Consider the following 42,234-nt stretch of genomic DNA (forward strand, 5'->3'; position numbering starts at 1 on the left):
CTCCGAGCACCGCTCCATGACCATACCTCACGTAAGGGATGACAGGATATATATGTCAGCTGAGGATGGCATCGGTCTCGATGATCTTGTAACCATGATCGAGCGCACTCTCGAGGGCGAAAAGGTAGACTGCGAGTTCATCATCCCCTATTCGGATGGCGCAGCCCTTCATGACATAACCTCAAGAGCTGAGGTGTCTGAAACGGAATATACCGAAGAAGGAACGCATCTCACACTCAAATGCAGCAAAAAGATGGCGCTGAAATACATGAAATATGCCGTCTGAACATTAGTAATTTATTAGTAATATTTTATCGGAATTTTATAAAACAATAATTGAATAATAGTATAATAAAAACGGAACTATGTAGTTTTTATTTCCATGCATGTATAGCAGGGTTTCGAAATGAAAAAACTTGTGCGGATTATTCTGGCGCATTTTCAGTCTCAGGATATAAACGAATCTGTATATTTTAACAAGTTTTCTCAGAGCATACAGGAGGATAATAACAATCACCTGTATGTATCATTTTTCGTGTGTCCCCTGCTATATTTTTTAATGATAGCAATTTCCTGGAATGTCCAGGGCTCAATAGACAGCTTATCTATTGCTCTGTTCTTTATTCCTGAACAGATTCTGTATCATCTTATTGTTTTTCTTCATAAGAAGATCAGCCCCGATTCCACTCTGTCTGATCTGTACGCAATCTCCTACTACACCATCTTTGCACTTCAGATAATTCTGGTGGAGACAATTGCTTTTAATCACACTGAATCCATGTGGTTTCCTGCGCTGATAATGCTTCTTCCCATAATTTATGTAGACAGACTCTCAGGTTATCTGCTCACCGAGACAGCTCTCAGTATCCTGTACTGGCTTGCTGTTTTCATGATAAAGAGCAATAAGTTTGCAAAAAGAGATCTCATAGAAGGTATCATAGCCCTTCCAATCGCTATCTTTGTATCTCTGATGGTAAGCTCCATAAGAAATGCGCAGGCAATGCAAAATCAGTATCTTCGAGAGGAAAGCTCCTACGATAAGCTCACAGGACTTCTTAACAAGGGCGCTGCCAAGAAGGAGGTTGAGGAGTACTTTTCACGCAGACCTCTTGGTGAAAATACAGTTGTAATTTCAATCGATGCAGATAATTTCAAGCAGATAAATGACAAGCTGGGGCATTCAGCCGGAGACGTTGTCCTTGCCAATATAGGCTCAATCCTTAAGACTCACTTCCGCGTTGATGATATCGTAGCGAGAAACGGCGGTGATGAATTCCTGGTTGTAATGAAGGGCGTAGTTCCTCCCTTCCATCTCGATACCGTATGCCGCAGAATCCAGAAGAGCATTTCAGAGATCAAGGTCGAGGGTGGCTGGACCTTCACCTGCAGTCTGGGTGTTGTCATAGATACGCACCAAAAAAGCTTTGAATCTATTTTCGCAATGGCTGACGATGCCCTCTATGAATGTAAAATCCGTGGCAGGGACTGTTTCTCAGAATGGTACACCTATGATAAGCTTATCCCCAACGATAAGCCCCTTATCATGCTGAGCGCATCCAGAATGCATCCCAATATTGAGGAAACCGACGAGTATCTCAGAAAGGATTATGCCCTCATCTATGCCGAGAGCGGGAATGAAGTTCTAAACCTTGCCAGCCAGTACAGCAACCAGCTAAAGGTCATCATCCTTGATATGTCCATAGTCAAGATTCCGCCGGATCAGGTGTTGGCCTACATCAAGCAGCGACCCAACTTCTCACATATCAAGGTCATTGCAGCCTGTCCCAATCCCGATCACATAGCTATCGCAAGAGAAGGCGGTGCAGACGTAATAATTCCCGTACCAAATTATCCGGATAAAGTTGCAGCAGCAATTAAAAAATGCCTCGGAGAAGCCTGATACTATCAGCACTTCACGAGGCATTCTCTTTTTATTTCTTTGTCGCTTTCTTTGGCTCTTCCTTGGCAATCGGTACTCTGCTATAGGTTTCTGTCATGAGTTTTATACTGTTTGCAAGGTCCTCAGACAGAAAGTTGGGAGTTAATCTCCACTGCCAGTTGCCTTCTGAGGTTCCGGGAGTGTTTATTCTTGCTTCCCTTCCCTTGCAGAGATAATCCTGAAGAGGAACGATACACAGATCAGCTACAGATCTGTATGCTTCTCTTATTATATCCCACACAAATGCACCATAGTCGGTGTTCATGGAATTTACGTATCTTCTTGTAAAGGTTCTCTCCCCTTCACTTATCTCCTGTACCCATGCGAAGGTCGGCGTATTATCATGGGTTCCTGTGTAAACAACACAGTTTCTTATATGCCTGTGATTTACATAGATGCTGTCCCAGCTTGTAAAGCCGTACTGCAAGACCTTCATTCCGGGGAACCCTGAATCCTCCAACAGCTTCATATTTTCCTCTGTGGTGGTTCCAAGATCCTCCGCTATCATGTTAAGCTTTCCAAGCTTTTTCTCCAGAGCATTGAAAAGGTCCATTCCGGGTCCCTTCATCTGTTTGCCGTTTACTGCAGTCTCCTCTCCGAAGGGAACCTCATAATATTCTGCAAAACCATGGAAATGGTCGATTCTGATCACATCAAACCACTGGTAATTTCTCTGAATTCTCTTTACCCACCATGAATATCCATCCTTCTTCAAAGCATCCCAGTCGTATACAGGATTGCCCCAGAGCTGTCCCGTAGGTGAAAAGGCATCCGGAGGACATGCTGCCACAGCCTTGGGCTTTAAGTCCTTATCCATCTGAAAGGCTTCAGGATGAGCCCAGGTGTCACTGCTGTCCATCGCAACATAAAACGGCAGGTCTCCTATTATCTTAACCTTATGCTCCAGTGCGTATTCATGAAGCTTTTCCCACTGCTCTTCGAATTTAAACTGCTCGAAGTAGATAAATTCAATATCTTCCTTATGCTCTTTCCTAACCTTATCAAGAGCCTTTGTTTCCCTTTTTCTCAGGCTTTCAGGCCATTCAAGCCAGGATTTTCCTTCTTCCATGGCCTTTATCGTAATGTAGAGTGCATAGTCCTCAAGCCAGTATTCATTATCCTTAAGGAATGTCTTATATTCCTTTGTCTTTTCCTGTTCAGAAAATCTCACGTAGGCCTTCTTAAGAATAAGTGTGCGGTTCTCATACATCTTGCCGTAATCAACCTTCTCTATGTCGTTCCCAAAGTCGACACCATTTACCTCATCCCAGGTGAGCAGTCCCTCTTCTATTAGTTTCTCAGGAGAAATGAAGTAGGGGTTTCCTGCAAATGCAGAAACAGGCTGATAAGGTGAATTGCCAAAGCCTGTAGGACCAATTGGCAGCATCTGCCAGTATCCCTGATAGGACTTCTCCAAAAAGTCCACAAACTCATAAGCTTCTCTTGAAAAACATCCGATTCCGAATTTAGAAGCCAGCGAAAACACCGGCATAAGAATTCCACTTTCTCTGTGCATAAAACTCACTCCCCTCTGAACAAATACTTTTTCCTGTTTATATTATATCGCTATAAAGAAAAGAGCGCCACCAAAGTGACGCTCTTTAATAATCTCATATTGAAAGAATTATTATTCTTCCTTTTTCTTTCTGCTGATGATAAGCAGGATAGCTATAGCAGCAGCTGCACCCATAAGTACAAATACTCTTGCAGTATTGGTTGTATCCTCAGTGTTAGCACTTCTTGCAGCGCCAAGAACTGCAGGCTCTTCGTTTGTACCATTGAGCGGTCTCATAGCTCCAAGAACTGCAGGAGCCTCAGGGTTAGGTGTGTTATTGCTTACCTGATCGTTGTTGCCACCGTTATCATCGTTTTTCTTAGGTGACTCTGTCTTCTTGTTATTTTTCTTCTTATTCTTCTTAGGCGGATTCTCAGGGTCCTTAGGATCTTCCGGAGGATTGCCCTCTGTAGATGATGTAACCTTAAGTGTTCCGTATCTCTGCTGGATCTCGTAGTTTGAAAGCTTTGTTGTGCTGTTCAGCTGATAATCAAAGGTATTCTCCCTTTCTCCTACTTCAGTCTGAGATGCGAAATTGCTATATTTCTCTACTCCATCAGTTCCAACAAATCCGCCATTGTCCTTGCCAGGATCAGCGATGCCGTTCTCTGTAACGGTCTCTGCTGTAAGAGGTGATCCGTCATAAACCTTCTCGGCAGATGCAGAAACAAGTTCTACCTTTCTGGGCATAACGTAAAGTCGACCAATTTCCTTAGTATCTGCTGTATCACCATCAGCATTTTTCTCTGTATCAACTGTTGTCTTGGTTGTAGAATTGCCATTAAGGTCTACCTCAGTCTCAAATGAGAACCAATCTTTAATGTTTCCTTCTACACCATCAACATTTGCTGTTACACCGCTCATATCAAGAATAATAGGATAGTAACGCTCACCGTTTTCATCAATCTTCTGATGTTCTTCATCTACAACATCAGTACCTCTACCGCCTGTAACCTTAAGTCCGCTTACAGTAACATCGATAGGGTTCTCTGCGCCTATATCAACTGAGATGGTCTGAGGAGGAATAATTCCAGATCTTGCATCTTCATCTGATTCCCCTGACTCATTCTTTTCAGGCTTATTCTTCTCAACCACAGTAGTGATATGAACGTTCATGTTAGCAGTCTGCTCTGTACCGTTGTAATAAACTCTTGTGATAGGTCCCTGTCCATCTGTATCAGGAGTGATAGCAATCTTGATCTTAGTTCTCTTAACCCACTTTGCATAGAGATTTACATTATATGTAATGTTATCGTAAGTGTGTCCGACATCAATTCTCTCACCCTTGCAATCAGGTGTCATATACCATCCGTCGAAGAAATATCCTTCAGGAGCGTCAAACTTAATATCTTCTACACTGTACTTTGTGTTATTAACTCTCATTCCGCGTACTACAGGTGAAGCATTTTCCTTATCGCAGTCTGCAGGATAATTGGAGTTATATGTTACTCTTGCGGAAACATATCCGTCGATGTGATAGCCATCAACCTCAAGCTTGTATACATACCAAACCACGTTCTTCTCTGTGAGTACTTCTGTGTTCTCGATTGTAGGATATGTTTTTGCAAGATATTTATTTATGGATTCAATAGTTGAAGAAGGTGTGTTTTCATAATCAACGTTATCTCTTACAAGTGTTGAATATGTTCCATCAAGGTTCTTATATTCTTTCTCCTCTTCATTATAGAAAGAATAATAGTTATTCTTCTTTTCATCATCAACTAAGCTGGCAAGAGGAGTCTTGATTGTTCCAAGCCATTCAACGCCATCAGGGCTATAGTATACCTTTTCATCACTATGCTTATCCTTCGGCTGAGGCTGGAGCAGCTTCTGACCGGGCTTAAGGATATAGAATGCAAATTCCTTTGTATCAATCTTACGGAAATTTGCTGTATATTCTGCACCGTCTACGAACAGATCACCTGTAGCCTTAAAATTCTTTGTGGTACATACTACATTTCCATCCTTGTCGGTCCAGTTATATAAATAATATCCACTATAAGGATTAGCAGTTGCTACCTCGGGTTTCGTTAACTTAAAAGTGTAACTACGTACCCAACGGCCTAGCATAGAGACATTTCCACCAGCACTTGCGCTATATGTTATGGAAATCTCATTAGTTTCAGGCTCAGCAGCATCCCCTGCGGCAGGTGTATTGGCATCGCCATCACTAACTTCAGGCTCTGTATCCATAGGATCACCTGCATTTCCATCAGAAGGAACAGCTGCATCGGCATTCTTTTCTACCTTATCTGCACTGTCTTCTTCCTCAGGAGCAGCTGCCTTATCGGCGTCATTCTGCTCTGCAGCCTTATCAACATCAGTGTTATCCAGATTGTCAGCAACATCTTCTGCTGCTTTATCTTCCTTTACATCCTCTGCAGGCTGTTCTTCTGCAGGAGCTGCAGGTGCTTCAACAGCAGGCTCATCTGATGTATCGTCCTTCTGTTCAGTTGAATCTTCTGTCGGATCTGCAGGCTGTTCAACATCCCCTTCAGCCTTTTCCTCATCCTTTACTTCCTGATCAGCCACATCTGCTGAATCTGTTAAATTCTTCTCGATGTCTTCAGCTTTCTCATCAGCAGGCAAATCCCCAACCTGTGCTTCGATTGCTGGTGTTTCATCGACCTCCGCTCTTACTCCGAGACTGTTATAGTCGGAAGTAATGGTCGATGAAAGTAAAGCTATAGCCAGTACGGCTGTAAGCTTCCTTACAAAACCTTTCTTCATACTTATCCCTCCTAAATGTAATAATTTTGCATGGAAATGCAAAAATACATAGACCATTATAAAGCGTTTCTATTACTGCGTTTCAACGGAATATGCACAGATCTGTGCATATTCCGTACTTGACAAATACACCATTTTATGCATATCCCTTTTCAGGCAAAAAAATAACCCTTCATTTATCATTTTCATCAAAATGTCAAGGTTTTGATGAAAATTCATGAAGGGTTGTTTAAATATTTTAAGCTGTCTTTTTATCAAAGCTCTTTAAGAACTTCACATAAGTATTCCCAGGTTCTCTTTGTAGAAGCAACACTAAGCTTCTCTCCTGTAGAATGAATATCCTGCATGTCAGGTCCGAAGGATACACAGTCAAGGTCCTTGATCTTTTCAGAGAAAAGTCCACATTCAAGTCCTGCGTGTATAGCTTCGATTTTTATATCCTTATTATAGAGTCTCTTAAATACCTCTGCCATCTTATCTCTAAGGGGTGATTCCTCAGCATAAGCCCATCCGGGATATTCTCCGGTAGTCTCATGAATACCGCCAAATCCCTCGATGATGATCTCCAGCTTGCGAAGGAGTGTTTCCTTAGCAGATTTAATGGAGCTTCTTACGGAGTAATCAAGAAGGAATGCCTCTTCAACCGTGCCTGAGCTCTGGCTTGCAGCCTCTTTTCCTTCGATAGCTCCTATGTTACTGTTAACGATTTTCAAGATTCCAAGGTTCAGTGATGTCTCTACAAGTCCCTCTATAGAAGCGCTCATAGCCTGCGGGCCATAAGGCATAGCACAGATACATCTTGCCAGCTCTATAACCTCAGCACAGGGAATTACGCCTGATATAACCTGTCTCTTCTCGTGGTTCTCTGTAAAGGCGTCAACACTTGAATCAAGGTTAACTGAAGCCATGTTGGACACATCTGTTTCTTCCGGAGGAAGGCTTGTATCAACAACCTCCTCAACAACAATTGAAAGTCCGGGATCCTTTACGCCCAGTTCCTTCTTCAGCTCATCTTCAACCTTATATGCAATTGAAGAAAGCTTTCCAAAGAGTGAGAAGAATGATACATTAGGTCCCTTTATGTTGCCGTGCATCTGTGATGCAAGTCCCATGAGCAAAAGCTCTGCCTCGCAGTCAGTAGCAATGGCATTGTCAGCAACGCCACCGTTAAGACTTATGATACCAACCTCAAGGGCATCTGTGATCTCAAGAAGGAGTCTGCCCATGATAACATTGGCATTTCCTCTGCCCTTGACTATCATCTCACCGGAGTGGCCTCCTAAAAGACCCTTAACGTGAATCTTAACCTTGATACCACTCTTATTTTCTCTGGTAATAGGAAGGTATCCATGGAAGCGTGCACCACCGGCGCAGCTTACTATAAGTGTACCCTCTTCCTCATTATCAATATTAATGAGTCTCTTACCCTCGATATCATCACACTTAATGGCTACAGCGCCATCCATACCAACCTCTTCGTCAGTAGTAATGATAACTTCAAGCGGAGGATGCGGTATCTTATTGCTGTCAAGAAGTGCCAGAGCATAAGCTACAGCAATTCCGTCATCGCCACCAAGGCTGGTCTTATCTGCCCAGATATACTCTCCGTCTGTCTGCAGCTTAAGAGGATCCTTCTCCATGTTGATCTTGGCGTCCTTTTCACATACAGCCACCATGTCCATGTGTCCCTGCAGGATAACAGGCTCATGATCCTCATAGCCCTTAGTTCCGGGCTTTTTGATGATCACGTTCAGGGCTTTGTCCTGTCTCACATAGAGATCTCTGTCCTTTGCGAATTTCACAAGGAAATTGCTAATCTTCTTTACATTCTTAGAGCCATGAGGAATATTACAGATTTCCTCAAACCATTTAAATACTTCTTTTGGTTCTAACTTTTCAAGTGCCATTATTATAAATTTCCTTTCAAGAAAAAATTTAAAAGCTTTATATGCATCAATTAATATGATACCACAATTTTCTCACAATAAAAATTCCGGCCTGAGCCAAAGCCCAAACCGGAACATATGTAAAACTTTTTTATTATATTTTTCTATTTTAATCGCCTGAAACCGCGTTCTCGATTTCCTTGGTCACCGAATCTCCTGATCCGGGAGCAACCATCTTAACGAAATCGCAGCGTACTGTCACACGGCTTGCACCGCCAATGGTACAGGTAAATACTGTAAAGTCCCATTCACCCTCGTCCATTTTATCGACCTCATAGGTACCAATTTCTTCGATGTAAGTAACCTCGTAATAATACTGGCGTCCATCGATATCGGTCACAATAATGGTGTCTCCTGCAATAAGGTTCTTGAGATTACCAAAATGCCTCGTATAATTGTGGCCTGCCACAATCAGATCATTTTCATAAACAGATCCCTTATAGCGGCAGGGTGAAGTCTTCGCATTTGTAGAAGACCACTCTGTCTGGATCGGAAGTCTGATATCAATAGCAGGTATTGTTATTATTCCAACAAAAGACTGACCGTTAACATCAACGGATTTCATATCCCCTGTCGGATTCATCTCTATTGGAGTATTGGTAATCTGCGCTTCAACTCCCTCAAGGAGTCCTGCTGCGCTCACTCCTGCTGCCAGATCCTCCTGCTGGTTATGTACCACGATATTTGCGGCAATCCCTATGCAGATGAATCCCAGCAGAATCATTATCCTACCTTTTGTGATTATTTTCATGTTAAGCCCACCTTTATATATATGAAAGTAAGCCCCACTATTTCACTTTAATCTACCTGTCGCCCCACCGTCAGCTATGCTGACAATATGATAATTATTTTCTTTTTCTCTCACTTCTAAAGCCAAGGAATATAAGAATTATTCCAACAATAGCAAGTATCGGAATAGGCCACCAAAGCTGACCTGTCTGAGGAAGTCTTCTTGCACCCAATACTGCAGGAAGCTCTTCCGCAACCTTTCTGATCGCGCCAAGTACTCCGCCATCATCTGAAGCTGAATCATTAGACGGCTTGTCGGGCTTATCCGGTGTATCGGGTGAATCCGGATTATCCGGGTTGTCGGGATTCTTAGGATTCTTCGGCTTATCCGGCTTGTCGGGTTCATCAGGTTCATCCGGTGTCTCAGGATTTTTGGTATTTACTACGATGAATGTATTTTCATTCCTTGAAATATTTGGTGTGTACTTATCTGAGTTCATAACCTCTTCTACTGAGAAGGTATGTCCCTTTTCAGATTTCCACTTGTACTGCCAGTTATTTGTGCTTGAAAGTGTAACTGTCTCTAAAAGTGATCCATCACAGTAGATCTTTACATCAATTGATGAAGGTCTGTCAGCAGAGCCATTATCAACCCACTGCTTATATACCTCAAACTCTTCAGGATCTCCCTCGAGCTTTATTGCTTCTCTCTTGGGAATAGCAACTACATCATAATATGCATTTGACCAGGTTCCGTCCCAATCGTTACCCTGATTTTCTTCAAGGTTATTAGGACCAGGAACTACTGAAAGGAAATCCCAGTATTTGTACTGAATATCATCGATAACAACTGGCTCATTGATTCCAAGATAAAGTCCCTTATCAACGGTTCCAAGTCTTGCAAAGCCTTCGGCATCAGATGTTCCTGTATAGCTGGGCTGAACACCATTCTCATTTACAAGGATTGTTGCCTTGGTAACAATGCCGTTCCAGACATCCTGGTCTGCTATGGAATACATATCCTTAATCTCTGCATCCAACTGATCAAACGGAGCTACCAATGTAAATTCTCCGTTCTCGGATATTGAAGCCATCTTGTAAACTTTTACATTTACTCCAGCCATTTTGCCATACTCGGGCAGCTCTTCATTGCCGTCAAAGTAATAGTAAACTGACAATGTAGCATCCTTGCTCATGTCAATCTTACCAGAAGCATAGCTGTCTGATGTTGTGGCACTGGCTGTAGCAGGAATCAGCAAGACTGATAAAAGTCCAGCCATGGCTCCACCCATAATCCATTTCTTTGCCTTTTCAAAAATCTTCATAAAACTTACCTCGATGGTCTGCGCAGATCATCTACTGTCGCAGACTTTTTCTTCTTCCCTCGGTCTGATGTACTTGCAACAAACCAAATAAACAGAACTAATATGATCGGTCCTGCAATAAACGGAGCAACTACAAGATTATTAAACTTAGTTGCATCAGCAGGAACTATAAGTCTGGTTTCTTCATTATAATCAACACGCCTGCCCCTAACGAGCATTCTGTGAGTGTTAACGCCATAGGGTGTACACGTCACCAGCGTGACATAGTCTTGGTCAGGATAAATCGTCAGTCCCTGTGTCTCCTCAGGAAGAACAATCTGTATATTATCAACCTGATACGCGAAGGTCTGATTCATTATATGTAAGAGGAATGTATCCCCTTCTATCATTTGATCAAGCTCTGAAAAGAGCTTAGCGGACGGAAGTCCTCTGTGTCCTGATAAAATCGCATGTGAACCGGTTGTACCGGCAGGAAGCGATGATCCAGGTATATGACCTATTCCAACCTGCAAAACAGATTCTGTTACATCATGATAAACCGGCAGGTCAACGCCGAGCTTCTCAATCTCAATATGTCCCATTACTCCGGTTCCGGTGGGATCAAGCACTGAATGATATTCAGCAAGTTCTTCATCTGAGAGGTTAAAATTCATTCCTCTCTCTTTAAGTTTGTCATTATATTCCTGAGCAGTTTGCCAATATGTATTGTAATCTTCCTCAGTTAAAGTAGACATTAAGTCTTCGTAATCTGTTACTGTTCTACTCTGATTCTTGGTATTTATATAGTTACTTACAGACGGATACAGAAAAATACCAAGGCCCACAAAGAAAACGGCTGCAAATATGAGGTTTGGCAATTGCTTTGCAAATCCCTTACTCTTCATTCTACTATCCATCCATTAAATGTAAGTACGTTTATCTTCCCAAATCTGATTCCCTGAAAATCTGTGTTCCGAGGCGAACGGATGAGTCCGCCCCAGAACCCCAGCATGTTTCTATATATATTGTCTACAGAAACAAGATTCATTTTTCAGTAAAATATATTTTTTTAAATCTCTACCTGTAAAAAAACTAATTATTTGCCAAAAAGTCAATTACTCAGCGTCGTTCTTTCTGCGAACTACGAAGAATACAACTGCAGCTACGATAAGAAGTCCACCAATGATGTAGAAGATTGTTGTACCAATTCCACCTGTTGAAGGAAGAACTGCACCAGAATTATTCTCAATAGAAACTACTCCCTGACCATCTGCACTAGGAGTAAAAGCATTTCCGTCGTCCTCTACAGGAACTAAAGTATTTGTTCTTGCATTATCAGCAGGAAGATTATAGCCAGGTAATGTCTCTGTCTCGTAAACCTTATAAGTATTTTCTATATTAGTAATACCTCTTATAACAATAAAACCATCTTTATCTGTAACAAGTTCAGCAGACGTACTATTTGCATCCAAATAATAGCAATTGTTAGCAGTATCTTTAGAGACCTTGACAGGGTTGCCAGAAGCATCTCTTAATTCAAACTTAACACCTTCGAGAGCCTTACCTGTGTTATCGTGCTTATAAACAACCGCTCTGTAAGTGTGGTAGTATACAGTATCTTCCTGATGATACTGATCATAATCAAGGTCTACCTTATTGTTCTTTGCTGTATCAAGAATTGCATCTGCAGTAATTGTAGCTGAGAAAGTAATAGTTGCTGTTGCAGCTAGTCCGGAATTAGGTGCAAAGCTAAATCCGAAAGTTGCACCCTTAAGTTCACTTACAGGAGTTCCTTCATAACCTGTTACTACTGCATCGTTATTATATCTAAGACCTGAAGACATGGTATCTCTAACCTCTATTGCCTTAGATGTAGCTGCAGGAATAACTACCTCAATCTGATAGTAAACAGTATCTCCAACCTTAACTGTTAAATCATTGTCTGCATAAGTACCTGCTGTTGCACCCTGTTTCTTATCAACTGTAGGATATGTGTTCTTCTCTGTAATACTTACATTTGCACTTCCAATTGTCAGCGCTATCATTTTTGAACCAAGGCTTGATGTAACAAGATAATAGCCATTACCATCAACACCAAGAGATGTTGCTCCACCTTCTGCCGCATTAACCGTACCTGATTCAAAGTTGTCCTTTATTTTATCAAATGCCGCTGCAAGTTCCTCTCCACTAGGCTTATTTGCATCTTCATATGTGGCATACACATTATATCTTCCATCGCTTGCGAGTGTGTAATCAAAATACCCTGTGGATTTAAGTGCCTTAGCACGATCTTCTGTGTCAGTGTAGTAAACAACTGTACCGGATGCAACTTCATTAGTTTCACTATTAAGTGAAGCACCCGCGCTAGCATCAGCAGATAAAATCTTATACCAGGTATATGTCTGTGCTGTTGAAGCCTCTTTCTTATTTGCATCACTATTAGCAGCGCTGTTGATAGTGATGTCTGCAGCCTTAGCTGTCATTGCGGTTCCTGCTGTAAATGTAATGGACATCGCCATAGCACCAGCAAGGATTCCAGTTAAAAATTTCTTGAGTCCTTTCATGTAAACCTCTCTCCTTTTGTTTGAATCTTGTCTGTTTTAGACGTTTTTTGTTGCTTTGTAACTTTATGTCGTGCAAATGAGCACTTTTTAAAATGCCTTAGGCATCTTAAACCTTATTATTCTTCTTTTCTTCTCTTTACATAGAAGATTCCACATGCTCCGATAAGAAGCATTACCAGTCCGACTATTACATATGGCAGCTTTCCAGTTCCACCTGTGGAAGGAAGCGCATATCCCGATACATACTGGTTAGTGATAGTAACTGTTCCATAGTTGTTATTCGCATCAGCAGACATAGTATACTTCGGCATTCCATCACCATTCAGTGCATGGTACTCTGTAGTACCGTATTTGTATGTAACAGAATAATCTCTTAAGTACTTTTCATCCTCTTTCACACAGTATTCATACTTGTTGCCATTCTCATCAAGAAGAGGAATATCTTCTAATGTAAGCGTCCATGAGTTATCTGCTGTCAGCTGATATGCTGTTCCATATTGCTTCCATTCACCGCCTGAAATTCTCTGATAAATGTAAACATCCAGACTAGTGCGATCCTTTGAGTTGTCCTGTCCTGTCGGATCAAGCCAAACCTTGCTTATAGTCAGTTCTCCAGCAAGCACATTATTAAATACAACATCTGTAATTTTTCCTGAAATATATTCAGCATTAAAGATGTATTTTGCATTTTCAAATGTATCCAGATTCTCAGGAAGTGTCAGTCTGCAAACAGCAAGTGTCTTACCCTTCTGATCTCTATAATAGATGTCCGCACCCAGATAGAAGAAATCTTCGTGTACAGTATGCAGATTATGTTTAGAATACTTCTCCGGGTTGGCCATGTTATCGCCATTATAGGTCTTGTTAAACTGTGTATACTTTTTACGAACCTGAATCTCTACAGTATATACAGCAGAGTCATACTTAATACCCTTGGTATCACCTGCGACCTCAGTTATTCTGTATGTATAATCACCTTCAAATCTGAATGGAACAGAACCAAAATCAGCAATTCTGGTATTATTACCATCTCCTACAATTGTAATTGTCGTGTTTTCAGGCATCGGCTGTGACTCAAGCTTTACTGATTTATTAGCAGTATCCCAAGCTTTATATCCGGCAGCCTCTATCTTGAATGTGAACGCCTTACTGCTATCCCATGCACCACCAGTAAAGTTCTTGGTAATCGTAATCGGGCCAACAGGTATGCTGTAATAGTTGCAGACCTGAACTGTCTCAATATCACCGCCTACATGGGCTTCAGGTGCTACGTCATAATGGTTCTTCAAGTCAATTGAATATACTTTTCTTAAGTTTTGACCACCTGTACCATAACCATCTACGCCGTTATTAGAGTCAACCGTAACATCATATTTTGTAACTCTTGAAAGGTTATTGGTTGTAATGACATAACTGCTATTTGAACTATAGTCATAGCCAAGAGTCAAACCATCTGCAACCTCTTCTACCTGGTAGGTACCTGCAGGAAGTCCTGAAATTGTCCACTGAGCATTGTTGTTATAAGTTACTTTATATACATTCCCCGAAGGATACTCAGTAGCTGCTTCCTCACCTGAAGTTCTGTCTCTGTTTGCTGTATCAACAAATCCCTTAAAGACGATATAACTTCCTGTATCCACATTAGTGATACGGAATCTGATAGTCTGCAGTAAAGCTGCATTAGTCTTATTTCTTACAAACTCAGAACCGAAGTCGTTAACAACCATCTTGTGGATTCTGAGAAGGCCTGAACCAGTATTGTAAAAAGCAGTATTCTCATCACTCAGCGCATTCGCCATATGCTTAGTTACATTATTTCTTAATGTATTTGTGTTGCCTGATGTAATATAGTTATTCTTTAACTGTTTAATGAATGCACTCTCAGACTCGTGGTTGTATTTAAAGTAAACAACCTTCTGATTCTCGGTACCGGGATTCTCAACCCTGGCAATAATGTAGTCCTCATCCTTTGTTATTGAAGAATCAGCTACATCATTCTCACTGATAGCAAAGTATATGCACCCGTCATAAATGTAGTTGTTATTATAATCAAAGGTAAACTGTATTGTAGAGCCGTCGTTCTCAAGGCTATCTGTCAATGTCTCGACGCTTCCATTGCTCTTTACAACTTTTACAGTAAACTTGAACTTATTGTTGCCCGGATCTCCTCCATTCAGGTACTTATGAAGAATCAATCCGACACTTCCTCTTGAAGTAGTATTATTAAATGTTGGAATTCCGTTTACTGCATTAGTGCAATTCTCATCTGTGTAATATGAAGGTGCACTTACGCGGTAGTACATCGTGTTAGTATATTCATTCAGCTTCTGGCAGGTAACCGTTACTTTTGCGTAATAAATTGTTCTATCAGCTGAATAAGCCTTAGCAGAATCATCAGCTGAACCCTGTGTCTCAGCTATCTTATAAACAAAGTCTGTACTCTGTCCTTCACCAATTGTTGTGTACTGATAATTTGAACGATTTTTCTTATCAGCTTCATTACCAAATGTTATAGGATTAAAGGTAACTACGTGTGGATCTTCATCGTTCTTGACAGTTTCTACTTCTGTCCATCCATTTGTACCATTGGAATCCTTTTTATAAAGTGTAAATCCAAATCCTTTAACAGTTGATGCCTGACCATCTACATTCTTATAGGTCTGGAACTGAGCAGTTCCACTTATCTGCTGAACTTCATCATATGTATTGTGGAACTCGCTGGTTATTTTAATGCTGGGGAAGGATATCCATCCTGCTGATGTACTATCATTTTCCCATGAAGCATACTGCTGACCTGATATGAAAACACCTACTACGCCATCAGAACTACGTACTGTGCTGGCATTAGGGAAGTTCCATATAATAGTTCTTGCAATTGAATCCTCTTTTCTTCCTGCAAGTGTGTCTGATCCAACTGTTTCACCATTTGTTTCAACCATGAATTTGTGTAATTTGATTTCGCCTGAGGGCATTACATTAAATACAATGGTCTGATCAGGATTCTTCTTAATTGTTAACTTCTCTGCTGCACCGATATTAGCAAGGTCGCTCTCAGAAACAGTTACATAATATGTTCCTGCAGCATATGAAGTAGTGTCGACATAATATCTTTCATTGCGATTAGCATCCTTAACAATTGACGCATTAGCAGTACGGGTTGCAAGATCTGCTGAAGCATTTCTTACGTATGTCATCATTCCTTCAACAGTATTTTCAAGATCTGCCTGTGTATGGGTTGTATCGAGCTTAATATACTCAGCACCCTTTTCATGACCTACATTATTCTTGTACTGTTCAGGAACCATGAAATATGCTTTTTCACCCTTAAGATTGAAGTTACCGATAATGCTTGCAGCTATAAATGTCTGCTCAACACTGTTTGTCATATCATTACCGGTCTGGGCATTAGCATATACTACCTTTGCTGCAAAGTTTGTCTCAGACTCATTTACAAAAATCTGGTATGTTGTAAGTCCAAAGTTTACAGCATCACCAAGAACTGATTTGAATGTATCTGTTCCGGGTGTATGGTTCTGATATGCAATAACTGCATATATTGAGAAGTTGTCCTCGCTGAATTCTACCTTCTCATCATCACCAACCTCAGCAGTTGCCTCGGTAAGTGTCTTAACCTCGATATCCTCAGAAGTAATCTCCTTAGCTTCCTCCGTGCTTTCGATTGAGTTTGCTTCCTTTACCTCATCTTTAATAGGCATATGAACTACAGAAATATCTTCCTGAGAAGCTGAAAGGCTATCAGATAACTGGTTCTCCTTAAACTGAATACTTACGTTTACCAAGCCTTCCTTAGGCTGAATCTCCTTGCCTTCATACATGAAAGCAATATCATACAGAATTGTATTGCTTTCGCTATACTGGCAGGATTCATCCTTTCCTGCATCCTTAGCAATTGCATCAGCGTTATCATTAAGTGCATTCAGGTATGCATCGTAATTGTAGTTCTCTGTCTGTGAATTGAGCTCTGTTACCTTAAGTTCAATTCCCTCAGGGAATACTCCCTCAGCTGTAGCCTCAGCTGTAACAATTACCTTGTCATCGCTGTAGCTAAAGCTTGTCTCTGTTGTAGCCTTAACATATGTGAAGACAATATCAGAATCCTCACTTATTGTTATATCTTCACTGTCGGTAACTGTAGCTTTATATTCTTTTACAACAACCTTGTTTTCTCTATTTTCAGTTCCTTCAGTCTGTTCACTTCCTTCAGCCTGTTCAGTTTCTTCTGTCTTCTCAGAATCCTCTGAACTGTCCTCAAGGACAGGTGTGATCTTTGTGATCTTCTGATCGTTATATGTTGCTCCAAGATAGAAATATCCATCAAGAGTTGTTGATTCACCCTGCTTAAGATCAGTTTCCTCAGCAATAACGAAATCTTCTGCTTCCTTTATCTCTGCACCGTCTTTATCCACATACTTGGCTGTGAGCTTGACACCACCGTCAACCACAATCTCATGTGAATATGTAAGTACAACTGTCTTATTCTCTTTAACAGTTAAAGCTGTTCCATCAGCTGTGTTTACTTCGTAATATTTATATCCATTGGCATCCTGCTTGGCTACGATCTTAGAAATAACAGTTTCATCGATTGAAGCCTGCTTAAACTCATAGCCCTCCTGCTTGGGTGCCTCTGTCTCAAAATCAAGGCTCTCGGAAAGACTTATTTCCTTTTCATCAGCAATCTGCTCATTGTCCTCAGTCACATAAGAAACTGTAAGAACTACATCCTGTGTAAGATCTACATCATTGGTGTCCTTAAGCCCTTCACTGGAGTTAGGAGCATCTGTGTTCTCACCATCTTCAGTTGTCTGATTATCAGAAGCATCTGCGAGGTCTGTTGTGCCATCAGAATTCTCACCTTCTGATGTTCCATCTGTAGATTCAGTCTCTGAATTATCTGTTGAATCTGTATCCTCATCTGATGTGACATCTGAGTTACCATCTTCATTTACATCAGCATCTGATGAAGTCCCCTCATCTGTGTCAGCATTATCTGTGCTTTCACCATCAGTACTGTCTGCATCTCCAGAATCCTGTACAGAGTCTGTATCTCCTTCATCCCCACCTTCAGCTGCAAGATCATCGCTATCATTCCCGCTAAGGACCATTCCAACATCCTCAGCATCCTCGTCTGATAACGCGTTCGCAGACTTATTAAGTGAATACATTGTTGCTGTTGTAACTAAAAGAGCCACAACCAACATTACTGATATCCATCTTTTAAGGTGAGTGTGTTTTTTTACAAACCCCTCGATACGATTGTTGTCCAATTTCCTCATTTCAATTCTTTCCCTTGTTACCTTTTCTCCGCCCAACGAATTACTGCAATTCCGGTTCATCCATACTTTCTGTACCGGTGCTGGCTTTACTCTCTATCCCCCCAAAATCTTTTACAGGGTAAAGCCTAAAAAATACTGCTCCTATCAACTGTTCTGCGGATACGCATCCTACAGTTGTTGATCTGGAGTCGATTGAAACCGATCTGTGGTCTCCCAAAACAAAATATCTCTTGTCAGGAACCTGATACGGAAATTCAACCTTGTCGCCCTCTCCCATGCCGGCTGCATACTGACTCGGATCTGATATATAAGGCTCATCCAGCTCAACGCCGTTTACATAAACCTTTCCAGCTTCGTCGATATTTATCCAGTCACCGGGAGATCCCACTACTCGCTTTACCAGAACCTTGTTGTTGTAGTAAAACGCGATCAACTCTCCCGTCTCAAATTGTGCATAGTTATTAGCTATTACAATCTGTCCTGTCTCAAGCGTAGGTGTCATACTGTCACCTGTAACTCTTAGCACTGTGATAAAAAAGCTTGATACCAGCACTGAGATAGCGGCCACAACCACGATAACCACCAGTGTATTTCTGAGTGTTCTCTTGTAGTCGTGCTTTCTGTATTCTCGTTTTAGCTCTGTTCTCAGTTCTTCAAGCGACGGTCTATTCAATTGTTCATTTGGAGCTTCTTGTGATGGAATCTTTTTATCTTCCATAATTTTCAGACCCTCTAATTGTCTGTGCTTAACCGCATAAGAACATTACATTCGAAGCGTAGCTTACTAATTATAAAATTTTTATAAACTTCTATGTATACGAATTATGCACTAAGCTATTCATAATCCGTACTTGACAACAATAGTTTCTTATGTATGTAACATTTAACTTTCTGCGGCAGTTTCCATTTTATCCGTATCAGTACTATCTATTTCGGCCTTCTTGGTTGTCTTTCTTGTTGTGCGTTTCTTAGTTGCAGTAGACTTCTCCTCAGTGGTAGTTTCCTTAGTTTTCTTCGCTGTTGAAGTCTTTCTTGTCCTCTTTACAGGCTTTTTTTCTTCAACAGTCTCGGTTGTATTTTCAGACTTCTCTTCTTCAACGTTCTCTACTGTATTTTCAGGCTTCTCTTCTTCAACAGTCTCTTCCGGCTCAGCCTTCTTTTTGGCTGTTGTCTTTTTGGTGGTTGTCTTTTTGGTGGTTGTCTTTTTGGTGGTTGTCTTCTTGGCTGCTGCCTTCTTAAGTCCGCCGGAGAGTTCCTTGATTCTGAGCATTTCCTCAGCCTCACCCTCTTCTTCCGGCTTAAAGCCGCGCTCAGCCTCGGCTATTCGCATAGCCTCTATCCTCTTAACAGTTTCCTCGTACTGTATAGCCGCTTTCTGAGCAGCCTCAAAGAATCCGTTTATGGAAAGTATCGCCTCTGCAAGCGTACCTGCATCCTGGATCTGCATAAGCTTCTTTTCTTCTTCAGCGTGAAGAGCATCTCTTTCTCTCTCCAGTCTCGCATGGAAGCCCTTAAATTCACGCTCATGCCTTGCCCTAAGTCCCGTGATATCCTTCTGGAACAAAGCTTCTGCCTTGGCTTTCTGCTCATTGAACTTCTCACGCATTTCTGCCTTTTCTTCATTGAAGCCGTTTAGGAGGTTGGCTCTCTCTATAGCAGCCTGCTGCATATAAGCGGTCTTCTCCCTTGCATGCTGTGCGATCAGTTGTTCCTTCTGCTGCGTGAACTTGCTTCTCATCTCAGCCTTTTCTTCATCGAATTTTGCAAGAAGCTCTGCTCTCTCATCAGCCATCTGCTGAAGGAGCTGTTCACGTTCCCTGTCGAACTGATTCTGCATCTCCTTTTCGTGAGCTCTAATGGATTCTGCTTCTTCAGAAAACTCAACCAGCATCTGCAGTAATTCTTTCCTGTTTAATTTCCTAAGTTCTTTACGTGCCATGAATCTCCTTAATTCATCCCCACATATAAATGCTTCAAAATAGTCCCCTCGTACTATGTTTATAGAGCAGCTGAACCTGTTTTATGGCAAAAAAATAGCCCGTTTGAGTTCAAACAAGGCTTTGCATCAAAAGAAAGAATAATAATGATGCGCTTCCTTTACTAAGCGCACCAGCAACTGGCTGTCTATCCCCATTGAACAGACCCTTTAGCTTTGCGTCACTACCTTGCGGTAGCTTTGCCCTGAATTTCTTCACTTAACCATATTTTGTTATTTACAGCACACTCATAATATGATAGCCATAAATAAAAATCAATAGAAAAGATGCGCTTTTTTGAACTTTTTATTTATTCCTGGGAAACTGATTTTTACTGAGTTTCCCAGGATAGTTTATGTACCTTATAATTTTTATAAACTGATCTTATTTTCGCTTTCTTCGTTTCCTCCTGAAATACTCCTCACCCACAAGAGCTAGTGTTACAAGAACAAGTCCGCCTATTGTGAAAGGTATTCTTCCGCTTCCTCCAGTAGAAGGTAAAGCATATGCCGGTACATCATTTCTTGTATTGGTAATTGTTATTGTTCCGGAGGTTATTCCAGGCGAATTGTTGTCGGAATAGCTAGCCGTGTAATATAGGTTTGCAACCTCAGAAACATAATATAGCCACTCGTATGTAATGCCGGTTGTATCATCTTTATAGAATCTGTCAAGTCCGTTCAATGTAACCTTCCAGTCGTCAACCGCAGTTATTGTTGTTTCTTTTTTAAAACCGATATCCTCTGCTCCGACTGTAGCTCCGGTGGCTCCCTTTGTACTGTTTGATGTATCAAGCCCTGCATCGGATGAAGCAACTGAAGCTGAAACATTGGCCATTGGTTTGTCACAGGTCTGCCATCCGTTCAATATCTGTATAGTAGTATTTCCCGAAATCGTAATGGTCTTAGTCAACCTGGTTATTGAATTCGAATTAACTTCATCAGCATATGTATGCTCTTCACCATTGATTATGATCTTAGTAAGATCATTCCCATGTGTAGCAAAGGTGAATGTCAACTGTGAGCCATCCTTTACAGACGGGAATCCCACATATTCAAGTATCTGGTTATTCGGATTTCTCCTGTCAATGTTTACTGTGTAGTAATTTCCAAGCCCTGAGGAATCCGACTTTCCGTTGACAACATTTCCAAGTCTTCTCCCAATCCTTATTGAAATGGCTGATGGCTTTGTAACATCATCAGCATTTACCCAATCCTTCTTGACTGTAAATGAAGTTGAATTCTTTTTATTGGGAGCATATACAGGCTGGCCTGCGGTAAACTCACTTCCTCCAAGCTCTGTAAAGAAGTTATCAGGCAGCTTAAGCTTGTAATTCTCTGTATCTGCAGAAGGTATGTAGAAACAGATAGGTGTTTCATCCTTCGCATAGCCCTGAGGCGCCGTTTTCTCCACAAGCTTGTATCCAACGTTGTAGACAAGAGGTGCTATCGCCACTAGTCCATTGGAGTCCGTCGTATATGTTCCATCAGCGGATTTCTCATTTTTCTGCTCTACCCATTGTGTACCATCATAATAGCTGAGTGAGAAAATCGCTCCCTGAAGCATTATTCCGCTGTTATCAGCATCCACCTTATAAAGGTTAATACCTCTTACATTAGCCCTTGCTCCGGCATCCTGAATTGTAACCGTTGTGCTGTTGCTTGCTGAATCGTGCTCCAAGGATATTCCCTCAAGCTTCGCGTCATTAGAAAGCTCAACATTGGAATTTGTTTCTCCTGTAAAGGTATATCTGTACTTTATTTTCAGGTGCTTTCCATCAGGTATCTTGAATACTATTGTGCTGTATACAAACTTACCTTTCTCTTTTCCTCCATAGTAGGAAGCCTCAGATTCATAACTGCTAAGACTATATGAGTACTCTGACTGTGAAAGCGGTGTTTCTGTTTCAACGCCATTTTCATCAGTGGTCACTTCATAAGCGACAGCCGAATCAGGAACCAGGTAGATCGTGTAATCCTTTAGGCACTTTGATTCAAGCACATCAGTTAATGTAAGTGTGTCGCCACCCTGAAGAAGATCTGCTGCGCCCGGGTTGACATCAAGAACATACTCAATTGTATTAATACTTCCCGATGCAAGCTGACTCTTCTTGGTCATCGCATACTCTGTCTTTGTTACCTTCTGTGTCTGGGAAGCCTCTCCAAGCTTCTCACTTCCACTGTCATCCTTGCTAACCACAACGTTATTAGTAAAGGATGCGGTGCCTACGGATGCAAAGTCATAATCATTTGCTATTTTCGCATGTACTCTGAAATATAGTTTCTTTCCACCGGCTGCCTTGCCATCGAAGCTGATCACTATATTGCCAGAGTCACCGGATTGTGAAAAACTTACTCCGTTAAGGCTTGCCTGTCCGCCATCAAATCCGCTGGCTCCGCTGAAGCTGTTGTTTTCAGAGACTTCAACTCCATACAGGAATTTACCGCTATATGTTCCGTTCTCAATTAAGGAGACACCTGAAGGCAATGTGTCAATTACATACAGTGTTCCCAATTCATTATTTGCCGGTATATTCGCCTCGATTATCCAGGTAAGTATTCCCTGCTTGTAGCAGTCTTCAGTGTAGTATTCGGCCTCGGACTCTTTCTCAATATTTTTTCCGTCATACTTTCTAACAAAAGGCTCGAAGGACTGCTGCGCTGTTCTTGCATAGACATCCTTGTTATATACAGCCGCTCTGTTTTTGAATAAAACTGAACCTTTTCCGTCTCCGATATCACCGGTCGTGCTGAATGTAAATGATACTGTCTCAGTTATGTCATCGTAGAACTTTATTTCAAGAGTTCTGGTTCCGCTTATAGTTCCGGCTTTTTTACTATCTAAAGCTGATACCTCAAATCTTCCGCTATAAACGCTTCTGATCGCACTCTTTAGGTTCTCTATATCTGACGATGTGAATACCTCGTCAGAATCCGTGAGCATCTCATAGAATCTCCAGTACTCCTGGTTGTTTGTTCCTTCATTCCTGCGGATAGGAGCGTTAAGTGTAACCTTCCAGGATACCTTTGCGCTTCCATCTGCGTTTATGCTCACACCCTCAGCTGTTTTACTTGCAGGATCGATAGTTCCAATCCAAACATAAGCTTCAGCAGTATTACCGCTCTGTGAGCCCTGAATGCTAATACGTGCTTGATTTTTCAGGTTTCCATAGATAATTTCATTTTCAGAATACTTATAAGTGTAAGTAAATTCATATTTGCAATAATCATCCTGAGTAAAGGTATATCCGTTTTCACCAAGTGTTATTGTGCTTCCCTTGGCTAATGGTCCGTAGTTTTCAGCACTTCCCTTTTCTACGCTCTTTACGGCAAGCTCTCCGATATAAGGAGTAGTCACCTGTGTCCAGCCACTATCTTCAAATTTGTATATAAGGTCAGATAAGTTGTAGCCCTTTAGATTAACATGTCCTTCATTTATGGTTATGTTCCAGGTTACCTCACCTTTATTTTTATCAGCCTTTCCGCTCTTCTTAATCGTAGGTACGTCACCATAAAAGTCAGAATAAACCGCTGCCTCTCTCTTATTTGATCCGTTGAAGGTAGCTTCCGCGTAGTTCTTTAATCTGAGCGGTGTAGTGGACTTTGCTATTACGTCCGGAACATTAAGTGTATATGTGGCAACATAGGATTCTCCCGCCTCAAGCTTTTGAAGAACCACGTAATTTTCACTGTTTAGCGACATATACTGCCTTGCATCTTCAGTTCTTCCGTCGCTGTACTTTTTAATAAAGTTAAAATCTCCGGTAGCACCTGCATTTGCAGTATTAGTCAGATCCTGCAAAAAGTTATTGTTATTTGACCAGTTGTTATATACTTCCAGCCAGTCTTTAAACAGAATCTCTGTGCCTGAGCCGTTCTCGGTGCTAAGAGTTATCTGATATTTAATTTTTCCGGATGCCCGCGAATAGTCCTCCAGTATCTTCTTATTAAGTGTCAAATCCGGAGATTTAACATTTAAAATTTCTATTGTAAATGTGACGTCATTTCCAAACTCGTATATCCTGGTTGTCTTTTCCTTGCCCTCATCGCCCTTTGCAGTGGCATAGAAGAAGAAATAGCTGTCATCAATTACATTTGTCTTATTTTTATCTGCAAACTCATCATGGAAGGTTATTGTAATAAGTCCGCTTTCATCGATTGTAAAGGTACCAACCTCTTCGTTATTACCGTTGTAAACAGAACCGCTAGCTGCCTGGTCTACAGTTATACCATGATTTGAAAGGGCATAAGTAACTGAAGGTTTCTCCTTACTTACAGTTCCTATCTTAAGGATATACTCAAGTCTGAAGATAAGGCCTTCGCCCTGATTTACCTGTGCGCCACTCTGTATCTCAGTTCCGCCAGTGTAGGATTTTGTTCCATCTGAATTCCAGTGAATATCAGGGTTCTTTTTAACTGATACTCCAGTAATCTTCATGCCACCGTCATTAGTTGAATCAACTATGGTCTCATAAGTAAGAGTCCCAGTTGCATTGCCATAATCCTGCCCTGCTGCATGGGCAACGATTGTGAAGCCGTCAAAAAAATCCATCACGGGTGATACAAATGAAAGCAAAGCGGAAGTAAGACTCCCGCTTTTTTTCAGTTTTGCATTGTCATCTGTGGACTCTGAAGTCTTATCCTCTTCATTACTTTCAGATGAGCCATCGGTGTTACCAGCATCCTCAGAAGAGCCATCCTTTGCATCGTTTTCGGACTCGCTGGCGATTTTCTCCTTCTTATATTCATCACTGTAGTTAACCTTTATCTGGTTATCCTCGGTAGCTTCTACAGTACCGTTTCCATCATCAAGGTCAGACTGTGATGTAATAACATTTCCATACTGCTCAGGTACGCTCATGTGAATATCATCACTAAGTGCCGCTTCCTGAGGCATGCTGTACTTAACTGTAATACGGAGATGATCACCCTCTTTGATGTCAGCCTCTGTTATTGCTTCCCAGGTTCCATCCTCTTTTAATCTTTCGATTACAGTCTCGGTTACATAATCTGCAAGATCGACTGACTCAGGGATATCCTGCTCTGCGATCTTACCTTCTTCTGTATTTTCAGCCTTCTTCTCTTCCTCGGACTCCTCTTCCTCTGTCTTGGTCTTCTCATATACGAAAACAAGGCTGGTATCTTCCTTGATTCTGCTGATATACTTGCCCTCTTCATCCTGCTCGTAGTCTTCGTAGGAAGGCATATCATCAGAAACAAATTCATAATATGTATACTCAGTCTCATCAGAGGCTGTGTATTTCTTCACATCGACCTTCTTGATCTCAAGGTCATCATAGGTAGCTTTCTTAAACTCGAAGCCCTCAAGCTCTGCTGCATCCTCAGGAAGCTCAACGCTTTCGTCTAATACTATCTCTTCTTCATCTGCATAGGCATTGCCATCATTATCAGTAAGAACATTGCCTTCATCATCAACGTAAGAAATTTTCAGAATGATATCCTTTGTAATCTCATCCTCTTTTTCCTCTGTAGGTTCTTCTGTCTCAGGATTCTCCGCTGTTTCCTCGGTAGCTACTTCTTCTGTATTTTCCTGATTATCAGGGTTTTCAGCATTCTCCTCATTTTCAGGATTTTCTGTGTTCTCAGTTTCCTCAGAATTCTCCTCTGTGCTCTCCTCGGTATTTTCTGTATCCTCAGAGCTTTCTTCAGGTTCTACAGCTTCCTCAGTCTCTTCTGATCCTGATTCATCTTCGTAGCTTTCTTCTGATTCCTCGCTGCTGTCGTCATAAGACTCTTCCTCTTCATCTTCAGAGTCTGCAAAAACAACTCCATCATCACCACCATCAGAGCCCTCATCTGAATAGTCCTCCAGAACCATTCCGACTTCCTCAGCACCTTCTTCTGAGACTGCTGATGCACCTCTGTTCATGGCGTAGAGTGTTCCTGTTCCCACAAGAAGCGAAAGCACAAGCATAATAGAAAGCCAGCGCTTTAGAAATTCGTGCTTCTTCAGGTATTCATTTAATTTCTCTTTTCCCACATGTCTCGGCATTGCTCTATAAAACCTTCCCACAAGAATCTCATCCCTGAAATTCCTATAAAAAAGCCCTGTTTGAACAATGCAAACAGGGCTTTAACAAATTCATCTGCACAAATATTTATCACAAGCATTATCAACTAATACCTGTTCCAAATAGTACAGGCAGCTGGCTATCTGCTCAAAAAACAGACCCTGTAGCTTTGCGTCACTACCTCACGATAGTTTTGCCCTGAATCTTTACCATATGTAATTACAGATGTAAGGCCACCTTCGTAAGTAGCAGGCTATCATATTTGAAACTATATTTCACATCTGTACCTAAATTTATGATACATTATATGATTCAAAAAATCAATAGCGAATATCATTATTTAAAAGTATTTTTCAAGTTTTCATTTATATATGATTTTATGGGCGAATTGATGCCTGACATCGGAAGTATTACTCGTACTCATTCTCCCTCTATGATGTACTTTACATAGAAATTATGCAAAAAACAAGGGTTTACATAGTTTTTTAAGCAAGAGTTTATCCTTGTTTATAAACTTTATCCTCTTATAATAAGAATTTCAAAACGGGAAATTATTGAAATTACAGACACACATTTTAGATTAGAATATTAAAAAGTCGCCCTATCTTGTGATAGTGCGACTTAATAATTATCTTGCCATAAGATACAATTTATAAAGCCTTTGCAATAGTCAGGTTTATGTTATGCAATCTTCTGCTTAGCGATCTCTGTAAGAGTCTTGAAGCCTTCAGGATCATTTACAGCCATCTCAGCAAGCATCTTGCGGTTAATCTCAACCTCTGCAAGCTTAAGACCGTGCATAAGGTTTGAATAAGACATACCGTTAAGACGAGCTGCAGCGTTGATACGTGTAATCCAAAGAGATCTCATATCTCTCTTCTTCTGCTTACGACCAGCGAATGCTGATGTAAGTGCTCTCATAACTGACTGCTTAGCAACTCTATACTGCTTTGATCTAGCGCCTCTATAGCCCTTAGCGAGCTTTAAAACTCTTTTATGCTTCTTCTTGGCGTTCATGCCACCTTTAATTCTTGCCATTTCGGTTTCCTCCTAAATATTTTTTCAAATGGTACTGCTCTTAAGATTAAACGTAAGGCAGAATCTTCTTCATTGTCTTTACATTAGTAGCATCAACTACTGCTGCCTGTCTAAGATTTCTCTTTCTCTTTGTAGACTTCTTTGTAAGAATGTGACGCTTGTACGCCTTGTTACGGATCAGCTTACCTGTGCCTGTTACCTTGAAACGCTTGGCAGCAGATCTGTTTGTTTTCATCTTGTGCTGCATAACTAAATCCTCCTATGCTGTAAATTATTAAAATTCTCTGCTAATTTAAGCAGTGTAATCATCCATAGAAACGATTCTGAACAATTACTTTATATGTAACTCTCCTAAGGGTTATTGAAGAGAAACAATCAATTACTTCTTCTCAGTAAGGAACATTGTCATACTACGTCCCTCAACCTTGGGCTGCTTATCAATAACAGCTATATCACTGAGTGCCTCAGCGAAATCTGTAAGAATGTGAACGCTTGCACCCATGTGTGCCATCTCACGTCCTCTGAATCTCAGAGTAACCTTTACACGGTTACCTTTCTCAAGGAACTTCTTTGCTGCATTAACCTTGGTGTTAAGATCGTTTGTATCAATGTTGGGTGACAAACGGATTTCTTTTATTTCAACAGTCTTCTGCTTCTTACGTGCTTCCTTCTCCTTGCGAAGCTGCTCATACTTAAACTTGCCGTAATCAACGATGCGGCAAACAGGCGGCTTAGCATTGGGAGCGATCTTCACCAGATCAACACCTGCCTCATCTGCAAGCTTTCTGGCATCCTGAATGGACATTACCCCAAGCTGTTCGTTATCAACTCCAATTACACGAACCTCTTTGTCTCTGATCTGTTCATTGATGAATAAATCGTTGTTGCTAATTGTTTTGTACCTCCAATTCACGAAACAAAAAAAGTGGATTCGCAAAAGAATCCACTTAACAATCATCTATGCTCTGCATCCAAATTCGCAGATAAAATCCTGAAAGGATAAACATCGAAAATTTATTAACGCCTGGAGCCTTCGCCACAGGGTGAGAGTGGAAACCTCTGCTTTATTTTCATACTAGCAAAATATATCACACAGCTATTGGTGTGTCAACAATATTTTTTCAATAATTTACTCCCAGGGCCTGAAGCTCTGATTCAACCTGCTCATAGGAGTTATATACTATACCGTTCATTCCGAATTTCTTAGCGGCTGTAATGTTCCTCACAGTATCGTCAATGAACACGCACTGTTCCGGAACAAGGTCGTATTTATCGGTAATAAGCTCGAATATAGCGCGGTCCGGCTTAATGATCTTATATTTATAGCTCAGAATTCCGCCGTCTACCTCATCAAGGAATTCATTCATAAACTTATTAGGTTCAAGTGCCTGCTTTGAAAAGTTTGAAAGAACAAGCACTTTGTAGCCTGCCTTCTTCAATGCCTTGATCCAGGGCATTGTGCGTTCTCTTTTTCTAAGAAGTCCTGTGAGATCTGAAAAAGCCATTCGGAGCTCTTTTTCTATAGAAGGATCGTTTTTCACAAAGCCATCCACGATTCCCTTGGAATCAAGAACACCTCTGTCGAATTCATTCCACGCCTCTGTTCTGGTGCTGGCATCTCCGATTCTCTGAACCATCTCTTCATCGAAGCCCTTATCTCTAAGGAAATCCTCCCAGCAAAAGTCCACAAGGACATTACCTATATCAAAAATTACTGTACTTATTGCCATAACTAAGCCTCTTACTCTGCGTCACTGCTGTCCTTTGCAGGGACGTCATTCTTACCATAGGGATCTGCTGATGCTACTGTTCTGTTGCCTGTAAGCGCGGTATATACCCACAGAATAAGCCACAGTAAAATCGGTATTGCAATCGTAGCAGCCGCACAACCTGCAAAAGCACTTCCAGGGCCCATCTCGCCGAATATAGCCTCAAAAAGAAGAACTACATATATACCAACAAGTAAGATAATGCCTGCTATAGCAATTACTCTCTTAAACATCGGTGTTTCGCTATTTTTCATAATTTCTCCTTAAAACCGTAAAACGGGCTGCCAACACTAACTGTGACAGCCCGGTAAAAATCATCTTATTTGCTAAGAGCGCTCTCGCGATAAATAATATCTTCTCTAGCAGGTCCGTTAGATACCATTGTGATCGGGTATCCAATCTCCTTCTCGATGAACTCGATATACTTGCGGCAGTTCTCGGGAAGATCCTCGTACTTCTTAATTCCGCGGATATCGCAATTCCATCCGGGAAGTGTCTCGTATACAGGCTTAGCCTTCTCAAGGAGATGTGTAACAGGGAAGTCCTTAGTAACCTCTCCGTTGATCTCATAACCTACACATACCGGAATCTCTTCAAGGTATCCAAGAACATCAAGTACTGTGAAAGCAACATCTGTTGCACCCTGAAGTCTGCAGCCATATTTACTTGCTACGCAGTCGTACCATCCCATACGACGAGGACGACCTGTTGTAGCACCGTACTCACCGCCATCGCCACCGCGTCTTCTGAGCTCGTCAGCCTCCTCACCGAAGATCTCGGATGTGAAAGCACCTGCTCCAACTGCTGATGAATAAGCCTTGTTAACAACTACGATCTGCTTGATCTCGTAAGGTGCGATACCTGCACCGATTGCGCCATAAGCAGCAAGTGTAGATGATGATGTAACCATAGGATAAATTCCGTGATCGGGATCCTTCATTGTTCCAAGCTGACCCTCAAGGAGGATTGTCTTACCTTCCTTATTAGCCTTTTCAAGGAAAAGAGCTGTATCAGCCACATAAGGCTTAACCATATCTCTCCACTCGTGAAGAGTCTCAAGAAGCTCTGTAGGATCAATCTCAGGCTTGTGATAAAGTTCCTTAAGAAGGATGTTCTTTGTAACAAGAACTCTCTCTACCTTTTCCTTAAGAAGCTCCTCATCAAAGAGCTCATTAACCTGGAAACCGATCTTAGCATATTTATCTGAATAGAAAGGTGCGATACCTGACTTTGTTGAACCAAATGACTTACCGCCAAGTCTCTCCTCTTCATACTGATCGAAAAGGATGTGATAAGGCATTACGATCTGGCAACGATCTGAAATAAGAAGGTTCGGTGTAGGAACGTTCTGATCTGTTACTGTCTTAAGCTCTCCTATAAGAACAGGAATGTTAAGTGCAACACCGTTACCGATTATATTAGTAATGTTTTGATGAAATACTCCTGAAGGGAGTGTATGTAATGCAAACTTGCCATATTTATTAACAATGGTATGTCCTGCGTTCGCGCCTCCCTGAAAACGTACAACCACATCGGCCTGATCAGCCATCATGTCTGTGATCTTACCTTTTCCCTCGTCTCCCCAGTTTGCTCCAACTACTGCTTTTACCATGTTTGTTCTCCATTCTGTGTTACAAGGTTATGGATATGCGCACCACTAAGGAACCCATATCCATAACAATAATTTTCTAAATAACCAACTGATAATATACTACATATTAGAAAATAAGTAAATGCACCTATTGGGCACTGGAAAGAAAAATATAAAAGATCAACTTATATTATCTAAAATGTAATTCCATATATTCTTGTTGGGCTTTGGCGAATAGTGCACTCCATCCTTTGAATCTACGTGCACATTTTTCTGAACATATTCAAACAGAGGTATTGTATCAACCTTTTTCTTCTTGGCCCATTTCTTGAGCTGGGAATTGAAGCTGTTTATTACTCCGTTTCCAAAATACGCTAGATCCTGAGGTGGCATGTATTGATCCCCGGATGCACCGACTGTGCATAGCACAAGCTTTTTGCCTGATGAAACAAGCTTGGAGTAATTCTTCTTATAAGGATTGAACGCACCATAATCATTTGCACCCATCCAGGTTATGATCGTGTCATAGTCGCTTAAGTCACTGTTTTTCAGAACATCCTTCATGAAGAATATTTTCGCACTGTTCATGGCACATACAACAATGTCATCGTGCACTTCACCAAGAATTGAAGATTCTGATCCCGAGAAGATATCAACGCTTCTGGAATCACCTATGAAAAGTGTCCTTACTGAGCTATCAGCAACAGTAACTATCATGGTGCACTTATCTTTCTTATTTGTCTTACTTCTTATTTTAATTTTGGCTGTGCCTTTCTTATTGGCTGTGATAACGCCATCCTTTGATACGGAAGCCACAGATTTCTTACTTGAGGAAAATTTCAGTTTCTTACTCTTTACCTTATGCCCTCTGATCTTTACAGTGATTCTGATATCATCACCGGGCACAACCTTATCATAATAAGTAGTAGCCTTACTTGAAGCCTCTACTGTAACCTTTCGATGGGTCTTGCGACTTGTAGACTTTGAAGACTTCTTACTATTATTAGTAGTATTGCTATTATTTGAGGGTTCCGGCTGTTTTCCCTGGTCGGCGTTATCATCCTTGGTATCAGCGCCATCGCCATCATCTTCATCATCAGCATCATCCTCATCTTCGCCGTCGTCTTCGTCGTCTTCATCATCGTCGTCTATTTCATCATCATCCTCGAACACCACTCTGATGTCCTGGTCCTCCTCCGCATAGGCTGTAACACCTACGCAAGGACATGAAATAGAAAAAATCAGCATGGCAAATAGAAGCACAAATGCTGATTTTAGCTGTCTGCTCTTAAAATTTCTCATGTGTTACCCCCAATCCTTCTCAAAGGGAAAGCTCATACCATTACTTGCTCCTTTGAGAACATCATATTTACTAGGAGTATTGTACCGAACACTAATAAATATTATTGGGGTGAAAATAACCAGTCTATAAATTAGCGGTTAATTTTTTAAAAGCTGAATATTATTTTTTTTAGTAATCTATAACCTTTTTTGGCAGTATATAACTTTTTTATTACAACTATGTTTTTATAATGAAGTTATACTATCAAGCCTCTATTTCATAGTCATAAGTAGCAAAGTCTGCCTTAAGAGCTACTCTGTTTCCGTCCTTTTCCCAGATAAACTTTGTCACGGACCCGTCCTGCTCAAGAGTGAGCTTTGAATCAAATCCGAAGGCAGGATTTGTGTTTCTGAGTCTTAAAAGCTCAAGCTGCTTCTCTACAACAGGCTTCTTCATCATCTCTGCAACAGCCTCGTTTGTAAGGTTGGTGCGGTTGATTTCCTTATGTCCACCTGCGCCTGCTCTCTCAACTGCCTCGTAGTCGTTCTTACCTGCAAAGAGGTCAAGATACCAAACCTGAGGCTTACCGGGCATGAACATCTGAACAGCTCTTGCGAAGAGCATCTTCTTATCATCAGCACCGAGCGCACTGTAATATGTAGAGTTAACCTGGTAGTACATATTCTTCTGGCCGTGGAGGTTCTTTACAAGACCACCTCTTCCGACTACTACCTCGATAAGCTTCTCGATCTCATCATCCGGAATGAATCCCTTAAGATCAAGAACCGGAATACCATCGTGACAACCAAGCATGTTAACAACTCTGATATTTTTATCTGTAAGCTCCTTAGCCCAACGAACAAGTACATCTCCGCTATTCTTCTCCATAGCATAGATGAGAAGTCCGGGAAGGAAGAAGTCATAGGTCATGTAGCCCTTGTCTGCAACCTTCTCATAGATTCCTGCGCCGTAGCTGTCATGAATCTCAGGAAGAAGGCGAAGATTGTTCTTATCGGCAATTCCCTTAACCTTCTCGAGTACATCCCATGTATCGGGCTCGTTTAAGAAGTTCTTCTTTCCGGGTTCCTTGGGAGCATAAGCAAATGCATCAAGTCTTACGATCGCAGCTCCGTAACCTGAAAGTGTTTTAAGAGTATTCTCATAGTGTTCCCAAACGAGATCAGACTTGATGTTAAGATCCATCTGACCAAGATACTTTCTTCCGTTTGCAAGAAACTCTAAAACAGCCTCCTTATATTCTTCATATTTCCCAAATTCGATTTCTTCCGGTTTCTTTCCCTCATTAAGTCCCTCGCAGACACTCTTAGCGATTCTCTCTGCAGTCATGTACTGCATTCTTCCGCCGCCCTGCTCATTTTCAGAAGCAGAAGTGCTGACGTTTTTCTCTTTATAATCCTCTACAGCCTGGATAATATCCTGTGCATCGGGTCTTCTGTACTGTACTTCCTGATAGAAAGTGTTCCAGTACGGAATCTCCTTTCCGTCAGGCATACGAACCATCAGGATAGGAAGTCCGGGCTTTCTGAAAAACATATCCTTAATATACTTCTGATCAGGCTGGATATAGCCTTCCTCAGTCATCTCGCCACAACCATCCCAGAATTTGTTCCAGTTAATGAAAAAGTCAGCATACTTTGATTTCTCACCATTTTTCAGAAGATCCTGGAACTGAGGTGATAAAACTGAAGCATGATTAAGAATAAAATCAAGCTTAAGGTCAATTCCAAGTGCACGAAGTCTGTCGAGATCCTCCTTGGAACCAAGTTCCTTATTAATACCGTAATCAATTACGGAAAATCCTCTGTCAAGGTCAGTGTTATATATGCTGGGAAGAATATAGAATGAACTGAAAGTATCCTTAAACTCTTCCTTTTCAAGCATGGTAACGATATCACCAAGTGTACCGCCACAACTGTCGGGGTATGCATTGAGCATAGGTCCGTTATCTACAAATTTACTCATTTTTACTCCTTTTAAATTCCCATTAACTTCTTAAAATCGTCATAGCTTATGATCTCGCCCTGTTTGCTTACGATGATCTTAGCCTTGTGAGCCTGTGCAACGAGCTTATTCTGCTCGAGCTCAAGAACCATCATTGTGAAAGGACTGTCTACCTTACCATCGCGGGCACGGCTTCTTCTGTGCTCAAGAGTCTCCTGAGGTGTGCTGTTAAGAAGAATCGGAATATCAACTTCCTTCATGCAGTCTGTGTTACCATGAGTCCACTCAATGATAAGAACCTGCTTATTAGTCATATCTACTTCGTCGTACCAGAGAGTTGTCTCATCTCTACCCATTCTCTTAAGCCAAAGCTTGTCAGCTCCGCTCTTGAATGCTGCAAGGATGGAATCAACCTCTGCAAAATCTGTCTCGTTAGGAGTTCCAAGGTAAGCATCAAGTCCCTTCTTACCTGCACTGAGATAAGAATCAAACCAGGGATACTCTTTTACATGCTCAGCATTAGCATCATCGTTCTGCTCCTGGAATCCCTTAACGATCTTGTAGTTCTCAGCGTTCATGGCTCCGCCGTCAACCATGCCTCTGATACCGCACTGTCTGAATGTGTGAAGTCTCTCAGCATCGTTGTACATAGGAATACGATGAGGATAGTTATCACCTGACATTGTGTAGCTTCCGATGCCTGACTGCTCAAGCATATAAGAAAGAAGTGATGCGATCTCAGACTTTCCTACGCCTGATCCTCCGCAAACTGTAATTACTGCTCTTCCGTAAGGGTTAGAAGCTGTAACCTTTGAAAGCTCCTCAAGTAACTTAGGGAAGATTGTCTTTGCCTTGGCGATATGGCTGTCGCCAATCTCGATCTTGTCTCCCGGCATATCACCATGAGGTATATCGGAAGGAATCTGGATATCCTTCTGTGCAAGTGTCTGAACCATGTCTGCTGTTATTGCATTCATAGGATTGATTTTGTTGTAAGTTGAATTCATTATGTGGTTCCTTTCAAATAAATTTGATTAAAAATTGCCTGGTTACAACTTTAACGCAAAAGTTACTTATATTATGTGCATTTTTTAGTTTTTGACAGCGCAATTTCGCTGTGATATTTTAACACTATAATCATTTTTGAACTTTTGTAAAGTTAATTTTTTTAGTTAATGGACTTTTTATGATAACGATAAAAGAAATTGCAACCCAATTAAATCTGAGTACAACTACTGTTTCCAATGTTATTCATGGAAAAACGGGAGAGGTATCTCCGGCTACAATTAAAATAGTTGAAGATTATCTGAAAAAAGTTGACTACGTTCCTAATATCAATGCCAGAAATCTTGCACAGAATGAGTCCAAGATCATAGGTGTTGCACTTAAGGCGAGAGCTGACAAATACGAGAATCTTCTAATGGATCCCTTTGTATCCGAACTTATAGGTGGTATAGAGGAATCAATCAGAAACGCCGGCTACTTTATGATGTTGTACATTTCAAGTGACACCGACGAGATCATGCGTCACGTTTCCACCTGGAATGTAGACGGTCTTCTGCTTTTCGGTATGATCGACAATGACGGAATCCGTGTCAGTGAAAAGTATAAAAAGCCCATCGTATGTATAGATACTTATAGTATAGAAGGGTTAAAGCATTTCATAAATGTAGGACTGAATGACAGACAGGGCTGCTTCAACATGGTTAATTACATGATCAAACAGGGTCATCAAAAAATAGCATTCCTATCTGATAATATGAAGGGCGTCGACTACGAGAGATTTTCCGGATATAAATATGCCCTTGAGGGAAATGGCATTCATTATGAAGAAGACTGGTTTCTTCAGATAAGACCCCGCACAGATGAAATCGAAGCTTCTCTTGAAGAAATCTGCCACCGCGCAGAAGAATTCGATGCGGTCATGTGTGTATCCGACCTTTACGCAGTCCAGCTGATGTGTGCTCTTGAGGATCGCGGATTCAGTATCCCCGACGACATCTCCATTGCCGGTTTCGATGATACATTACTTGGTCAGCTTCACCGCCCCGCTCTTACTACTGTTCATCAGAACGTCAAGGACAAGGGTATAGTTGCCACCAACACTCTGCTTCAGAGAATTCGAGGTGAAAAAACTCCCAAGCAGATACAGCTTCCAACAGAGCTTATCATTCGAGATACGGTAAGAGCTAGGGTTTAAGTATACAAATTACACAATAGTTTCCATGCAATACTCTAAAACGTTTGAGCAATGTGCTATCATGCACATTGCTCTTTTTTATAAAACTTTAATACTTTTGATTGTTTTGCACAAAGCCAGTAATAGTCTACTTTCACGCGTAAGGTATAGATTTTTCAGCAATTTTTTCGAAATTTATACTTGTATTTTCCCTGTTGGCGTGGTATTTTTATTTCAGCATAAAACTTATGCGCAAAAGTAACCGCTAATCACATATACTGATTAGCAAAGTGCACAATAAGGAGGGTAACATGAAAAAGAAAGTATTATCTATTCTTCTTGCTGGAACAATGGTTCTTAGCATGACAGCTTGTGGTGGTTCTAACAACACACCCGCTGCTGACACAGCTGATTCTACTGCAGAGGCTTCTACAGAGACAGCTACAGAAGAAACATCCACTGAGGAGGCTACAGAGGAGACAGCTACTGAGGAGTCTGCTGATACAACAGCTGCTGCAGGTGCTATTCGTCTTCTTAATGGTAAGCCTGAGATCAACGATCAGCTTTTAGAGCTCGCTGAGCTTTACAAGTCTGAGACTGGTAACGAAGTTTCTATCGAGACAATCGGTGGTGACACAAGTGCCGGTGATGAGCTTAAGAAAATGTACCAGGCTGACAACATGCCTGACATCTTCGTTATCGAAGCTAACCAGGCTGCAACATGGGATGGCATGCTTGCTGATCTCGCTGGTGAAGAGTGGACAGATAAGACAGGATTCGAGCTCGTTGACGCAAACATGGGCACAATCGGCTTCCCTTATACAGTAGAAGCTACTGCTCTTGGTTATAACGCTGACGTACTTAAGGCTGCAGGTGTTGATCCTGCTTCTCTCACATCTCCCGCTGCTTGGGCAGAGGCTTGTGAGACACTTGATTCCAAGAAGGATGAGCTTGGCATCACAGCTGTATTTGGTTGGTGCGCTGAGCCTGCAAACCTTGGATGGTCTTCAGGAACACACGTATTTGGTCAGTACCTTGACGCTGGTCTTAAGGCTGACGACACAACTTACATCGACATGCTTAATGACGGTGGTAAGATTGATGAGGACAGAATGAACAAGTTTGCTGAGTTCATTGGCATGATGAACCAGTATTCAGATCCTAACCTTCTTGTAGATGGTACATATGATAACCAGGTTGCCGGATTCAAGGAAGGTAAGTATGCATTCATCACACAGGGTAACTGGTGTGTAACATCTCCCGAGGATGTAAGCTTCGAAGTTGGTTTCGCTCCTTACGCATTCGAGGATGGCATCAACACAATCATTGCTGGACCTCCGTCATACTGGGTAGCATACAAGGACGGCAACGTAGATGCTGCTAAGGCATTCTTCAACTGGTGCGCAGGCGATTCTGCACAGGATATCCTTGTAAACAAGGCTGGTCTTGTATCTCCTTTCGATGATTGCCAGTATGAGGCTACAAATCCTTTCTACAAGAGCATGAAGAGCTACATCGATGCTGGTAACTACAGCGGATGGCACACAATGCTTAAGAAGGATGGTCTTCAGAACGAGACATGTCAGGTATTCGCTGACTATGCTAAGGGCACAATTAAGGACGCTGCTGAGTTCACAGACAAGATTTCTAAGGTTATTGCTGGTTACTACAACAACTAATAATAACTTGACCGGGGCAGGGCTAGATGCTCTGCCCCAGTTTTTCACTAATTCCAGTTTTTCACTAATTTTAAGAGTTTCTATTTTCAGATCATTTGAGGCAAAAGCAAAAGGCTTCTTCAATTAAAGGAGATTAAGTTATGAAAACACCATCTGCTAGTAAGCAAGTTATGTCAATCCTATTCCTGATTGCCGGTGTTGCACTTGTTATATGGTCTTTGGCGATGGATATCATGGGTTCAGGTGTATCATATCGCGGAGCTACACTGGTGCTTGGAGCTGTAGGCATCATTGCCGGCTTATATTTCTATCCGACAATCAAACACCACCGTACTATCATCAATATCATTTTCCTGTTCCCGCTTCTGTTTGCTTTTGCGGTAACAGTAATTATTCCTCTCGTTCTTGGTATTGGATATTCCTTTACAGACTGGGATGGAATCAGAGTTAAGAATGCAGTTGGATTTGCCAACTACACAAGAATGTTCACTCAGGCAAGTTTCCTGTGGTCAATATTCATCACATTCCTTTTCGTTGTATTTAATATGATCCTTGTTAATCTGGTAGCTTTCCTGCTTGCACTTCTGTGCACATCCAGAATAAAGGGACTTGGCTTCTTCAGAGCCGCTTATTTCCTTCCGAACCTTATCGGAGGTATCGTACTTGGTTATATTTGGAACTTCATTTTCAGTAATGTAGTTACAGAGCTCTTACATACCCAGTACTCTATGCTTGCGGATACAAAAACAGCATTCCTTGCTATTATTATCGTATATATCTGGCAGTATGCAGGTTATATAATGCTCATCTACATCACCGGTCTTAATACTATCCCCGGCGACGTACTTGAGGCATCTGCCATCGATGGTGCTAAGCCTCTTCAGACTCTTTTCGAGATAAAGATTCCGATGATCGCTCCTACCATCACAATTTGCACATTCCTTACACTTACAAGTGCATTTAAGCAGTTCGATGTTAACCTTGCTCTCACAAATGGTACCGGATCAGTAGATATCCTTGATAACTACCTCACAAACGGTACTGAGATGCTCGCTCTTAACATCTACAACACAGCAGTTATCAAGAACGAATACGCATTTGGTGAGGCGAAGGCCGTACTGTTCTTCATAATTCTTGCATGTGTATCAATTTTACAGGTTCGTATATCTAATAAGAAGGAGGTTGAATTATAATGCATACAAAAGAGAAAACATCAAGTGTTGTTATAAGACTTGTAATCGCAATTATTATCGCTGCATATGTTCTGTTTCCCTTCTTCCTTGTTTGTGTAAACTCATTTAAGCAGTCAGCAGATATCACTTCAAATCCTATCGGATTCAACGGTGTATCTTTCGGACAGTTTACAAAGAACATGAATGATGTTATTAACAACAAGAGCTTTACTTTCTGGCAGACATTTGGTTATTCAGCACTCATCACTATTCTGTCACTTGTACTTCTTGCAGTACTTGGTTCCATGGCAGCATGGGTTATCTGCCGTAACAAGACAGTTTGGTCAAACATCATTTACTTTACATTCATCGCATCAATGATCATTCCTTTCCAGGTAGTTATGCTTCCTCTTATCTCTACATTCAGAGATGTCGGAAAGTTCGTTGGTATCCCGATGCTCAAGTCCGTACCCGGTATCGTATTTGCATACCTCGGTTTCGGTGGTGCTATGACAGTATTCATCCTTGTTGGATTTATTAAGGGAATTCCTTTTGATCTTGAAGAAGCTGCATCAATTGACGGATGCTCACCTGAGCAGGTATTCTTCAAAGTAATCTTCCCTCTTCTCTCACCCGTTATTACAACAGTAACAATTCTTAACGGAATGTGGATCTGGAACGATTACCTTCTTCCTTCAATGATGCTTGGTCAGAATGGTCCCGTAAAGACTCTTCCCGTTGCGGTTCAGGCTTTCGTAGGTTCATACGTTAAGCAGTGGAACCTGATCCTGGCAGCTGCACTTCTTGCAATCCTGCCTATGGTCATCCTCTTCCTCATCGCTCAGAAGCAGATCATGGAAGGTATGATCGAGGGTGCGGTAAAAGGTTAACCCCCGCGGAAGTTTTACTAGTTTATTAAACCCATTCCATTATAAAAACCCCTTGGCAGTTCGCCTCTGCCAAGGGGTTTTGTTATTCCTATAATAGGACGAAAATTGGGTAGCTGGGGTATATATTTATTATTTGCTCGTGTTAGACCGAGAACTCCGCTAAGCCCTAAGCATCAATTTCTGCGTGCAAAGGCACTTGAAATTGATAGGTCTTAGCGTAGTGGTCTAAATCTCGCAAAGTAATAAATATATACCCCTACTACCCGATTTTCTGTCTACTCATAGAGGAAACAAAAAGCTCAGCAAGGTAACACCCTTGCTATAAGCTCAGCGCATCTCTCAAGGTCTGCACTCTCATCATTAGGTTCATTAAAACGTCCCATGGTATTGCTATCTATATCGAGGACGCCGATAACCTTGCCTTCACCATTTCTAAGCGGGATAACAATTTCAGATTTAGCGTCGCTGTCACAAGCTATATAACCAGCAAACTTTGAGACATCAGGGACAATTAGTGTTTTATCTTCAGATGCTGAAACTCCACACACTCCTTTTCCAAGGGCAATATGTGTACAAGCTACCTTCCCCTGGAAGGGTCCAAGGATAAGCTCTGTGTTAACTGCATTAGGGTTGATGATTTTAGCCTGAGCTTCTGCACTGGCACCGCTGCCAATAGGAATGTCCTTATCTGCCATGAGATAAAATCCTACCCAGCTTACATCCGGGAGTTGCTGCCATAGGCAGGCTGCCACATTGGACAAATTGGTTATATACCAATCCTTTTCGTCGATCATTGATTCTACATAATTAGATAATGCCATTTTTTTATATTTCCTCCTGTCTGTTTGTGTATGTCTATTCATCTGTCAGTCAAATAAATGTTATCCCTTTAAAGCCTTTATCTTTATGACATTCTGCATATAAGCAGTAATCCCCTCAGATTCCGATTATATCAAAGGGATTGATTACAGACAATCCGATCATTATATAAAATAGATATTCCCATAAAAAAGTGCCTGCGGCACTTCAGCTCCCCTGCCCCTCAATCATGAGGGGTGGGGGTTGTTTTTTGCCTCAACTCATTCATAATGATTTTTATGAAACGAAACATACTACAAAATCTGTTCCGCGATCATTACGAAGAAATTCAATATACTCTTCACCCCCGCAAAACTGAAATTGAAAACATCGATAAGATGCTCAATTGCGGAGATCCTGCCTATGGCGGCGCCATGTACGGCTGCCCTGATTGTGGTACTCTCAAATTCATTCCCTTTCGTTGTCATTCAAGATTCTGTCCTACATGTGGTGCCATGTATTCACAGAAACGTGCTCAGGCTATGTCCTTCAAGCTCATAAACTGCCAGCACAGACACTGCGTATTCACCATATCAAAAGAATTACGACATTACTTTCTCGAAGACCGCGACCTTCTTAACTGTCTTTTCGAAGCTGTCAGCAGTGTTATTAACCGTATGTTCTACAAAATCAACAAGAGTCAGAGCTTCACACCTGGTTACATTCTGGTTCTTCATACATTTGGTCGTCCTTTAGAATGGAATCCTCATATCCACTGCCTCATATCTGAAGGTGGTGTAGGCGACACTGGTTTTTGGCGCAGAGTCAATCACTTTAATTACCACTACTTACGCCATGCTTTTCAAACAGCTCTGCTTAATCTAATGGAAGCCCGTATTACTGATCCCAAGAAGAAAGCATTGTTCAAAAAAGAAAAAGCCCTCTCATACAAAAATCAAAAAGATGGTTTCTATATCTACGCAAAACCCACCCTTGCTGACAGGCACACAGTGGCTAAATATATAGGTCGCTACCTTGGTCGTCCAGTAATCGGCCTCTCAAGGATTGACTCTTATGATAAAGAGCATGATACTGTCACTTTCCACTACAACAGACATGAGGACGAAGTCCTTGTCACCGAGACCATACCTTCCATGGAATTCATCAAACGTCTTATCCAGCACATACCCGAAAAAGACTTTAAAATGATACGTTACTATGGTGTGTATGGCCGTCATAGAGAATCAGACAAAAAGCTTTACCAGCTGATTCATCCATCTAAAAAACCATTCTTTAAATCATTCCTTCAATGGCGTTCAGGTATCCTGTCAGCATTCGGATATGATCCATTGAGTTGTCCCAAGTGCACCAGAACCATGAAATTTCTTGAATTGCACTTTAACCACAAACGTGTTTCTCTCGAAGCCCTATATGAAAAAGCAATGGGAAAATGCCGTCCCAAGAGCAGAGCTCCATCTTCAAAAATCGGCAGTGTTCCCTCGTATTCCTGTGCATGATAAAATCATGCTACAGGAGGAACAGCCATGGCTAGTAAAGAACTAATAGCAAAGCTTAGAGAGAAATACATCCAAAATCCGCCGGAAGGCATGTCGGCGAACGAAATCCGCGAGATGGACGATGAAGACCTTCTCGACATGGATTACTTTATGCACGAAGATGACGAATTCTTTGACGAGGTAGATTGGTAATTTATAGCCAATATACCTCCGCTTTGCGTGGCCCGGTCTTGCCGGGCCTTTTAATTCAAGGTTTCGCCGCCAAGGCGAAATTTCCTATTAAATAAAA

Annotated in this window: 29 protein-coding genes and 2 riboswitches (1 of these 31 only partly in view); of the genes, 8 read left to right on the forward strand and 21 right to left on the reverse strand. The window is 41.4% G+C overall.

The genetic code is table 11. From position 1 onward, the window contains the following. Together hflX and G601_RS0117500 are read left to right on the forward strand one after the other, a co-directional pair. Positions 1–286, forward strand: the end of a protein-coding gene (hflX, locus tag G601_RS0117495; protein WP_051205990.1) for a GTPase HflX. The gene continues 1,040 nt to the left of window position 1, outside the view; 286 of the gene's 1,326 nt are visible here — the last part of the coding sequence; the start codon falls outside the window, past its left edge; it ends in the stop codon at positions 284–286. A 120-nt stretch (positions 287–406) separates the two neighbouring features. After that, positions 407–1,900 carry a GGDEF domain-containing protein gene (locus G601_RS0117500; RefSeq protein ID WP_026666096.1) on the forward strand — a complete coding sequence of 498 codons (1,494 nt, stop codon included), beginning with the start codon at positions 407–409 and terminating at the stop codon, positions 1,898–1,900. A 31-nt stretch (positions 1,901–1,931) separates the two neighbouring features. Here the strand turns inward: G601_RS0117500 and malQ are convergent, their stop codons facing one another. The 20 genes from malQ to G601_RS0117605 form a co-directional block, all read right to left on the reverse strand. After that, positions 1,932–3,455 carry a 4-alpha-glucanotransferase gene (malQ, locus tag G601_RS23945; RefSeq protein WP_035790867.1) on the reverse strand — a complete coding sequence of 508 codons (1,524 nt, stop codon included), beginning with the start codon at positions 3,453–3,455 and terminating at the stop codon, positions 1,932–1,934. A gap of 111 nt (positions 3,456–3,566) precedes the next feature. Next, positions 3,567–6,224, reverse strand: a complete 2,658-nt coding sequence (locus tag G601_RS0117510; RefSeq protein ID WP_026666097.1) for a hypothetical protein — start codon at positions 6,222–6,224, stop codon at positions 3,567–3,569. 254 nt (positions 6,225–6,478) lie between these two features. Continuing rightward, positions 6,479–8,131: an aminoacyl-histidine dipeptidase gene (locus G601_RS0117515; protein WP_026666098.1), complete on the reverse strand. Its 1,653-nt coding sequence runs from the start codon at positions 8,129–8,131 to the stop codon at positions 6,479–6,481. Between the two features lie 148 nt (positions 8,132–8,279). Continuing rightward, entirely contained in the window at positions 8,280–8,921 is a 642-nt protein-coding gene (locus G601_RS25390; RefSeq protein WP_051200587.1) for a sortase, read from the reverse strand. Between the two features lie 94 nt (positions 8,922–9,015). Continuing rightward, positions 9,016–10,224 carry a Cna B-type domain-containing protein gene (locus G601_RS25395; RefSeq protein WP_026666099.1) on the reverse strand — a complete coding sequence of 403 codons (1,209 nt, stop codon included), beginning with the start codon at positions 10,222–10,224 and terminating at the stop codon, positions 9,016–9,018. Positions 10,225–10,229: 5 nt separating this feature from the next. Next, on the reverse strand, positions 10,230–11,120 hold the full coding sequence (locus G601_RS23960) for a class C sortase (protein WP_035790868.1): 891 nt from the start codon (positions 11,118–11,120) through the stop codon (positions 10,230–10,232). Positions 11,121–11,318: 198 nt separating this feature from the next. Next, positions 11,319–12,767, reverse strand: coding sequence for an isopeptide-forming domain-containing fimbrial protein (locus G601_RS0117540; protein WP_026666100.1), 1,449 nt, complete (start codon positions 12,765–12,767; stop codon positions 11,319–11,321). 116 nt (positions 12,768–12,883) lie between these two features. After that, complete coding sequence (locus G601_RS0117545; protein ID WP_196808911.1) at positions 12,884–18,061, reverse strand: Spy0128 family protein; 5,178 nt, start codon at positions 18,059–18,061, stop codon at positions 12,884–12,886. Between the two features lie 40 nt (positions 18,062–18,101). Further along, entirely contained in the window at positions 18,102–18,779 is a 678-nt protein-coding gene (gene lepB / locus G601_RS23965) for a signal peptidase I (protein ID WP_051205995.1), read from the reverse strand. Positions 18,780–18,944: 165 nt separating this feature from the next. Further along, positions 18,945–20,000 (reverse strand): hypothetical protein, encoded by a 1,056-nt coding sequence (locus G601_RS26550; RefSeq protein ID WP_026666102.1) that lies wholly within the window; start codon positions 19,998–20,000, stop codon positions 18,945–18,947. 169 nt (positions 20,001–20,169) lie between these two features. Beyond that, positions 20,170–20,252: riboswitch (cyclic di-GMP riboswitch) on the reverse strand. Positions 20,253–20,421: 169 nt separating this feature from the next. Continuing rightward, positions 20,422–26,070 (reverse strand): SpaA isopeptide-forming pilin-related protein, encoded by a 5,649-nt coding sequence (locus tag G601_RS23975; protein ID WP_155834560.1) that lies wholly within the window; start codon positions 26,068–26,070, stop codon positions 20,422–20,424. Between the two features lie 125 nt (positions 26,071–26,195). Beyond that, a riboswitch (cyclic di-GMP riboswitch) is annotated at positions 26,196–26,276 on the reverse strand. Positions 26,277–26,749: 473 nt separating this feature from the next. Then, complete coding sequence (rplT, locus tag G601_RS0117565; RefSeq protein WP_022760515.1) at positions 26,750–27,106, reverse strand: 50S ribosomal protein L20; 357 nt, start codon at positions 27,104–27,106, stop codon at positions 26,750–26,752. A 46-nt stretch (positions 27,107–27,152) separates the two neighbouring features. Next, positions 27,153–27,353 carry a 50S ribosomal protein L35 gene (gene rpmI / locus G601_RS0117570; protein WP_022760514.1) on the reverse strand — a complete coding sequence of 67 codons (201 nt, stop codon included), beginning with the start codon at positions 27,351–27,353 and terminating at the stop codon, positions 27,153–27,155. Between the two features lie 132 nt (positions 27,354–27,485). Beyond that, positions 27,486–28,019, reverse strand: coding sequence for a translation initiation factor IF-3 (gene infC, locus G601_RS0117575; protein ID WP_330368868.1), 534 nt, complete (start codon positions 28,017–28,019; stop codon positions 27,486–27,488). A 208-nt stretch (positions 28,020–28,227) separates the two neighbouring features. After that, on the reverse strand, positions 28,228–28,836 hold the full coding sequence (locus G601_RS0117580) for an HAD family hydrolase (protein ID WP_026491017.1): 609 nt from the start codon (positions 28,834–28,836) through the stop codon (positions 28,228–28,230). A gap of 11 nt (positions 28,837–28,847) precedes the next feature. Then, positions 28,848–29,129 carry a hypothetical protein gene (locus tag G601_RS23980; RefSeq protein WP_035785348.1) on the reverse strand — a complete coding sequence of 94 codons (282 nt, stop codon included), beginning with the start codon at positions 29,127–29,129 and terminating at the stop codon, positions 28,848–28,850. A 65-nt stretch (positions 29,130–29,194) separates the two neighbouring features. Continuing rightward, a complete protein-coding gene (locus tag G601_RS0117590) occupies positions 29,195–30,487 on the reverse strand; it encodes an adenylosuccinate synthase (RefSeq protein ID WP_026666104.1) in 1,293 nt (430 codons plus the stop codon). Positions 30,488–30,646: 159 nt separating this feature from the next. Beyond that, positions 30,647–31,768, reverse strand: coding sequence for an Ig-like domain-containing protein (locus G601_RS25405; protein ID WP_051205997.1), 1,122 nt, complete (start codon positions 31,766–31,768; stop codon positions 30,647–30,649). 244 nt (positions 31,769–32,012) lie between these two features. Beyond that, the gene (locus G601_RS0117600; protein WP_026666105.1) at positions 32,013–33,731 is read right to left on the reverse strand and encodes an alpha-amylase family glycosyl hydrolase; all 1,719 of its coding nucleotides are present in this window, start codon (positions 33,729–33,731) and stop codon (positions 32,013–32,015) included. Between the two features lie 11 nt (positions 33,732–33,742). Further along, positions 33,743–34,717, reverse strand: coding sequence for a hypothetical protein (locus G601_RS0117605; protein ID WP_330368869.1), 975 nt, complete (start codon positions 34,715–34,717; stop codon positions 33,743–33,745). A 179-nt stretch (positions 34,718–34,896) separates the two neighbouring features. Here G601_RS0117605 and G601_RS0117610 point away from each other — a divergent pair, with 179 nt between their 5' ends. The 4 genes from G601_RS0117610 to G601_RS0117625 all read left to right on the forward strand — a co-directional run bounded on the left by G601_RS0117610 (position 34,897) and on the right by G601_RS0117625 (position 39,630). Next, the gene (locus tag G601_RS0117610) at positions 34,897–35,910 is read left to right on the forward strand and encodes a LacI family DNA-binding transcriptional regulator (RefSeq protein WP_026491021.1); all 1,014 of its coding nucleotides are present in this window, start codon (positions 34,897–34,899) and stop codon (positions 35,908–35,910) included. Between the two features lie 290 nt (positions 35,911–36,200). Beyond that, entirely contained in the window at positions 36,201–37,568 is a 1,368-nt protein-coding gene (locus G601_RS0117615) for an ABC transporter substrate-binding protein (protein WP_026491022.1), read from the forward strand. Positions 37,569–37,708: 140 nt separating this feature from the next. Continuing rightward, the gene (locus tag G601_RS0117620; RefSeq protein WP_026491023.1) at positions 37,709–38,761 is read left to right on the forward strand and encodes a carbohydrate ABC transporter permease; all 1,053 of its coding nucleotides are present in this window, start codon (positions 37,709–37,711) and stop codon (positions 38,759–38,761) included. Beyond that, a complete protein-coding gene (locus tag G601_RS0117625) occupies positions 38,761–39,630 on the forward strand; it encodes a carbohydrate ABC transporter permease (RefSeq protein WP_026491024.1) in 870 nt (289 codons plus the stop codon). Before G601_RS0117620 ends, G601_RS0117625 begins: the two co-directional genes overlap by 1 nt. Positions 39,631–39,929: 299 nt before the next feature. On the opposite strand, the gene G601_RS0117630 is transcribed toward G601_RS0117625, so the two are convergent. Beyond that, the gene (locus tag G601_RS0117630) at positions 39,930–40,451 is read right to left on the reverse strand and encodes a GAF domain-containing protein (RefSeq protein WP_035790872.1); all 522 of its coding nucleotides are present in this window, start codon (positions 40,449–40,451) and stop codon (positions 39,930–39,932) included. A 276-nt stretch (positions 40,452–40,727) separates the two neighbouring features. On the opposite strand from G601_RS0117630, the gene G601_RS23990 reads away from it, so the two are divergent. Continuing rightward, complete coding sequence (locus G601_RS23990; protein ID WP_081673487.1) at positions 40,728–41,945, forward strand: IS91 family transposase; 1,218 nt, start codon at positions 40,728–40,730, stop codon at positions 41,943–41,945. 27 nt (positions 41,946–41,972) lie between these two features. Next, the gene (locus G601_RS26555; RefSeq protein WP_170832732.1) at positions 41,973–42,137 is read left to right on the forward strand and encodes a hypothetical protein; all 165 of its coding nucleotides are present in this window, start codon (positions 41,973–41,975) and stop codon (positions 42,135–42,137) included. The last annotated feature ends 97 nt before the right edge of the window (positions 42,138–42,234 follow it).

The sequence above is a fragment of the Butyrivibrio sp. FC2001 genome, from assembly GCF_000424125.1.
GTDB lineage: Bacteria > Bacillota > Clostridia > Lachnospirales > Lachnospiraceae > Butyrivibrio.

Bases quoted from the DNA above. Each gene is read 5' to 3' on its own strand.
- G601_RS0117500 (WP_026666096.1), top strand. From the start codon at position 407: ATGAAAAAACTTGTGCGGATTATTCTGGCGCATTTTCAGTCTCAGGAT.
- malQ (WP_035790867.1), bottom strand. From the start codon at position 3,455: ATGCACAGAGAAAGTGGAATTCTTATGCCGGTGTTTTCGCTGGCTTCT.
- G601_RS0117510 (WP_026666097.1), bottom strand. From the start codon at position 6,224: ATGAAGAAAGGTTTTGTAAGGAAGCTTACAGCCGTACTGGCTATAGCT.
- G601_RS0117515 (WP_026666098.1), bottom strand. From the start codon at position 8,131: ATGGCACTTGAAAAGTTAGAACCAAAAGAAGTATTTAAATGGTTTGAG.
- G601_RS25390 (WP_051200587.1), bottom strand. From the start codon at position 8,921: ATGAAAATAATCACAAAAGGTAGGATAATGATTCTGCTGGGATTCATC.
- G601_RS25395 (WP_026666099.1), bottom strand. From the start codon at position 10,224: ATGAAGATTTTTGAAAAGGCAAAGAAATGGATTATGGGTGGAGCCATG.
- G601_RS23960 (WP_035790868.1), bottom strand. From the start codon at position 11,120: ATGGATAGTAGAATGAAGAGTAAGGGATTTGCAAAGCAATTGCCAAAC.
- G601_RS0117540 (WP_026666100.1), bottom strand. From the start codon at position 12,767: ATGAAAGGACTCAAGAAATTTTTAACTGGAATCCTTGCTGGTGCTATG.
- G601_RS0117545 (WP_196808911.1), bottom strand. From the start codon at position 18,061: ATGAGGAAATTGGACAACAATCGTATCGAGGGGTTTGTAAAAAAACAC.
- lepB (WP_051205995.1), bottom strand. From the start codon at position 18,779: ATGGAAGATAAAAAGATTCCATCACAAGAAGCTCCAAATGAACAATTG.
- G601_RS26550 (WP_026666102.1), bottom strand. From the start codon at position 20,000: ATGGCACGTAAAGAACTTAGGAAATTAAACAGGAAAGAATTACTGCAG.
- rplT (WP_022760515.1), bottom strand. From the start codon at position 27,106: ATGGCAAGAATTAAAGGTGGCATGAACGCCAAGAAGAAGCATAAAAGA.
- rpmI (WP_022760514.1), bottom strand. From the start codon at position 27,353: ATGCAGCACAAGATGAAAACAAACAGATCTGCTGCCAAGCGTTTCAAG.
- G601_RS0117580 (WP_026491017.1), bottom strand. From the start codon at position 28,836: ATGGCAATAAGTACAGTAATTTTTGATATAGGTAATGTCCTTGTGGAC.
- G601_RS23980 (WP_035785348.1), bottom strand. From the start codon at position 29,129: ATGAAAAATAGCGAAACACCGATGTTTAAGAGAGTAATTGCTATAGCA.
- G601_RS0117590 (WP_026666104.1), bottom strand. From the start codon at position 30,487: ATGGTAAAAGCAGTAGTTGGAGCAAACTGGGGAGACGAGGGAAAAGGT.
- G601_RS25405 (WP_051205997.1), bottom strand. From the start codon at position 31,768: ATGAGAAATTTTAAGAGCAGACAGCTAAAATCAGCATTTGTGCTTCTA.
- G601_RS0117600 (WP_026666105.1), bottom strand. From the start codon at position 33,731: ATGAGTAAATTTGTAGATAACGGACCTATGCTCAATGCATACCCCGAC.
- G601_RS0117605 (WP_330368869.1), bottom strand. From the start codon at position 34,717: ATGAATTCAACTTACAACAAAATCAATCCTATGAATGCAATAACAGCA.
- G601_RS0117610 (WP_026491021.1), top strand. From the start codon at position 34,897: ATGATAACGATAAAAGAAATTGCAACCCAATTAAATCTGAGTACAACT.
- G601_RS0117615 (WP_026491022.1), top strand. From the start codon at position 36,201: ATGAAAAAGAAAGTATTATCTATTCTTCTTGCTGGAACAATGGTTCTT.
- G601_RS0117620 (WP_026491023.1), top strand. From the start codon at position 37,709: ATGAAAACACCATCTGCTAGTAAGCAAGTTATGTCAATCCTATTCCTG.
- G601_RS0117625 (WP_026491024.1), top strand. From the start codon at position 38,761: ATGCATACAAAAGAGAAAACATCAAGTGTTGTTATAAGACTTGTAATC.
- G601_RS0117630 (WP_035790872.1), bottom strand. From the start codon at position 40,451: ATGGCATTATCTAATTATGTAGAATCAATGATCGACGAAAAGGATTGG.
- G601_RS23990 (WP_081673487.1), top strand. From the start codon at position 40,728: ATGAAACGAAACATACTACAAAATCTGTTCCGCGATCATTACGAAGAA.
- G601_RS26555 (WP_170832732.1), top strand. From the start codon at position 41,973: ATGGCTAGTAAAGAACTAATAGCAAAGCTTAGAGAGAAATACATCCAA.